The organism is Streptomyces sp. A1277 (genome assembly GCF_004795015.1).
Lineage (GTDB): Bacteria > Actinomycetota > Actinomycetes > Streptomycetales > Streptomycetaceae > Streptomyces.
Genome location: NZ_SSBI01000060.1, coordinates 1 through 46507 on the forward strand (window position 1 = coordinate 1; position 46507 = coordinate 46507).

The 46507-nt window shown below is 70.5% G+C and carries 46 protein-coding genes and 2 pseudogenes; 15 read left to right on the top strand and 33 right to left on the bottom strand.

The genetic code is table 11. The features are described from left to right. Positions 1 to 122: 122 nt before the first annotated feature. The 5 genes from hydA to E6R18_RS30205 all read right to left on the bottom strand — a co-directional run bounded on the left by hydA (position 123) and on the right by E6R18_RS30205 (position 4576). The gene (gene hydA, locus E6R18_RS30185) at positions 123 to 1523 is read right to left on the bottom strand and encodes a dihydropyrimidinase (RefSeq protein ID WP_136320059.1); all 1401 of its coding nucleotides are present in this window, start codon (positions 1521 to 1523) and stop codon (positions 123 to 125) included. A gap of 80 nt (positions 1524 to 1603) precedes the next feature. Next, positions 1604 to 2887: an aspartate aminotransferase family protein gene (locus E6R18_RS30190; RefSeq protein WP_136320060.1), complete on the bottom strand. Its 1284-nt coding sequence runs from the start codon at positions 2885 to 2887 to the stop codon at positions 1604 to 1606. Beyond that, positions 2884 to 3726 (bottom strand): nitrilase-related carbon-nitrogen hydrolase, encoded by an 843-nt coding sequence (locus tag E6R18_RS30195; RefSeq protein WP_136320061.1) that lies wholly within the window; start codon positions 3724 to 3726, stop codon positions 2884 to 2886. Before E6R18_RS30195 ends, E6R18_RS30190 begins: the two co-directional genes overlap by 4 nt. Positions 3727 to 3899: 173 nt before the next feature. Continuing rightward, positions 3900 to 4280, bottom strand: a complete 381-nt coding sequence (locus E6R18_RS30200; protein WP_136320062.1) for a PPOX class F420-dependent oxidoreductase — start codon at positions 4278 to 4280, stop codon at positions 3900 to 3902. Positions 4281 to 4306: 26 nt separating this feature from the next. Then, on the bottom strand, positions 4307 to 4576 hold the full coding sequence (locus tag E6R18_RS30205; protein WP_136320063.1) for a helix-turn-helix transcriptional regulator: 270 nt from the start codon (positions 4574 to 4576) through the stop codon (positions 4307 to 4309). A gap of 41 nt (positions 4577 to 4617) precedes the next feature. Between E6R18_RS30205 and map the strand changes: the two genes are divergently transcribed. Continuing rightward, positions 4618 to 5385 carry a type I methionyl aminopeptidase gene (gene map, locus E6R18_RS30210; protein WP_136320064.1) on the top strand — a complete coding sequence of 256 codons (768 nt, stop codon included), beginning with the start codon at positions 4618 to 4620 and terminating at the stop codon, positions 5383 to 5385. A gap of 51 nt (positions 5386 to 5436) precedes the next feature. Here the strand turns inward: map and E6R18_RS30215 are convergent, their stop codons facing one another. From E6R18_RS30215 to E6R18_RS30225, 3 genes are read right to left on the bottom strand one after another with little or no spacing between them, the layout of a single operon-like run. Beyond that, positions 5437 to 6711 (bottom strand): acyltransferase, encoded by a 1275-nt coding sequence (locus E6R18_RS30215; protein WP_136320065.1) that lies wholly within the window; start codon positions 6709 to 6711, stop codon positions 5437 to 5439. After that, positions 6708 to 8882 carry a bifunctional polysaccharide deacetylase/glycosyltransferase family 2 protein gene (locus tag E6R18_RS30220; RefSeq protein ID WP_136320066.1) on the bottom strand — a complete coding sequence of 725 codons (2175 nt, stop codon included), beginning with the start codon at positions 8880 to 8882 and terminating at the stop codon, positions 6708 to 6710. Before E6R18_RS30220 ends, E6R18_RS30215 begins: the two co-directional genes overlap by 4 nt. Positions 8883 to 8907: 25 nt before the next feature. Continuing rightward, positions 8908 to 9387, bottom strand: a complete 480-nt coding sequence (locus E6R18_RS30225) for a hypothetical protein (RefSeq protein ID WP_136320067.1) — start codon at positions 9385 to 9387, stop codon at positions 8908 to 8910. Between the two features lie 219 nt (positions 9388 to 9606). Between E6R18_RS30225 and E6R18_RS30230 the strand changes: the two genes are divergently transcribed. Further along, positions 9607 to 10629 (top strand): glycosyl hydrolase, encoded by a 1023-nt coding sequence (locus E6R18_RS30230; RefSeq protein WP_136320068.1) that lies wholly within the window; start codon positions 9607 to 9609, stop codon positions 10627 to 10629. 112 nt (positions 10630 to 10741) lie between these two features. Next, the gene (locus tag E6R18_RS30235) at positions 10742 to 12706 is read left to right on the top strand and encodes a PQQ-binding-like beta-propeller repeat protein (protein ID WP_136320069.1); all 1965 of its coding nucleotides are present in this window, start codon (positions 10742 to 10744) and stop codon (positions 12704 to 12706) included. Positions 12707 to 12726: 20 nt separating this feature from the next. Here the strand turns inward: E6R18_RS30235 and E6R18_RS30240 are convergent, their stop codons facing one another. The 7 genes from E6R18_RS30240 to E6R18_RS30270 all read right to left on the bottom strand — a co-directional run bounded on the left by E6R18_RS30240 (position 12727) and on the right by E6R18_RS30270 (position 21275). Continuing rightward, positions 12727 to 13530: a glycoside hydrolase family 75 protein gene (locus E6R18_RS30240; protein WP_136320070.1), complete on the bottom strand. Its 804-nt coding sequence runs from the start codon at positions 13528 to 13530 to the stop codon at positions 12727 to 12729. Positions 13531 to 13613: 83 nt separating this feature from the next. After that, positions 13614 to 15422 carry a gamma-glutamyltransferase gene (gene ggt, locus E6R18_RS30245; RefSeq protein WP_136320071.1) on the bottom strand — a complete coding sequence of 603 codons (1809 nt, stop codon included), beginning with the start codon at positions 15420 to 15422 and terminating at the stop codon, positions 13614 to 13616. A gap of 302 nt (positions 15423 to 15724) precedes the next feature. Beyond that, entirely contained in the window at positions 15725 to 16258 is a 534-nt protein-coding gene (locus tag E6R18_RS30250) for a hypothetical protein (protein WP_136320072.1), read from the bottom strand. Continuing rightward, positions 16255 to 17691 (bottom strand): HAMP domain-containing sensor histidine kinase, encoded by a 1437-nt coding sequence (locus E6R18_RS30255; protein ID WP_136320073.1) that lies wholly within the window; start codon positions 17689 to 17691, stop codon positions 16255 to 16257. The genes E6R18_RS30250 and E6R18_RS30255 overlap by 4 nt, the downstream gene beginning before the upstream one ends. After that, a complete protein-coding gene (locus E6R18_RS30260; RefSeq protein WP_136320074.1) occupies positions 17688 to 18371 on the bottom strand; it encodes a response regulator transcription factor in 684 nt (227 codons plus the stop codon). Before E6R18_RS30260 ends, E6R18_RS30255 begins: the two co-directional genes overlap by 4 nt. Before the next feature lie 58 nt (positions 18372 to 18429). After that, positions 18430 to 20121, bottom strand: coding sequence for a murein biosynthesis integral membrane protein MurJ (murJ, locus tag E6R18_RS30265; protein ID WP_136320075.1), 1692 nt, complete (start codon positions 20119 to 20121; stop codon positions 18430 to 18432). After that, on the bottom strand, positions 20118 to 21275 hold the full coding sequence (locus E6R18_RS30270; RefSeq protein WP_136320076.1) for a peptidoglycan bridge formation glycyltransferase FemA/FemB family protein: 1158 nt from the start codon (positions 21273 to 21275) through the stop codon (positions 20118 to 20120). The genes murJ and E6R18_RS30270 overlap by 4 nt, the downstream gene beginning before the upstream one ends. 228 nt (positions 21276 to 21503) lie before the next feature. Here E6R18_RS30270 and E6R18_RS30275 point away from each other — a divergent pair, with 228 nt between their 5' ends. Further along, positions 21504 to 22739: an Ig-like domain-containing protein gene (locus tag E6R18_RS30275; protein WP_206308467.1), complete on the top strand. Its 1236-nt coding sequence runs from the start codon at positions 21504 to 21506 to the stop codon at positions 22737 to 22739. Positions 22740 to 22824: 85 nt separating this feature from the next. On the opposite strand, the gene E6R18_RS30280 is transcribed toward E6R18_RS30275, so the two are convergent. From E6R18_RS30280 to E6R18_RS30325, 10 genes are all read right to left on the bottom strand, one after another. Beyond that, on the bottom strand, positions 22825 to 23697 hold the full coding sequence (locus tag E6R18_RS30280; protein WP_136320077.1) for an amino acid ABC transporter permease: 873 nt from the start codon (positions 23695 to 23697) through the stop codon (positions 22825 to 22827). Further along, entirely contained in the window at positions 23694 to 24338 is a 645-nt protein-coding gene (locus E6R18_RS30285) for an amino acid ABC transporter permease (protein WP_136320078.1), read from the bottom strand. Before E6R18_RS30285 ends, E6R18_RS30280 begins: the two co-directional genes overlap by 4 nt. 16 nt (positions 24339 to 24354) lie before the next feature. Continuing rightward, positions 24355 to 25266: a glutamate ABC transporter substrate-binding protein gene (locus tag E6R18_RS30290; RefSeq protein WP_136320079.1), complete on the bottom strand. Its 912-nt coding sequence runs from the start codon at positions 25264 to 25266 to the stop codon at positions 24355 to 24357. Between the two features lie 14 nt (positions 25267 to 25280). Continuing rightward, positions 25281 to 26024, bottom strand: a complete 744-nt coding sequence (locus E6R18_RS30295) for an amino acid ABC transporter ATP-binding protein (protein ID WP_136320080.1) — start codon at positions 26022 to 26024, stop codon at positions 25281 to 25283. 135 nt (positions 26025 to 26159) lie between these two features. Beyond that, positions 26160 to 26600, bottom strand: a complete 441-nt coding sequence (locus tag E6R18_RS30300) for a DUF6278 family protein (protein WP_136320081.1) — start codon at positions 26598 to 26600, stop codon at positions 26160 to 26162. A 116-nt stretch (positions 26601 to 26716) separates the two neighbouring features. Continuing rightward, positions 26717 to 27496: an exodeoxyribonuclease III gene (locus E6R18_RS30305; protein WP_136320082.1), complete on the bottom strand. Its 780-nt coding sequence runs from the start codon at positions 27494 to 27496 to the stop codon at positions 26717 to 26719. 48 nt (positions 27497 to 27544) lie between these two features. Beyond that, the gene (locus E6R18_RS30310; protein ID WP_136320083.1) at positions 27545 to 28216 is read right to left on the bottom strand and encodes an MBL fold metallo-hydrolase; all 672 of its coding nucleotides are present in this window, start codon (positions 28214 to 28216) and stop codon (positions 27545 to 27547) included. A 12-nt stretch (positions 28217 to 28228) separates the two neighbouring features. Next, positions 28229 to 29506 carry an alpha/beta fold hydrolase gene (locus E6R18_RS30315; RefSeq protein ID WP_136320084.1) on the bottom strand — a complete coding sequence of 426 codons (1278 nt, stop codon included), beginning with the start codon at positions 29504 to 29506 and terminating at the stop codon, positions 28229 to 28231. A gap of 521 nt (positions 29507 to 30027) precedes the next feature. Further along, positions 30028 to 30273, bottom strand: a complete 246-nt coding sequence (locus E6R18_RS30320; protein WP_136320085.1) for a DUF5133 domain-containing protein — start codon at positions 30271 to 30273, stop codon at positions 30028 to 30030. 112 nt (positions 30274 to 30385) lie between these two features. Next, positions 30386 to 30802: a CBS domain-containing protein gene (locus tag E6R18_RS30325; protein WP_136320086.1), complete on the bottom strand. Its 417-nt coding sequence runs from the start codon at positions 30800 to 30802 to the stop codon at positions 30386 to 30388. Between the two features lie 590 nt (positions 30803 to 31392). Between E6R18_RS30325 and E6R18_RS30330 the strand changes: the two genes are divergently transcribed. Continuing rightward, entirely contained in the window at positions 31393 to 31701 is a 309-nt protein-coding gene (locus tag E6R18_RS30330; protein ID WP_136320087.1) for a hypothetical protein, read from the top strand. Between the two features lie 261 nt (positions 31702 to 31962). On the opposite strand, the gene E6R18_RS30335 is transcribed toward E6R18_RS30330, so the two are convergent. Next, on the bottom strand, positions 31963 to 32523 hold the full coding sequence (locus E6R18_RS30335) for a hemerythrin domain-containing protein (protein ID WP_136320088.1): 561 nt from the start codon (positions 32521 to 32523) through the stop codon (positions 31963 to 31965). Positions 32524 to 33052: 529 nt separating this feature from the next. Here E6R18_RS30335 and E6R18_RS30340 point away from each other — a divergent pair. Then, a pseudogene (locus E6R18_RS30340) lies at positions 33053 to 33301 on the top strand (metallophosphoesterase family protein); the annotation flags it as partial. Positions 33302 to 33335: 34 nt separating this feature from the next. Here the strand turns inward: E6R18_RS30340 and E6R18_RS30345 are convergent. Further along, complete coding sequence (locus E6R18_RS30345; protein WP_136320090.1) at positions 33336 to 34175, bottom strand: MBL fold metallo-hydrolase; 840 nt, start codon at positions 34173 to 34175, stop codon at positions 33336 to 33338. A 517-nt stretch (positions 34176 to 34692) separates the two neighbouring features. After that, positions 34693 to 35241, bottom strand: coding sequence for a phosphatase PAP2 family protein (locus tag E6R18_RS30350; RefSeq protein ID WP_168712479.1), 549 nt, complete (start codon positions 35239 to 35241; stop codon positions 34693 to 34695). A 172-nt stretch (positions 35242 to 35413) separates the two neighbouring features. On the opposite strand from E6R18_RS30350, the gene E6R18_RS30355 reads away from it, so the two are divergent. From E6R18_RS30355 to E6R18_RS30365, 3 genes and pseudogenes are all read left to right on the top strand, one after another. Next, the gene (locus E6R18_RS30355; protein WP_136320091.1) at positions 35414 to 35653 is read left to right on the top strand and encodes a hypothetical protein; all 240 of its coding nucleotides are present in this window, start codon (positions 35414 to 35416) and stop codon (positions 35651 to 35653) included. 505 nt (positions 35654 to 36158) lie between these two features. Then, positions 36159 to 36401 carry a DUF6098 family protein gene (locus E6R18_RS34495; RefSeq protein WP_346765015.1) on the top strand — a complete coding sequence of 81 codons (243 nt, stop codon included), beginning with the start codon at positions 36159 to 36161 and terminating at the stop codon, positions 36399 to 36401. 108 nt (positions 36402 to 36509) lie between these two features. Then, positions 36510 to 36686: pseudogene (locus tag E6R18_RS30365) on the top strand (catalase); the annotation flags it as partial. 439 nt (positions 36687 to 37125) lie between these two features. On the opposite strand, the gene E6R18_RS30370 reads toward E6R18_RS30365, so the two are convergent. After that, entirely contained in the window at positions 37126 to 37560 is a 435-nt protein-coding gene (locus E6R18_RS30370; protein WP_136320092.1) for a nuclear transport factor 2 family protein, read from the bottom strand. Between the two features lie 221 nt (positions 37561 to 37781). Between E6R18_RS30370 and E6R18_RS30375 the strand changes: the two genes are divergently transcribed. After that, entirely contained in the window at positions 37782 to 38681 is a 900-nt protein-coding gene (locus tag E6R18_RS30375) for a helix-turn-helix transcriptional regulator (RefSeq protein WP_136320093.1), read from the top strand. Positions 38682 to 38954: 273 nt separating this feature from the next. Here the strand turns inward: E6R18_RS30375 and E6R18_RS30380 are convergent, their stop codons facing one another. After that, complete coding sequence (locus E6R18_RS30380) at positions 38955 to 39515, bottom strand: TetR/AcrR family transcriptional regulator (protein ID WP_136320094.1); 561 nt, start codon at positions 39513 to 39515, stop codon at positions 38955 to 38957. 37 nt (positions 39516 to 39552) lie between these two features. On the opposite strand from E6R18_RS30380, the gene E6R18_RS30385 reads away from it, so the two are divergent. Next, positions 39553 to 40593, top strand: coding sequence for an epoxide hydrolase family protein (locus E6R18_RS30385; RefSeq protein ID WP_136320095.1), 1041 nt, complete (start codon positions 39553 to 39555; stop codon positions 40591 to 40593). A 132-nt stretch (positions 40594 to 40725) separates the two neighbouring features. Continuing rightward, on the top strand, positions 40726 to 40956 hold the full coding sequence (locus E6R18_RS30390) for a hypothetical protein (RefSeq protein WP_136320096.1): 231 nt from the start codon (positions 40726 to 40728) through the stop codon (positions 40954 to 40956). A 90-nt stretch (positions 40957 to 41046) separates the two neighbouring features. On the opposite strand, the gene E6R18_RS30395 is transcribed toward E6R18_RS30390, so the two are convergent. Then, the gene (locus E6R18_RS30395; protein ID WP_136320097.1) at positions 41047 to 42111 is read right to left on the bottom strand and encodes an aldo/keto reductase; all 1065 of its coding nucleotides are present in this window, start codon (positions 42109 to 42111) and stop codon (positions 41047 to 41049) included. A 117-nt stretch (positions 42112 to 42228) separates the two neighbouring features. Between E6R18_RS30395 and E6R18_RS30400 the strand changes: the two genes are divergently transcribed. After that, positions 42229 to 43062, top strand: a complete 834-nt coding sequence (locus E6R18_RS30400; RefSeq protein ID WP_136320098.1) for a helix-turn-helix transcriptional regulator — start codon at positions 42229 to 42231, stop codon at positions 43060 to 43062. Between the two features lie 219 nt (positions 43063 to 43281). On the opposite strand, the gene E6R18_RS30405 is transcribed toward E6R18_RS30400, so the two are convergent. Further along, the gene (locus tag E6R18_RS30405) at positions 43282 to 43860 is read right to left on the bottom strand and encodes a PadR family transcriptional regulator (protein ID WP_136320099.1); all 579 of its coding nucleotides are present in this window, start codon (positions 43858 to 43860) and stop codon (positions 43282 to 43284) included. 125 nt (positions 43861 to 43985) lie between these two features. On the opposite strand from E6R18_RS30405, the gene E6R18_RS30410 reads away from it, so the two are divergent. Then, on the top strand, positions 43986 to 45113 hold the full coding sequence (locus E6R18_RS30410) for an MATE family efflux transporter (protein WP_240799901.1): 1128 nt from the start codon (positions 43986 to 43988) through the stop codon (positions 45111 to 45113). A gap of 61 nt (positions 45114 to 45174) precedes the next feature. On the opposite strand, the gene E6R18_RS30415 is transcribed toward E6R18_RS30410, so the two are convergent. After that, complete coding sequence (locus tag E6R18_RS30415) at positions 45175 to 45594, bottom strand: nuclear transport factor 2 family protein (protein WP_136320100.1); 420 nt, start codon at positions 45592 to 45594, stop codon at positions 45175 to 45177. 243 nt (positions 45595 to 45837) lie between these two features. Here E6R18_RS30415 and E6R18_RS30420 point away from each other — a divergent pair. Then, a partial coding sequence (locus E6R18_RS30420) for an AfsR/SARP family transcriptional regulator (RefSeq protein ID WP_136320104.1) occupies positions 45838 to 46507 on the top strand: 670 nt, incomplete at its 3' end.

Sequence of the window (46507 nt, forward strand, 5' to 3'; positions counted from 1 at the left end):
CATCGCCACCCGCTACGACAAGTCCCCCGAGAGCTACGACGCCGGACTCCACCTCCGGGCCTCCCTGATCTGGATCAACGACCTCTTACCGACGACCGAATGATCACGACCTCACACAGGCCCTAGTCCAGGTACTGGCAGGTGGCGCGTGGGGTGTACATGCCGTGGCCGGCGCGGCCGGTGTACGTACGGCGGTCGATGACGACCTCGCCGCGCGAGAGCACGGTCTCCACCTGGCCGGTGAGCCGCTTGCCCTCGTACGCCGAGTAGTCGACGTTCATGTGGTGGGTGGCGGCGGACACGGTCTGTCCGGCGGCCGGGTCGTAGACGACGATGTCGGCGTCCGCGCCGGGCGCGATCGTGCCCTTCTTCGGGTAGAGGCCGAACATGCGGGCCGGGGACGCGCAGGCGATCTCGATCCAGCGGCGGCGCGAGATACGGCCCTCGACGACCGCCTGGTGCAGGAGGTCCATGCGGTTCTCGACGCCCGGCATGCCGTTGGGGATCTTCGAGAAGTCGCCGCGGCCCATCTCCTTCTGGCCGGAGAAGCAGAAGGGGCAGTGGTCGGTGGAGACGACCTGGAGTTCGTTGGTGCGCAGCCCGCGCCAGAGGATCTCCTGGTGCTCCTCGGGCCGCAGCGGGGTGGAGCAGACGTATTTGGCGCCCTCGAAGTCGGGCTCGGCGAGGTTGTCGGTGGACAGGAAGAGGTACTGCGGGCAGGTCTCGCCGAAGACGGGCAGCCCCTTGTGACGGGCGGCGGCGATCTCGGCGACGGCCTCGTCGGCGGAGACGTGCACCACGTACAGCGGCGAACCGGCCACGCGGGCGAGCTGGATCGCCCGGTGGGTGGCCTCCGCCTCCAGCGCCACCTTCCGTACGTCTCCGTGGTGGCGCGGGTCGGTGCGGCCGGCGGCGAGCGCCTGCTCGACCAGGACGTCGATGGCGATGCCGTTCTCCGCGTGCATCATGATCAGGCCGCCGTTGGAGGAGGCCCGCTGCATGGCGCGCAGGATCTGTCCGTCGTCGCTGTAGAAGACCCCCGGGTAGGCCATGAAGAGCTTGAAGGAAGTGATGCCCTCCGCCACCAGGAGGTCCATCTCCTTGAGCGAGGACTCGTTCACGTCGGCGAGGATCATGTGGAACGCGTAGTCGATGGCGCACTTGCCGTCCGCCTTGGCGTACCAGGCGTCCAGGCCCTCGCGCAGTGAGCGGCCCACCGACTGGATGGCGAAGTCCACGATGGTGGTGGTGCCGCCCCAGGCGGCGGCGCGGGTGCCGGTCTCGAAGGTGTCGGCCGCGTAGGTGCCGCCGAACGGCATCTCCATGTGGGTGTGCGCGTCGACTCCGCCCGGGATGACGTACTTGCCGGTGGCGTCGATGGTCCGGTCGGCGCTCCAGCCGGCCGCCTCGTCGGTGTCGTGGGCGGCGAGGGCTGCGACGCGGCCGCCGTCGACGAGGACGTCCGCGTGCATCTCGTCCGACGCGGTGACGACCAGGCCACCGCGGATGACGGTACGGCTCATGGGTACCCCTCCTCGTTGTGCTGAAGGTGGAGCGGGGTGCGGGGCCTGGCCGGCCGCCGCACCCACGCCGTTGTCAGCTGTCAGCCCACCGAGTGCAGCGCCTCGGCGAGGATCTCCGCGCCCTCCTCGGCCTCCGGGATGGCGAGCGAGAGGGGCGGTGCGATGCGCAGCACGCTGGTGTTGTGGCCGCCGCCCTTGCCGATGAGCAGGCCGCCTTCGCGGGCCGCCTCCAGGACGGCCGCGGCCGCCTCGGGGTCGGCCTCGTCGGTGCCGGGCTTCACCAGCTCGATGCCGATCATCAGCCCCCGTCCGCGCACCTCCCGTACCCGCTCCGACGCGGCACCGACCGCGCGCAGCCGCTCGATGAGCAGGCCGCCGACCCGGCGGGCGTTGCCCTGGAGGTCGTGTTCGAGGAGGTAGGAGAGGTTGGCGAGGCCGGCCGCCATGGTGACCGGGGAACCGCCGAACGTCGAGATGGAGTTGGCGTCCAGGCAGTTCATGACCTCGGCCCGGGCGACGACGCCGCCGATGGACATGCCGTTGCCGATGCCCTTGGCGAAGGTGAGGATGTCGGGCGGACCGTTCTCGCCGTGCGCCTGCCAGCCCCAGAAGTGTTCGCCGGAGCGCCCCCAGCCGGTCTGCACCTCGTCGGAGATCCACAGGATGCCGTGCCGGTCGAGGACTTCGCGGAACGCGGCGTACAGGCCGTCGGGCGGTGAGGTGAAGCCGCCGACGCCCTGGATGGGTTCGGCGATCAATGCGGCAGGGGTCCGGGTGTGGCCGAGCAGGTCCTCCAGGTCCGCGACGCAGGCGGCGGTGAACTCCGCGTCGCTCAGGTGCGCGTAGGGGCCGCGGGTGCGGACGCCGCCGTGCACGTAGAGCGTCTGGAGGGGCGAGAGGCTGGTGGGCGACCAGGCGTTGTTGCCGGTGATGGAGACCGCGGAGAAGGACCGGCCGTGGTAGCTGTTGCGCATCGCGAGGATCTGGTTCGACCTGCGGTACGTGGTGGCCAGGAGCAGGGCGGTGTCGTTGGCCTCGGTGCCGGAGGTGGTGAAGAAGACCCGGGCGTCGGGGATGCCGGAGAGCGAGGCGATGCGCTCGGCCAGCTCGATCATCGGGCGGTTCAGGTAGAGCGTGGAGGAGTGGATGATCCGCCCGGCCTGCTCGCTGACCGCCTTGGTGACCTCGGGCAGGGCGTGGGCGGTCATGGTGGTGAGGATGCCGCCGAAGAAGTCGAGGTAGCGGCTGCCGTCGGCGTCCCAGACGTGGCGCCCCTCGCCGTGGGTGATCTCCAGCGGGTTGCGGTAGTAGAGCGCCAGCCAGTCGGGGCTGACGGCGAGGTGGCGGTGGTGGAGGCTGCTCACGGCTCGACCAGCCCCTCGTACGCGTCGGGCCGGCGGTCCCGGTAGAACGCCCACTGCTGCCGTACCTCTTCGATGAGCCCGAAGTCCAGGTCGCGGACGAGGAGTTCCTCCTCCTTGTCGCCGGCGACGTCGCCGACGAACTGGCCGCGCGGGTCCACGAAGTAGCTGGTGCCGTAGAAGTCGTTGTCGCCGTACTCCTCCTGGCCGACGCGGTTGATCGCGGCGATGAAGTACTCGTTGGCGACGGCGGACGCGGGCTGTTCCAGCTGCCAGAGGTGGGCGGACAGGCCGCGTGAGGTGGCGGACGGGTTGTAGACCAACTGGGCGCCGTTCAGTCCGAGTTGACGCCAGCCCTCGGGGAAGTGCCGGTCGTAGCAGATGTAGACGCCGACCTTGCCGACCGCGGTGTCGAAGACGGGCCAGCCGACGTTTCCGGGTTTGAAGTAGTACTTCTCCCAGAAGCCCTTGACCTGCGGGATGTGGTGCTTGCGGTACTTGCCGAGGTACGAGCCGTCCGCGTCGATCACGGCGGCGGTGTTGTAGTAGAAGCCGGACTGCTCCAGCTCGAAGACCGGGACGACGATCACCATGCCGGTCTCGCGGGCCAGTTCCCGCATCCGGCTCACGGTCGGGCCGTCCGGCACCGCCTCGGCCCAACGGTAGTGCTCGGGCTCCTGCACCTGGCAGAAGTAGGGGGCGTTGAACACTTCCTGGAAGCCGATGATCTGCGCCCCTTGCCGGGCGGCCTCGCGGGCGTGCTCTTCATGCTTGGCGATCATGGATTCGGTGTCGCCGGTCCAGGTCGCCTGGACGAGGGCGGCGCGTACGACGTGGGACATGAGCTGCTCCTTCGACGCGGCGTCAGAGAGCCTCTTCGTGCTTCTACGCCCGTAGACACGTGCGTAGGGGAGAACGTAAGCCCCGTCACACGGCGGGGCAAGACCATCGCCGTGAACCAGCCGAGTCGATCATGTTTCACACCCGTGCGGGCCAGCGCGGGACGCCCGGGGTCTCAGAACCTGATGGCGATCCCGGTGTGCGGGCGCTTGCCGAGCCGGGCGATCATCGCCGGGTAGTCGAGCAGCCAGTACTTCCAGGTGTACTTGCGGCCGATGGCCCGGCGCACGGCGGCCGTCCCGCGCTCGTCGAGCAGCCTGCCGGTCCCCTCGGCGCTCACGGCACCCTCCTCGGTGCGGCCGCGCACATCGCAGACGGTGACCCGGACCCGGCTGTCGTTGCGCAGCCGCTTGACCTTCCAGGAGTCGGTCTTGGTCCAGACGACCAGCTCCTCGCCGTCGACCGCCGCCCAGACCGGGGTGGCGACGGGCGTGCCGTCCTTGCGGTACGTGGTGAGGCTGACGTACTCGCTGCGGGCGAAGTCCTGGAGGCTCATGGGCCCAGCGTAGGCGGGGCTCCGCGCTAACCGGCCAGGGGCACGGCATCCGGCGCCGGGGCGCAGCGCAGCAGCAGTTCGTCCATGGAGAGGCCGAGCGCGCCGGCCAGCGCGGCGACGGTGAAGAACGCGGGGGTGGGGGCGCGGCCGGTCTCGATCTTCCGCAGGGTCTCGGCGGAGATCCCGGCACGGGCGGCGATGTCGGTCATGCTGCGGCCGGCGCGTGCCTCGCGCAGCAGCAGGCCGAGCCGTTCGCCGCGCAGGCGCTCTTCGGGAGTCAGGGGGTTACGGACCATACCGTCATTCTAATACCGCTCGGACCGGTATAGTAATTGGCATGGTGCAACTCAAGACGGACACATCCATCGAAGCCATGCGCGCGGCCGGCCGGGTCGTGGCGCAGATGCTGACGGCCACCCGGGAGGCGGCCGGGGTCGGCGTATCCCTGCGCGAACTCGACGAGGTGGCGCGCGGGGTGCTGCGCGAGGCGGGCGCCGGCTCGCCGTTCCAGGGCTACCGGCCGCACTTCGCCCCGGTCCCCTTCCCGGCGGTCATCTGCGCGTCGGTCAACGACGCGATCGTGCACGGCATCCCCACGGACTACCGGCTGCGCGACGGCGACCTGCTGAGCATCGACGCCGGCGCGAAGCTGGACGGCTGGGCCGGTGACTCGGCGATCAGCTTCACCGTGGGCGGGGCCCGCCCGGCCGACACCCGGCTCATCGACACGGCGTACGCGGCCCTCGACGCGGGCATCGCCGCGGCCACCGTCGGCAACCGGATCGGTGACATTGCACATGCCATCGGTACGGTCTGCCGCACCGCCGGCTACGGCATCCCCGAGGGGTTCGGCGGGCACGGCGTGGGCCGCGAGATGCATGAGGACCCGGGCGTGCCGAACGAGGGCCGGCCGGGGCGCGGCATGCCGCTGCGGCACGGGATGGTGCTGGCCATCGAGCCGATGCTGATCGCCGGCGGGGTGGACACCTACCGGGCGGACCGGGACGGCTGGACCCTGCGGACGACCGACGGCAGCCGGGCCGCGCACGCCGAGCACACCGTGGCGATCACGGACGACGGCCCCCGCATCCTGACCGCCCTCTGAGCGCGCTGGTCGTACTGACCTGACCCGTGACGTTCCACGCCCCGGCGCTGGCTAGCGGACCCGGCGGCGGCCCCGGCCCTTGGAGCGGCGCGGGTAGGGGAAGAGCCGCGGGCTGCGCTTGGCGGCCACGTCCTCGATCCAGCCGAAGAGCAGGATCGCCAGGCAGATCAGCGGAACGGCGACCACCAGCGGCGTCCAGCGGCTTCCCAGCAGCCACTGCGCGTGCTGGTAGAGGAAGGTGTTGCTCCACAGCGGGTCGATCAGCGGCTCGGTCAGCACCAGTGCGACGGAGTGCCACAGGTAGACGGTCACCGCGCGGGAGTTGAGCAGGCTGATCACGCCGTTGAACCGCTCCAGCGGCTTGGGCCACTGCTCCCAGGAGGGGCTCAGGTGGAGCAGCAGCAGCACCGCGCCGAACGACCAGATCGCCTGGGCGACCGGTACCGCTTCCAGATCGTGCCCGAGCCGGGGGTTGTCCACCGGCGACCGCAGTAGCCACCAGTAGCCGAAGACGAGCACCAGCGGTGCGAGGGACGGCACGATGTACTGCGGGATCCTGCGGAGCAGCCCCTCCCCGTGGGCCATGCCGAGCAGCCAGCAGGAGCCGAAGGTGGTGAAGTCGGTGGCGGCTTCCATCAGCCGGCCGCCCTGGTCGACCAGGCCGGAGTTGAGGAGGAACGCGAGCGCCAGCGGCACCATCAGGGTGACCCAGGGCAGCTTCCGCAGCGCCTTGAGCATGAGCGGCGACAGCAGTACGTACCAGAGGTAGGCGCGCAGGTACCACAGCGGCACACAGATCTGTTCGGCCCAGGAACTCGGCAGGTGCCCGCCGAAGGTGTGCAGCGAGGCCCCGAACGGCGGCTCGCTGAACGGCAGGACCCAGTAGGCCAGATCACCCCACCACCAGTTGGGGTGGCTGGGATCAGGCCGCCAGCCCTCCAGGAGCATCAGCGGCACCACGACCGCGCCGAACAGCCACATCGGCGGCAGCAGGCGGCGCAACCGGCCCCGGACCACGCTCGGCGCCGGCCGCTTGAGGGACCGCACCATCAGCGACCCGGCCAGCGCGAACATGACGCCCATGGAGGGGAAGACGACCGGCAGCCAGGTCCAGCCGAAGTTGTGGTAGATCACCACGCGGACCAGGGCAAGCGCCCGCAGCAGGTCGAGGTAGCGGTCGCGGACGGGCTTCCGCGCGGGCGCCGGGGCGGCTTCTTCGGGCTGCGGGGCACGTTGCGCGGGGATCACGGCAGTGTCCGTCACGCGCAGGGCGACGGTGTCCGAGGAGTTCTGGATGCCGAAGGCACCTGGTTCCGCGATACTCATGAAGACGTCGCCCCTGTCGTGACATCGAGACCCACTTCACCGGTGCGCCGCAGCTTCTGCCAGCGCAACCGGCCCCCGGTCAGTGCGGTGATGGCGGACTGCAGCAGCACCATGTACATGAGCACCCGGTAGACCACCTGCTGGGCCGGCAGCGTGATCAGATGCCACGCCTTCTCCTTGTCCAGGTGGAAGGACCACCAGGCGCAGACGGCCTGCAGTGCCATCACCGCGAACCAGGCGGCCAGGGTCTTGTACGCGTCGACGAAGACCACGCCGTAGACCATGCCGATGTCGATGGCGGGCGCGAGCAGGGGGGTGACCACCATGAACAGGGCGACAAACGGCAGACCCACCCGGCCGAAGTGGCCGGCCGCGCCGCGCTCCAGCACCGCGTGCCGGTGCTTCCACATCGCCTGCATGGTGCCGTAGCTCCAGCGGTACCGCTGCGACCACAGCTGCTTCATGCTGTCGGGCGCCTCCGTCCAGGCACGCGCGTTCTCGGCGTAGACGACCTTCCAGCCGGCCCGGTGCAGGGCCATGGTCACGTCGGTGTCCTCGGCGAGCGTGTCGTCGCTCATCCCGCCCGCCTGCTCCAACGCCGTACGCCGGAAGGCGCCCACGGCACCCGGGATGGTCGGCATGCAGTTGAGGACGTCGTACATCCGGCGGTCGAGATTGAAGCCCATCACGTACTCGATGTGCTGCCAGGCGCCGATCAGCGTGTCGCGGTTGCCGACCTTGGCGTTGCCGGCCACCGCGCCGACGCGGGGGTTGCCGAAGGGCTGCACCAGCTCCCGGACGGTGGCGGGTTCGAAGACCGTGTCGCCGTCCATCATGACGATCAGGTCGTACGAGGCGGCGGCCACACCGGTGTTGAGGGCGGCCGGCTTGCCGCTGTTCGGCTGCCGGATCAGCCGGACCATCGGCAGGTCGAGCTCCTCGACGATGGCGGCCGTGTCGTCGGTGGACCCGTCATCGACCACGATCACTTCGATGGGATGCTCGCTTCTGGCCAGTGAGAGCAGGGTGTTGGTGATGCACTCCTGCTCGTTGTACGCGGGTACGACCACGGTGACCGGTTCGGTGACCGGGTCACCCCAGGAGAAGCCCCGCCTGCGGACGCGCCGCACGTGGACGGCCGAGAGCACCAGCATCAGCACGAACCGCGCCATGACCAGCACGCCGACGACCGCGAGCAGGCCGACCAGCCACGGCAGCAGCCCCACCGAGAACGTGGTGCACCACAGGAACGCCTTGCCGACCCACAGGTTGTAACTGGTGACCTTGGTGTTGGCGGAGCCGGTGCCGAGCGCCTCGCCGGTGGTCTTGAAGGTGTAACCCTGGGCCTTGAGCTTCTCGATGATGATCGGCAGCGCGGCCAGCGTCTGCGCCCGGTCGCCGCCCGCGTCGTGCAGCAGGATCATCTGGCCCTGGCCGGGGAGGTCGGGCATGGCGGCCTTGACGATGGAGTCCACGCCGGGGCGCTTCCAGTCGTCGGTGTCCTTGTCGATGAAGACGGTCAGGTACCCCTCGGACCCGGCCTGCTTGGTCACCGGCCACGACCAGTCGTCGAGCGCGTCCGCGGTGGAGGAGTAGGGCGGACGGAAAAGGCTGGAGTGGATGCCTGCGACACCGGCCAGGGCTAGCTGGGTCTCGCCCAGTTCCCAGGTGAGCCGGGTGCCGGAGTGCAGCGCGAGGTCAGGGTGGGTGAAGGTGTGCAGACCGATCTCGTGGCCGTCGGCCACGATCCGGCGGATCAGCGACGGGTTGCGCGTGACCATCGAGCCGGTGACGAAGAAGTCGGCGCGGACGTTCTCCTCCTTCAGCACCTTGAGGATCTTCGGCGTCCACTTTGCGGACGGCCCGTCGTCGAAGGAGAGGACGACGGTCTTGTCCGGGATCGTGTAGTTGACCGGTTTGCCGTTCTTGTCGCCGCGTGCGTCGACGACCGGGCCACCCTCCAGCACTCCGGTCGGGACGGTGCCCTTGTCCACCGAGACGGCTATGTGGTCGTCGTGGAATGCCTCGTTGTTCGCCATGCCCCGGAGCACCATCAGCGCGAGCAGGGTCGCCAGTACGGTCACCGGCAGGAAGAACCGCAGCGGAGGTGCGGCGAGCCGGCGCGGCCGTGCGATGGATTGCCGGGGGCGCTGATGGCGGGGACGGGACATGGACTTCCTGATCGGTCGCGTCTGGCTACTGCGCGGTGGCCGACGCGGTGGCGTCGGAAGTGGTCACCGGGGCGGTGGCGTCGGATGTGGCCGCCGGGGCGGTGGCGTCGGATGTGGCCGCCGGGGCGATGGCGTCGGATGTGACCGCCGGGGCGATGGCGTCGGATGTGACCGCCGGGGCGATGGCGTCGGATGTGACCGCCGGGGCGGTGGCGTCGGATGTGACCGCCGGGGCGGTGGCGTCCTTCCCGGGCTTGGCGATGCCGGGAGCCGCGGGCAGCGGCGCGTTCAGGTACTGGTTGGGCGGCTTGGTGTCCGCGGTGCCGGGGACGGTGAGCGCGGGCGCCTGCGACTGGGTTCCGACCAGGCCGGAGACCATCGCCACCACGCACCCGGCGCAGAGGATGCCCACCAGCCAGCCGAAACCACGCATCCGGCGGCCACGCTGACCGGTCTGGTCCACGAAGACGGGAGCCGGCTCGACCGCCGTGGAGGTTCTGGTCATCGACAGCCTCGAGCTTCTTTCATCGTGGTGCAACTGCCAGCTCGGCGGCGCCGAAAGTGTTGAGTAGTGCAGAAAATGATCAATATGCGAGTAAGGGGAAATTATCCGACCCGTTCCCGATCACGCACGAACATTAGTATGGAGATTCGGTGAATGTCACGCGGGTCTCGTACAGTTCCGGCTACGTCACTTGAATCCCGCGCGAACGGACCTTCACGCATGGCCCCTCCCCGCAGCCGCAGCCGCAGCCGCAGCCGCCTGATGGTCGCGGCGATCCTCATGGTCGCTGCCTCGCTCTTGGTGGATGCCTGCGGCGGCGCGGGAAGCGGGGGCGGCACCAAGGGGGGCACGCCCACGTCCCCGGCCGCGCACTACCAGGTATCGCCCCTGCTCAAGCCGTCCGGCCACGCGCTGGGCGTCGTCGATGCCAAGACGCCCTGGCAGTACGGCATCGTCGAGACCTTCACCGAAGAGGCCGGACGGGCCCCTGACATCCGCGAGTACTACAGCTCCTGGGGCGACGACTTCGACACGGAGGGCAACGCCTTCCTGTGGCAGCACGGCCAGCTGCCCATGATGGCGCTGGTGCCCACCGACGCCCCGCTCGCCGGCATCGCCAAGGGCGAGGACGACGCCTACATCCGCAAGCTGGCGGACCAGATCGCCGCCTACGACGGCCCGTTGGCCCTCTCCTTCGCCGGCGAGATGAACGGCCCGTGGAACTCCTGGGGGCCCGAGCACACCAAGCCCGCCGACTTCGTCGCGTCCTGGAAGCACGTGCACGACGTCTTCTCCGCGCGAGGCGTCACCAACGTGATCTGGGTGTGGACCCCGCATGTGGTCGACTCGGGCACGCCCGCCGAGCTGCGCCCCTACTACCCGGGCGACGACTACGTCGACTGGGTCGGTCTCATCGGCTACTACGGGCCGATCGACGGCGCCGCCTTCTCCAGTCTGTTCTCCCCCACCCTGCACCGCATCGCGGACTTCTCCAGCAAGCCGGTGCTGATCGCGGAGACCGGGGTGGCGGAGAGCGACCAGAAGGAGGCGCACATCCGTGACCTGTTCCAGGGCGCCGCGAAAGCCGGCGTCATCGGGCTCGTCTGGTACGACCAGCGCAAGGACTGGCCGGGCGGCAAGCAGCTGATGGACTGGCGTATCAGCACCTCGCGGGGCGCGCTGGCCGCGTTCCAGGTGGAGTCGGCCCGGAACAGCTTCGGTCATTCGTTCAAGAACGGCTGACCCAGGGCGTGCAGGGCAAGGGGCGCGACTCAGCCCGTACGTAACGGTACAGATCAGGGCGCATTCACTGCGGTTGGCGCACGCGGATGCCCGACCAGGGGAGATCACGGAGATGACGACGGAATCGTCGCCGGGCCAAGGGGCTCCGCAGGAGGAGGACGGCTGGGCCTTCCGGCCCCGCAGGACTCCTGCCGCCCCTCAGTCGTACGGAGACCAGCAGCCCTACGGAGACCAGCACCCCTACGGGGACCAGCACCCTTACAGGGACCAGCAGCCCTACGGAGACCAGCACCCTTACAGGGACCAGCAGCCCTACGGAGACCAGCACCCTTACAGGGACCAGCACCCTTACAGGGACCAGCAGCCCTACGGAGACCAGCACCCTTACAGGGACCAGCAGCCCTACGGAGACCAGCACCCTTACAGGGACCAGCAGCCGTATGGAGACCAGCACCCCTACGGGCAGCAGCAGCCGTACGGAGACCAGCAGCCGTACGGGCAGCAGCAGCGGCAGACGGAGCCGGCCGCGACGTGGGAGAGCCGGTCGCCGGCCCAGTCGTCCGACCAGCAGCCGGGCCAGTCGTACGGCGGGCCCTCCGGCACGCGGTGGGACACCACCGTCCCTCTGCGGTTCCCCAAGCCCTACGCCGGCGCCCACGAGTCCATCGACGAGCCGGGTCGCCGGACACCTCCGCACACCCGCCGCGGCGGCGAACCGGCGGATCAGGAGTCCGGATACCCGTCGGCGTCGACGAACCCGTCGGCTTCGGCCGCCGTCCGCGGCCGGGCGGCCCTCCGTTCCCCCGAGCCTGTCGCCGCGCAGCCGCAGTCCCCTGCGGGCGCGGGCGGCAAACGGGCCGGGAAGACCAGGTGGGTGGGAAGGGTGGTGCTCGCCCTCGCCGTTCTCGCCGCCGGAGGGACCGCCGCCGTCGTGCTCAAGCAGCAGGACGCCGCGGCCGTCGCCCCGGAGAAGCTGACGCAGGCGTGGCAGATACCGGCGCCCGCCGACGACGCACTGGTCGGCAGTTGGCTCACCGACAAGGTGCTCGTCCGGGCCAGCAGCCGAGGCGGCCTGCGGGCCTACGACCTCACCGACGGAAAGCAGGTGTGGAAAGCCGCGGGCGCCGGCACCGGCGCCAAGCGCGACACCGTCCCCTGCGCGATGTCGCCGACGCTCAGCGCCGAGGGCATCGGCACCGTCGCCTTCGGAGAGGACGCCAGTACCTGCACCCGGCTGGCCGGTCTCGATGCGTCCACCGGCAAGATCCTCTGGTCCATGCCGCTGACCAGCGGCAAACACCCCACGGCGGTGACCGCCTCGACGTACGTGCAGGGCAACGTCGCCACCATCGTCAGCGAGAGCTTCCTCGGCGGTGTCGACGTCCGCACCGGAAGCCGCGTATGGGGCTACAAGGCTCGCGGACACTACTGCAACGCCTACGACTGGGGCGCCGACGGCGTCGTGCTGGTGGACGACTACTGCCTCGACCGGAAGACCCGGTTCACCCTCACCGCGTACGACGGCAGGACCGGGAAGGTGATCTGGCGGAAGTCCGAGAGCGCCCACTCGGACGTGACGCACATCCTGTCCGGCAAACCACTGGTCGCCGCGGTCCACACGGCGCGCCAGGACGCCGTGCGGGTTCTCGGCACCACCGGGACCGGCCGCAAACTGGCCGTCGGTGACGACGAGCTCATGCCCGGCAACGACACCGGCGCCGACCACTCCGCACGGCTCCACGGCAACGTCCTGGTCACCCCTGCCTTGGCCTCCGGCAGCCCGGTGATCGACGGCTACGACACCACCACCGGCGCCAAACTCTGGACCCTCCGCTCCGCCGCGCTCGCCGTCGCCGCCTCCGGCGCGGACGACAAGGTGCACGCCGTCACCACGTCGGGCTCCCCGCGGCTCATCACTATCGACCCCCGCACCGGTCGCACCACCCCGGTCGCGGACCTGTCGGCGGGGACCGGCAAATGGAACTTCACCTCCGGCACGGCGTACGTCACCCCGGACGGCGGCGTACTGGAACTCAACGCCCTCGGCTCGAACGGCGGCGTACGGCTCTACCGGTAGGGTCCCGCTGATCCCCCTGGCTAGTGCACGAACTCCTCGGCGAGGGCCTGTCCCGCGGCCACGGCGGCGTCGTGGTCCTCGATCGGTGACACCCGGGAGTCCTTGAACAGGATGTACGTGACCCCGGAGCCGGTGCCGCCGCTCCTCGGGTCCGGGTCGATGCCGAGCGACTTCGCGGTGGCGTACGAGGCTTCACCGATGATCCGCTCCGGTCCCACGTCACCGACGACGGCGTACTCCACCTTGCCGCCGTGGATGACGGCGACGACCCCGCCGCCCTTGATCCCGGCCGCCTCGTAGTCCCAGACGCCGCTGCGGCCCGGCACGACGACGTACGGCAGTTTCGCCGCGTTCAGCGGCTTGTCGTCCGAGGTGTGGAACGCGGTGTCGCCGTGGAAGGACGGGTCGGTGCCCTTGTTGCAGGCGGCGGTCACCTGCCCGTCGCAGTCGATGTCCAGGTCCGCCTTCCAGAACACGGCACCGTGCACACCGCAGACCGGGACCGTCGCCGAAATCCCCTCGTCCATGCGGTACTTGCCGTGGGAGACCTGCGTACAGGCCGACACCTTGGCCAGCAGGTCGGCCGCGCCGACCGGGCCTCCCCGGCCGCGGGCCGGGGAGGGTGCGGAGCGGTGCGCCCTGGGAGGCGCCTGGTGGACCCGCGCGACCAGCGCGAGGCGTAGGGCCGACAGGGCGGGGCGCGGGGCGGGAGCGGCGAGGGCGGGGTCCGGGACCGCCCCCGCCACGGCAAAGGTGGCGGGGGCGGGTGTGCCGGCCGTGAGGAGGGCGGCACCGGAGGCCGTGACGAGGGCAAGCGTTCGCATACGCACTGTGGGGGCGCCCTTCTGGCGAGGAGATGTTCCTTGCGGCCTGAGCCGCCGTGCGCCCCCCTGTGAGGTTCGGGTGGTCAGGGCCGCCCGCTCGGCCTCACCACCATCGCCGAGCCGCCGCCGCGCCGCTCCTTCTCGGCGGCCGCGAGCCACCGCCCGTCGGGCAGCCGCTGCACACCGGTCGCCGCCCCGATCTCCGGGTTCAACTTGAAGACGTGGCCCAGCGACTCCAGCCGGCCCCGCAGCGGGCTGTTCCACAGCGCCGGTTCGAGCTCGGTGGCCGCCGCGTTGCGCTGGCTGGCCCGGGGCGCCGCGATGGCGTCGACCAGCGGGAGCCCCCGGTCGACCTTGCCGATCAGCGACTGGAGCACGGTGGTGATGATGGTGGCGCCGCCGGGTGAGCCGAGGGCCAGCACCGGCTGCCCGTGCTGGAGCACGATGGTCGGCGAGATGGACGAACGCGGACGCTTGCCCGGTCCGGGGAGGTTCGGGTCGTGGACGGCCGGGTCGGCCGGTGCGAAGGAGAAGTCGGTCAGCTCGTTGTTGAGCAGGTAGCCCCGCCCCGGGACCGTGATGCCGCTGCCGCCGGTCTGCTCGATGGTCAGGGTGTAGGCGACGACGTTGCCCCACTTGTCGGCGGTCGTCAGGTGGGTGGTGTTCTCCCCCTCGTACGTGGTCGGCGCGGCCTTGCCGGTGGACCGGCAGTCGCCCGGGTGGCGCGGGTCGCCCGGCGCGAGCGGACTGGCCAGCACCGCGTCGTCCTTGATCAGGCACTCCCGGGCGTCCGCGAACCGCTGGCTCAGCAGGCCCTTGGTCGGCACGTCCTCGAACGCCGGGTCGCCGACCCAGCGCCCCCGGTCGGCGAACGCGATGCGGCTCGCCTCGATGTAGCGGTGCAGGTACTTCTCCTCGCTCACCCGCGAGAGGTCCGTGGACTCCAGGATGTTGAGGGCCTCGCCCACCGTCGTCCCGCCGGAGGAGGACGGCGCCATGCCGTAGACGTCGAGCCCCCGGTAGTTCACCTTCGTGGGCGCCTGCCGCAGCGCGCGGTAGGAGCGCAGGTCCTTCGCGGTGAGGTCGCCGGGGCGCACCACCCGGTCGGACGCGGGATCGACGGGCGGATTGCGTACGGTCCTTACGACGTCGTCGGCGAGCTTGCCCCGGTAGAGCTCGTCGACGCCCTTGCGGCCGACCTCCTCGTACGTACGCGCGAGGTCGGGGTTCTTGAAGACCGAGCCGACCACCGGCAGCTTCCCGCCGGGCAGGAACAGTTTCCGGGTGGCCGGGAAGTCGCGGAACCTGTCCTCGTTGCCCGCCGTCTGCGAGCGGAACGTTTCGTCTACGACGAAGCCGTCCCGGGCCAGCCGCTCGGCGGGCTTGAGGACCTGGCGCAGCGAGGTGCTGCCCCAGGCGTCCAGGGCCGCGTCCCAGGTGGCGGGCGTGCCGGGGGTGCCGACGCCGAGCCCGCTGGTCACCGCGTCATCGAAGGCGAGCGGCTTGCCGTTCTCCAGGAAGAGGGAGGAGTCCGCGGTGCGCGGGGCGGTCTCGCGGCCGTCGATGGTCCGCACGGTCCGGGTGCGGGCGTCGTAGTAGACGAAGTAGCCACCGCCTCCGAGTCCCGACGAGTACGGCTCGGTCACCCCGAGCGCGGCGGCGGTCGCCACCGCGGCGTCCACCGCGTTGCCGCCCTTGCGCAGCACCTCGATGCCGGCGGCCGTGGCGTCCGCGTCGACGCTGGAGACCGCGCCCCCGTATCCCACCGCGACGGGTGACTTGGGCGGTGGCGCGGCCGGGTGGGCGGACGAGGACGGGGCGGCGGCCCCGACCGACACGACGGCGGCGAGAATCGCCGCCAACGACACATTCCGCCTGACGGAACGTCGCATGCGCACCTCCGGTGAAGGATCGTCCGCGCAGGGTAACGCCGCCCCGGCCGTCCCGTCAGGACCGCCTCGAACTTGAGGCCGAATGCCCGCCAACATGCCCGCGCATGACTGATGGCGTACGCGACATCGTGCTGGGCGTGATAGCCGCCGGTGCCGGCGCGGCCCTCGGCCGGCTCGCGCGCACCTGTCAGGGGACCGGCGGGCGGACCGAGTTCCGCGTGGGCGGACCGGTGTCGAACCGTCGCATGTCCGGGCACCTCCCGCCGGGCCGGCAGCTGAGCCGCATCCGCGACGCGGCGCGGTCAGACGGAGCAGTGGGCCGGGCCGATGACACCGTCGGTGCCGGTGACCGTGACCGCCTCGGTCCGGTCGGCGGTACGGGCCCGGGCAGCGGTGCAGATGAGCTGCTCGCGGGCCGCCTGGGAGAGCCGGGTGACCGGGAGGGTGAGGGTGACCTGTACGCCCTGCGCGCTCAGCTCGACCCCGATCTTCACCCGGTCCCCGGGCAGCTCCGTGCGCAGGCCCGCCGCCTTCTCCGCCGCGCTGGGCCCCTTGAAGAGCAGGGCGATGGCGGCCGACGCCCCGGCGGGCCGGTCGTTCTCCCATGCCTCTCCGTTGCCGTAGTCCTCCGGATCGGCCGTCCGGACGACCGGCAGCAGCCGGGACGCCGAGGACGAGGAGACGAAGTACAGCAGGGTGCCGAGCTGGCCGGCCGGGGCCACCTCCACCGTCGCCGGCTCCCCGGCCTCCACGACGTCCGTCGCGCGGATGCCGCAGCCGGTGGCGAGCAGCAGCAGTACGGGCAGCAGCGCGCCGAGTGCGCGCCCGCCCCTCACCGCTCCCCCATCGGCAGGTCCACGGTGAACACCGCACCGCCGCCGGGGGCGTTCGCCGCGCGGACCGTGCCGCCGTGCAGCCGGACGTTCTCCTGGGCGATGGCGAGGCCGAGGCCGCTGCCCGCCGACCGGGTGCGCGCCGCGTCGGCCTTGTAGAACCGGTCGAAGATGTGCGGGAGCACGGACTCGTCGATGCCGGGCCCGCTGTCCCCGACCTCCACGACGAGCCGGTCCCCGTCGCCCTGCCCCTCGGTGCGCACCCGCAGGGTGACCGGTTCGGCGCCGTGCCGCAGGGCGTTGCCGACGAGGTTGGCGACGACCACGTCGAAGCGGCGCGGATCGAGCACCGCCCGTACGCCGTCGGCGAGTTCGGTGGTGACCCGGTCCTCCCAGCGGCGGGCCTGGAGCGACTTGCGTACGGTCTCGGCGACGTCGACCTCATCCAGGTGCAGGTCCGCCGCCCGGGCGTCGAAGCGGGATATCTCCATCAGGTCCTCGACCAGGGTGGCGAGCTTGCCGGTCTCCGCGCTGATCAGCCGGACGGCGGCGGCGGTGTCGGGGCGCAGCTCGTCGGCGTCCTCGTCCAGGACCTCGGTGACGGCGAGCATTCCGGCGAGCGGGGTGCGCAGTTCGTGGGAGACGTCGGAGGCGAAGCGCCTGGCCCGTTCCTCGGCCCGGCGCAGCTCGTCGACGGACTCCTGGAGCTTGGTCGAGGACTCGTTGAACGTCCAGGCGAGGTCGGCGATTTCGTCGTTGCCGCGCACGGTGATGCGGGTGTGGAGCTCGCCCCGGCCGATGCCGGCGGCGGCCCGGCGCAGATCGCGTACCGGGCGCAGGACGCTGCGGGCGGCGAGCAGGGCGGGGACCAGGGCGATGAGCAGGGCGGGCAGGGCGCCGTCGCGGGCCGCGGTGACCATGGCGGCCACGTTGGCCTGCTCGGTGGACAGCGGCATCACGGCGTAGAGGACGAGGCCGGTGGGCTGGCTGCCGTCGCCCCGGTCGAAGAGGGTGGGCATGGCGACGGTCAGCCACGGCTTGCCGTCCTTGACGACGCGCTGGAAGGAGCCGTGGGCGTTGTCGCGGGCGGCCGTGCGCAGGTCCGCGGTGATCACCCCGGAGGAGGGCCGGTCCGACGAGGAGACCCGCAGGTTCCCGTACTCGGCGAAGACGGTCCAGGCGTGCGCCGTGCCCTGGCGGGCCAGCGTGAGGCAGATGTCCCGCAACCAGACCCGGTCCAGCGGAAGGGTGACGGCCTGGGCGCTGATCCGGTCCCGGAACTGGGCGACGGCGGTGTCCTGGGCCTGCTGGAGTATCGCCGAGCGGGCCTCGCGGTAGGTGAGGGCCGCGGTGGTGGCGGCGCTGACGGCGGCGACGAACAGGAACGCCGCGATCAGCCGGGTGCGCAGGCCGAAGCGGGCGGCGAACAGTTTCACGTGAGGGGTCCGAAGCGGTAGCCGAAGCCGCGGACGGTCTGGATGTAGCGGGGGCTGCCGGGCACGTCCTCGACCTTCTGGCGCAGCCTGCGCACGCAGGCGTCGACCAGCCGGGCATCCCCGTGGTAGCTGTGCTCCCACACGTATTCGAGGAGCTGCTGGCGGCTGAAGACCTGCTCGGGCGAGGCCGAGAGGTGGAGCAGGAGCTTCAGTTCGGAGGGGGCGAGCAGCAGCCGCTCGCCGGCCTTGGCGACGGCGAGGCCGGCGCGGTCGACGGTCAGCTCGCCGTGCGACTCGGTGCCACCGCGCCCGGCGGGTTCCGCGAGCCGCCTCAGTACCGCGCGGATGCGGGCCTCGATGACCTCGGTGCGGGCGGGTTTGACGATGTAGTCGTCGGCGCCCGCCTCCAGGCCCACCACGACGTCGAAGTCGTCGCCGCGCGCGGTGAGCATGATGACGGGCAGCTGGCTCGTCTCGCGTATCCGGCGGCAGACCTGCACGCCGTTCATGCCGGGCAGCATCAGGTCCAGGAGGACCAGTTCGGGGCGGAACTCGCCCAGCGCGGCGAGCCCCGCCTCGCCCGTACCCACGGCCCGCAGGTCGTGTCCGCGCCTGCGCAGCCCCAGTTCGACCCCTTCCCGCACGGAGGGGTCGTCTTCGATCAGGAGCACGCGAGCCATGGCGTCAGTATCCCAGCGATCAAGGAGTGGATTCGAACGGGTGGGCGGTCCGGGCGGCTCAGCCGCGCCGCAGCCCGCCCCGGACGGCGTTCAGTGCGGCGCTCACCTCGGTGAGCCGCAGGGGGCGGGCCAGCAGCGCCACGACCAGGACCAGAACGGCCGTCCCGGTGCTCAGCGCGGCGAGGTCGCCGAGCCCCGAGCCCTGCGTGTCGACGGCGCGGGCCGCCGCGTACGCCAGCAGCCCGGCGGGCACACACGCGGCCATCAGCCGTACGTGCGCCCCCACCCCGGGTGAGCGGGTGAGCGAGGAACGTGCCGCGCCGGGCGGGGAGACTCTGCGGTGCAGGACGTACGCGGTGACGGCGAAGCCGGTGAGCAGGGCCACCGAGTACGCGCCCGCCATGCCCGTCACCGCCCAGCGCGGGGGCAGCAGCAGGTAGGCGACGACGCAGAGGCCGGCGTTGAGGGCGGCGATGACCAGGTTCAGCAGGAAGGGGGTGCGGGTGTCGCTCATCGCGTAGAAGCCCCGGGAGAGCACGTACTGCCCGGAGAAGGCGATGAGCCCGGGGGCGAACGCGGCCATCATGCCCGCCATCACCGTGATGTCCGCGGGCCCGGTGCGTCCGTAGCCGAAGACCGAGCCCATCACCCAGGGCGCGAGCGCCAGCAGGAGGGCTGCGGCCGGGACGACCACGGCCGCGGAGGTGCGCAGCGCGTACGAGAGGTCCCGCCGCACCCCGGCCAGGTCGCCGCCGGCCGCCGCCCGGCTCATCCGGGGCATCAGCGCGGTGACGAGGCTGACGGTGACGATGCCCTGCGGCACGACCCACAGCTGGTAGGCGTAGCTGTACGCGGTGTACCCGGCGCCGCCCGCGACGTGCTGTTCCACGGCGTGCTGGCCGGTGGCGGTGGAGAGCCGGGTCACGACCCAGTAGGCGGCCTGGTTGGTCAGGACGAGCATGACCAGCCAGCCGGCGGCGCGCAGCGGCCGGGCGAGTCCGCTGCCGCGCCAGTCGAACCGCGGCCGCCAGCGGAACTTCGCGGCCCGCAGCGAGGGCACCAGCGCGAGGCTCTGCACGGCGATGCCCGCCGTGGTGCCCCAGCCCAGCCACTGGGCCTGCGCGGAGGTGAGGGTGCCCTCGGAGCTCGCCGCCGTCCAGAGGTAGAGCCCGAACACGGCGATGATCACGAGGTTGTTGAGGACGGGCGTCCACATCATCGCGCCGAACCGGCCACGGGCGTTGAGCACCTGGCCCAGCAGCGTGAACAGGCCGTAGAAGAGGATCTGGGGCAGGCAGTAGCGGGCCAGGGCGACGGTGAGTTCGGCCTGGTCGCCGTCGTAGGTGGGGGCGTACACCGAGATGATCAGCGGGGCGCCCATGACGGCGAGCGCGGTCAGCGCGAGCAGACCGGCCGTGCACAGGGTCAGCAGGCGGTCGGTGTAGGCGGCGCCGCCGTCGCTGTGCTCCTTGGCCGCCCGGACGAGTTCGGGGACGAAGACCGCGTTGAGGGCGCCACCGATCAGCAGTATGTAGAGGATGTTGGGCACGGTGTTGGCGACCGTGTAGCCGTCGGCCCGCAGTCCGGTGCCGAGCGCGGCGACGACGACCGCCGAGCGTATGAATCCCGTCGCCCGCGAGACGACCGAGCCGGCGGCCATGACGGCGCCGCTGCGCAGCACCGAGCCGGAGCCGCGGGGTCCGGCCTGTTCGGGGGCGGGCGCCGCGGGGGCGGCGTCGGCGGCCGTCACCGGCGTGCCAGGTATGCCTGGAACGCCCGGTACAGCGTGTTGTTGGCGGCTCCGCCCACCGATGTCTCCCACTCTCCGAGGGTCTCCACGACCTGCCCGCCGGTGCCGAACTTCCAGCGCAGCAGCCCGAAGGGCCGGTCGTCGGGATCGAGGGTGGAGGATACCCCGCGCATGTCGTACACCCCCGCGCCCCGGTCCCGGGCGTCGCACATCATCCGCCACTGCAAGGCGTTGCTGGGGCGGACCTCGCGGCGGTGGTCGGCGGAGGCGCCGGTCTGGTACCAGACCCGCCGGCCGGTGCTGATGAGGGTGTGCGCGGCCAGGATCTCGCCCTCGTGCACGGCGAGGCAGAGCCTCATCCGGCCCGGCTCTTCGGCGTTGAGCACGGCGTACTGGCGCTGGTAGTAGGCGAGGGAGCGGCCGAGCCGGAAGCCGTCGCGCTCCTCGGTGATCCGCAGCAGCCGGTGGAATTCGGGCAGCTCGGCGGCGCTCCCGGTCACGATGCGCACCCCCGCCTTCTGCGCGCGGCGCACATTGCGGCGCCACTCCTGATTGAGCCCGGCCCACAGGTCCTCGGTGCTGCGTCCGGCGAGCGGCACCCGGAAGACGTACCGGGGCTGGGCGTCGGCGTCGTCGCCGTCCCCGCCGCAGCGCCGCCAGCCGCGCGCCCGCAGCCGGTCCGCGACGGCCGCGCCCAGCGGATCGACCTGGCTGGCCAGCACGTCCCCGACGGTGCGGCCGGGTCCGGTGGCGGCCTTCAGCCGGGGGGTGTCCCAGCGGCGGTAGGCGGGCGAGGGCCCGATGCGTACGGCGAACGCCCCGGCCGCGCGCAGGTGGACGAGCAGCGGCCGCAGCCACCGGTCCATGCCGGGGTCGGCCCAGTCGGCGACCGGCCCTTCCGGAAGATAGGCGAAGTATTTGCGGGTGCCCGGGAATTGCCGGTAGAGGACGAGTGCGCTGCCGCTCAGTACGCCGTCGTCGTCGTGCCAGCCGAGCCTTTCCGACGACCATCCCTCTTTCACGCCCGCCCACGACGGGTACTGCAGGAAACTGGCGTCCGCGTGGGTGGCCAGGTGCGCGCGGTGCTCGTCCGCCGTGAGGCCGTGTATGCGTAGTTCACGGCTGCGGTCTCCGGTCGCGAGCAGCGCTGACATCTCCGTGGCCCTCCCTCGTGGGCCCCGCGGTCGGCTCTGCGGGGCTGCACAGGATGCTCACAGCGGTCCGTGACCGGTCCGCGCGCCGCATGTGACCGGACGATGACCGTTGCGCTGCGCTTCTCGTCACAGAGGGAATTCCTGCTTTTCCACGGATTTACGGAACTTAGGCTCCGGTGCATGCCTCTCCACCGACGACCGAGCAAGGCCCTGGAGGTTTTTCCGTTGATGCCCGAGCTTCCCGTGATCCCCGCCTTTCCGACACCGGCACGCCCCCCGCGCCCCGCCCGGCTCGCGCTGATCGCCGGCACCGCGGTGCTCGGCGTCACCCTCACGGCCTGCTCGGGCGGCGCGGCCGCTTCGGACCGCGACGGCACCGGCAAGGCGGGGGAGGCCGGTCCGTCGAAGGCGGCGCGGACCAGCATCTCGGTCAACCTGCACGGCACCGCGGCCGCCGCGGGCAAGCCGGTGACCGTCACCCTGGCGGCCGGGAAGCTGCGCGAGGTCACCGTCTCGGCCGCCAAGGGCGACGCGCTCACCGGCCGGATATCCGGCGACGGCCGGACCTGGACGTCCGACCGGGTGGCGGCGCCCGGCACGGCGTACCGCGTCGAGGCGCGGGACACCGCGGGCGGCAGCGACACGGCCGCGTTCACGACCGGGGCGGCGGACAAGGTGAACAAGCTGACGCTGGCGCCCGGCAAGAACACCACGGTCGGCATCGCCCAGCCGCTGTCGATCGTGTTCGACAACCCGGTGAAGGACAAGGCGGCCGTCGAGAAGGTACTCAAGGTGTCCACCTCGAACAACACCGAGGGCTCCTGGGGCTGGCTGCGCGACTACTCGGGCCGCGACCGCGTGGACTGGCGCCCCAAGGAGTACTGGAAGTCCGGGACGCGCATCACGCTCGACGCCCAGCTGAACGGCGTGGACTCGGGCCCGTCCGGCGGCTTCTTCGTACGGGACTACGCGACGACGTTCACGGTGGGCGCGAGCCAGGTGGTGAAGGTGGACCTCGACCGGCACCGGCTGGCGCTGCGGCGGGACGGCCGGACGGTCATGGACGTGCCGATGTCGGCGGGCACCCCGGGCGGCGACAAGGCGTCGTGGCGGGGCACGGCCGTGCTGATGGCGAAGGAGGGCACGATCAACATGCGCTCCGAGACGGTGGGCCTGGGCCACACCTACGACAAGATGGTCGACTACTCGATGCGGCTGACCTGGTCGGGCATGTACGCCCATGCCGCCCCCTGGAACGCCGCGTACTTCGGGCGGGCCAACCACAGTTCGGGGTGTGTCGGCATGAGCGACGCCGACGCCGCGTCCCTCTACCGGCAGGCCCACGTCGGTGACCCGTTCGAGATCACCGGCGCGGACGCCAAGGGCACGGTCGCGGAGGGCAACGGCTACGGGGCATGGAACGTCTCCTGGGCCGACTGGCAGGCCAAGAGCGCGCTCGCCTGACGGCCCGGCCGGCTCGCAGCTGACCTTCTTCTCGCAGGGCGAGAAGTGATCACCGGCTGCTGCCGGTCGGACACCGCTCCCGTGGCTACCGCGCTCCCGGCATCAGCGTTCCCGGCTGGGCCGGGCCGACGTCCACCGCCTCCGTCTTCGGATTGCGCCGTTGCCGCCTCGCCACCCAGGTGGCGAACCAGGAGAGCAGCATGCACATCCCGATGTAGATCGGCGAGATCACCATCACCACCGGGATGAAAGGCAGATCGTAGTCCAGGTTGGAGGCGATGAGCTTGCCCGCGTGGAGGAACTCCTCGTAGGTGATCAGGTAGCCGAGCGAGGTGTCCTTCAGGGCCACCACCAGCTGGCTGATGATGGTGGGCAGCATCGCTCGCACCGCCTGCGGCGCCAGTACGTAGGTGGTGACGTGCGTCTTGCGCATGCCGAGCGCGTACGCGGCCTCGCGCTGGCCGCGTTCCACCGAGTTGATGCCGGTGCGGAACACCTCGGCGAGCACCGAGCCGTTGTACAGCGTGAGCCCGGTGACCAGGGCCGGCAGCGGCTGCACCTTCAGCGCCACGAAGACGAAGAAGATCATCACCAGGACGGGCATGGCGCGGAAGAACTCGACGAGGACCGTCGCGACCCAGCGCACCGAACGGTGTTCGGACAGCCGCCCCACCGCGAGGACGGCCCCGAGGGCCAGCGAGAGGACCGCGGCGTACGCGAACGCCTTGAGGGTGTTGCCGAGTCCGCGCAGCAGGAGTTCCTGGATGCCCTTGTACTCGAAGGGGGCCCATTTGGCTCCGGTGAACTGGTCGGTGTCGAACAGCAGATGGATGACCCAGCCGATCAGGGCGAGGATCACGACAGTCGACACGATCCCGTAGAGCCGGTGCCGTTTGCGGGTGAGCGGCCCCGGGATGTCGTAGAGGACGGACGCGGAGGGGGTGGAGTGGGCGGTCATCGGGCGACTCCCCAGCGCTTCTCCAGCACGTGGAAGAGCGCGCTGATGGTCAGGGTGATGATCAGGTAGCCCACCGCGATCCAGACGAAGGTCCAGATGATGCTGTAGCCCAGCTCGTTGAGGGTCTTGTAGGTGCCGAGCAGTTCGGTGACGCTGAACGCCCCGGCGATCGCCGAGTTCTTGGCGAGCGCGATGAGCGTCGAGCCGACCGGCGGGATGACCGAGCGGAATGCCTGCGGCAGGACGATGTCGCCGAGCGTCTGGCCGAAGGTCATCCCGAGACTGCGGGACGCCTCTCCCTGCCCGGTGGGCACGGTGTTGATGCCGGAGCGCAGCACCTCGCAGATGAACGCCGAGGTGTAGCAGCCGAGCGCCAGGACCGCGAACACGTTGAACGGCAGCACAAGACCGAAGCGCGGCAGGCCCAGGAGCACGGCGAAGAAGAGCAGGGTGAGCGGGGTGTTGCGCAGGACCGTCACCCAGACCGTGCCGATCACCCGCAGCGAGCCGACGGGCGCCACCCGGAAGGAGGCCATGACGAAGCCGAGGACCATCGCCAGGATCGAGGCGTAGACGGTGAGTTCGACGGTTCCGAGGAAGCCCTTGCCGTAGAGCGAGAAGTTGTCGGTGAGTACGTCCATGGAATCGGCCGTCCTCTCAGTTCGCCGGGTAGCGGTCGATCGGCGGCGGCTTGGGCGCGGGTGCGCCGGACAGGCCGAGGGTCGCCTCGAACGCCTTCTTCCAGTTGCCGTTCTTCTCGTTGGCCTCCAGCGCGTCGTCGAGCGCGAGGCGCAGCGCGTTGTCGCTGCGCGGCACCCCGATGCCGTACGGCTCCTCGGAGAACGGCTTGCCGACGACCTTCATCTCGTCGGGCGCCTTGGCGGCGAAGCCCAGCAGGATCGCGTCGTCGGTGGTGACGGCGTCGACCTGGAACGTCAGCAGGTTGTCGACGCAGATCGAGTACGTGTCGTAGGCGACCAGCTTCGCCTTCGGGTAGTCGGCGGCGATCCGCTGGTACGGGGTCGAGCCGGCCGCCGAGCAGACCGTCTTGCCGGCCAGGTCCTGCGGGCCGTGGATGTCGTCCTCGTCGGTGCGCACCAGCAGCCCCTGGCCCGCCATGTAGTAGGGGCCCGCGAAGCCGACGAGCTTCTTGCGCATGTCGTTGACGGTGTAGGTGCCGACGTAGTAGTCGATCTGCCCGTTCTGCAGGGCCGTCTCGCGGTTGGCGGAGGCGATCGTCTTGAACCGGACGGTCTTCGGGTCGAAGCCGAGGGACGCCGCCATCATCCGGGCGATCTCGATGTCGAAGCCGGAGTAGACGCCGGTCGCGGGGTCCTTCTCGCCCAGGTAGGGCTGGTCCTCCTTGGCCCCCACCCGCAGGTATCCGCGCTTCTTCGCCTGCGTCCAGGTCCTGGAGTCCGGAAGCCGGAAGCCGGTGTCGACCTTGTAGACGGGCAGCTCCCCGGCCTTCGGCCCCTTGACCGGCGGGCTGCCGTCCTTGCCGCAGCCGGCGGCGAGGACGGCGAGCAGCAGGCCGGCGCAGGCGGCCAGCAGTTTCCTCGTACGCAACTCAGGGCCTCCCGTCAGTGCTTGAGGATCTTGGACAGGAAGTCCTTGGCCCGGTCGCTCTCCGGGGCGGTGAAGAAGTCCTCCGGGGTGCGGTCCTCGACGATGCAGCCGTCTGCCATGAAGACGACGCGGTTGGCCGCGGAGCGGGCGAATCCCATTTCGTGGGTGACGACGACCATGGTCATGCCCTCGCGGGCGAGTTGCCGCATCACTTCCAGGACCTCGTTGATCATCTCCGGGTCGAGGGCCGAGGTCGGCTCGTCGAACAGGAGGGCCTTCGGGTCCATGGCGAGGGCACGGGCGATGGCCACGCGCTGCTGCTGTCCGCCGGAGAGCTGGGCGGGGAACTTGTCGGCGTGCTCGGCGAGTCCCACACGCTCCAGCAGTTCCCGGGAGCGCTTGTCGGCCTCGTCCTTCTTCCGCTTGCGGACCTTGACCTGGGCCAGGGAGACGTTGGCGAGCACGGTCTTGTGCGCGAAGAGGTTGAACGACTGGAAGACCATGCCGACTTCGGCCCTCAGCCGGGCCAGTCCCCGGCCCTCTTCGGGGAGGGGTTCGCCGTCGATGGTGATGCGGCCCGACTCGATCGTCTCCAGCCGGTTGATCGTCCGGCAGAGCGTCGACTTCCCGGAGCCGGACGGGCCGATGACCACCACCACCTCCCCGCGGCCGACGGTGAGATTGATGTCCTGCAGTACGTGCAACTTTCCGTAGAACTTATTGACGTCTCGCAGCTCGATCAACGGATCGACGGCCATACGCTGCCCTATCCCCTTGTCGCTCGGTCGAGGTCAGCGCAAACTAACCAGCCCGGCAAGGGACTTCCCGCCCGACACGCACCAATGGGGCATAAGGCTTTTTATCTCTTCGCGAGGCCCGCCGGGGCGGGCGGTTCAGCCCTCGGCGGACTCCGCGTACACCTGGGACAGCTCGGGGCTGCCGGACATCGCCCAGTCCAGACCGGCCTCGACCACGTCGATCTCGCGGCCCGACGCCAGCCGCACGACGGGCTGGCCGCTCGGCCAGATGTGCCAGAGCGCCCCGGGGACATTGCGCACCAGGACCGTACCGAGGTAGAGACCCGCGTCGTTGCCCAGCCAGGGCAGCTCCTCCGGGTCTTCGCGCCAGCGCGGCGGCAGCTGGTCCAGCGCCTCCAACGAGGCCGGGCTGTCGTCCAGTTCGATACCGCGCTCCCCCACCCGGACCCGGAGCAGCTCGCACTCGGCGAGCAGCGCGGTCACCCCTTCCGGATCGACGTCTACGGCCGCCGCGAGCCCCGCCTCCCGCGCCCCCTCGTGACGCTTACGCCAGTTGTCCAAGAAAGGGATGTTCATACCGCTCAGGGTCGCATCCCGGTCGGCTTCGGCACCACAGGGCGCGCGGCCTGTCGTTCGAGTGCCGAACACCACACGGTCACCGAGCGTTCACCCGCGCGGGCGGGGCGGCGGGCTCAGAGGTCGAGGTCCACGACCACCGGGGCGTGGTCGGAGGCGCCCTTGCCCTTGCGCTCCTCGCGGTCCACGTAGCTGTCCCGCACGGCGGCGGTGAAGGGGGCGTTTCCGTAGACGAGGTCGATCCGCATGCCCTTGTTCTTCGGGAAGCGCAGCTCGCGGTAGTCCCAGAAGGTGTAGGGGCGGTCGTACTTCAGGGGGCGGGGCATCACGTCGGACAGCCCCTCCTCACGCAGCGCGGCCAGGGCCTCCCGCTCGGCGGGGGTGACATGTGTGGCCCCCTCGAACAGGGCCGGGTCCCAGACGTCCTCGTCGGTCGGGGCCACGTTGAAGTCACCGAGCACGGCGAAGGGGTTCGGCCCCGCGGCGTCGGCGGCGACCGCCTTTCGCAGCGCTTCCAGCCAGCGCAGCTTGTACGCGTAGTGCTCGTGGGCGACCTCGCGGCCGTTGGGCACGTACACCGACCAGAGCCGCACCGGGCCGCAGGTCGCGCTGATCGCGCGGGGCTCCTGCGCGGTCTCGTAGACGGGCCCGTCGGGCAGGCCCATGACGACGTCGGACAGGCCGGCGCGGGAGATCAGCGCGACCCCGTTCCACCGCCCCGTCGCGTTGACCGCGGACTCGTAGCCGGCCTCGCGCAGGGCGTCCGCGGGGAACTGCTCGGCCGTGCACTTGGTCTCCTGGAGGCACAGCACGTCCGTGCCGCTGCTCTCCAGCCAGGCCAGCAGCCTCGGCAGACGGGCGGTGATCGAGTTGACGTTCCAGGTGGCGATGCGCATGTACGTAAACCTAGCGCCTGCCACTGACAGCCGCCGGGGCGGCGGCGGTCACAGGTCGGTGGAGTCGCCCGGTGTCATCCGGCCGTGGTCGGCGCCGCCGAGCTCGCCGATCTGCCGGTCGTAGATCGGGCGGGCGAGATCGGTGAGCAGCGCGTCGTGGATGTCGATGGCCCGGCGGGGCTTGACCTCGCGGACGTAGTCGATGACCTCGGAGATCTTGTTCCAGGGGGCCATCACCGGGAGCATCAGGGTGTCGACCGGCCGGCCGGGCAGCGTCAGGGCGTCGCCGGGGTGGAAGACCGAGCCGTCGACCAGGAAGCCGATGTTGGTGACGCGCGGGATGTCCGGGTGGATCACCGCGTGGAGTTCGCCGTGCACCTGGATGTCGAACCCGGCGGCCGAGAAGGCGTCCCCGTCGCCGACGGTGTGCACCCGCCCCGGGAACGCCGCGCTCAGCCGTTCGGCGACGCTGCGCAGGGTCCAGATCTCGGCGGCCGGGTCGGCCTCCAGACCGGCCCGCAGCCGCTCCTCGTCGAAGTGGTCGGGGTGCTCGTGCGTCACCAGGATCGCCTCGGCTCCGATCGCCGCGTCCCGCTCCGAGAACCCGCCCGGGTCGATGACGAGCGTACGCCCGTCCTTCTCCAGTCGGATGCAGGAGTGCGACTTCTTGGTCAGCGTGAGCGCGATCGGCTCGGGGGTCTCGGCGTTCTGGATGCTCATACGTCCATCCTGCTACGCCGGGGGCGTCGTTTCCGCCTGAATCACCGACTGCGCGATGGTGAACGCGGCGCTCGCGGCCGGTATCCCGCAGTACACGGCCGTCTGCATCAGCACTTCCCTGATCTCGGTGGGTGTGAGCCCGTTGCGCAGGGCGGCCCTGGTGTGCGCGGCCAGGCTCTCCAGCCGCCCGGAGGCGACCAGCGCGGTGAGCGTGACGGTGCTGCGGGTGCGCCGGTCCAGCCCCTCGCGGCTCCACACCTCGCCCCAGGCGTACCGGGTGACCAGCTCCTGGAACTCCCCGGTGAAGTCGTCGGCGGCCGCCATCACCCCGTCCACCTGCGCGTCGCCCAGCACCTCGCGGCGGATCCGCATGCCCGGCGCGTACGGATCGGCCCGCCCGCCGGCCACGGCCTCCGGTTCCTTCACGGCCGCCCCGATCTCCGCGACGGGCAGCACGGGGGCGGAGAGCCGGGGCACGGACTGCGGCATGGGGATCGCCGCCTGGGTGTCCTGCCAGGCGGCCGAGAAGTGGGTGAGCAGCAGATCGGTGACGGCCCCGGGCTGCTCGACGGGCGCCAGGTGGGAGGCGCCGGGCACGAGGGCGAGGCGGGCGTCCGGTATGCCCGCGACCAGGGTGCGCGCGTCGCCGGGCCCGGTCACCCGGTCCTCCGCGCCGACGAGGACGAGGGTGGGGACCGGGATGCGGCCCAGTTCCGTACGGATGTCGAACGCGGCCAGCGCCTCGCAGGCGGCGATGTAGCACCCGGGGTCGGTGGTCCGCACCATCTGGACGGCCCACTCGACGATGGCGGGCTGCGCGGCGGCGAAGGCGGGCGTGAACCAGTGCTCCGGCGCGGTGCGCGCCATGGGCTCCAGGCCGTTGGTGCGGACGATGACCCCGCGCCGGCGCAACTCGTCCGCGCTGCCGAACCGGGGCGAGGACGCCACCAGCGCGAGCGCGGCGACCCGGTGCGGGTGCCGCAGCGCGAGGTCGGCCCCGATCGCCCCGCCGATCGAGCACCCCACGTACCCGAAGCGCCGCACCCCGACCCCGTCGAGCGTGGCCAGCAACCGGTCACCGAGCTCCGCCACGGAGTCGGCGGCGCGGGCGGGCGCTCCGCCGTGTCCGGGGAGGTCGTAGCGGAGGACCCTCCAGTGCTGGGTGAGCTCGGGTATCTGTCTGTCCCACATGTGCCAGGTCGTACCCAGGGAGGGCCCGATCACCAGCACCGGAGCGTCGTCCGGCCCGTCAAAGCGGTGTTGCAGGGTGTTCGGTGGTGTCTCGGTCACCCGGAAAACCCTCTCACCTGTCACGAGATCTCACATCGCCGGGGTGGACCCTGCCGGTTTCGGCTCTGTCACGATGCCAGCTTCGACGCCGGGCCCTCAGACCCAGGTACAGCTCACCGGCATGTACTCGTGTCCGGGGTCGTCCTGGCGTGGGGCCTTGATCCAAGGCCAGACCACACTTCGCCCCGCGCATAGGGAGTACGACTCCCCCACGGCTGCGCGATCCGGTCAACCGGAGTCTCCACGCTTGCCTCCCGATCAGCGCCTATGACGCACCGCGCCGACCGGCCGTGAGTACCCGTAACGGCCTTCTCCCAACGTTTCCCGTGATGACCGACACGGCCCGGTGGATGGCCGGCCGGCAGCGGGCCGGCAACAACTCGTCCTCACCGCGGTCGCGGGCATTGACGGCGGACGAGCCGGCGGCATGAACTCGCCGATGCCGTCCCGCGCATGGGGGAGCTTTCCGGTCGGGCCGCCGGAGCCGAACTGCTGCCCCGGCTCTGCGCCGGCGCCGATGGTTACTGTGCCAAGGCGCGCGAGGCGGTGAGGAGCGAGTCGTCCTGTGGGCGTGCTCCGGGCAGTTGGTGGCGTGCGGCGACCAGAGCGGCGTCGACGTCGCGGGTTCCGGTGGACACGCAGAGCGTGTAAGCGATGTCGTCCATCCGCTGCCGCACTTCCGCACTGCCGTCTTCCGCGTGCAGGATGCGCAGGGTGTCGTACTGCTCGACGAGGTTGCTCAGCACCGCTGGGTGGGCCATCAGCACCGGAGGTCTCCCTTCTCACCACGATTCACGTTCGCCGCTCGCCTACCCCGGGCCTCAACCGGCACGCCGCTAGTCGGCGGGGGCGGGCCCGGGGCGCGGTCGAAACGGCGGCTCAGTCAGTGGACAGGGCCTGGAGGAGGTCTCCGACCTTCGGGTCGGGCAGCGCGCGTGCCACATCGGCCTGGGCGACCATGCCGACCAGGTCATGGCCGTCGATCACCGGCAGACGACGCACCTTGTGCTCGGTCATGGTCCGCAGGATCTCCTGGGCGTCGTCGTCGGCGCCGATGGTGACCGCCTCTCCCTGGGCGAGGTCGCCGGCCGGACAGGTGGCGGGGTCCTTGCCCGCGCCGAGGACCTTCACGACGATGTCGCGGTCGGTGAGCATGCCTTTGAGCTTGTTGTCCGTCCCGCAGATCGGCAGCGCTCCCACGCCGAGGTCCTTCATCTTGCGGGCGGCGTCCAGCACCGTCTCCTCGGCGCCAACGCACTCGGTTCCGGCTGTCATGATCTCTCGCGCCTTCGCCATGGAGCTACTCCTTCGCTCTGTGTACGGATATGCCGCCGTGTCCCGCGTGAGTCCACGACGGTTCTGTCGACGTGGCTCATGTTCCCGATTGCGGCGGACCATAACGAGAAATTTCCTCTCGAATCGGTAGGCATGCGAAATGGGGCCTTTTTCGGTTCCGGGGCAAAACCTTCTTGTCCGGGGTGGGCGGGCCCGTCGGCGGGGCGGAGCTGTGCCGTGCGGACGTGGGGGCATGATCGCCGATGAGGCGCGCACCCCGGCGAGCTCGCGTGTCAAGGTCGATGAGCGCGTGCTCGGGCTGATCGCCGAGCCGGGTCCGGCGAGCGGGGACACCGCCCATCCTGGCCGACTGCGTTCCCGAGCACGGCGCGGGGCTGGTTTCGCTGACCGCGCTGAGTGCCTTCGGTATCCGGCGTAAGACCCGGACGCTCCTGGCCCATCCGGTCACCGCCTACTTCACTCCCGAGACACGCCTGGGCACCGGTGGCGTCCCGCAGGGGGCTTGGCGGCAAGCGGCTCTTCCCCGCGGTTACCGCACGGTCGACGAGCGTGAGTCGCGAGGCGACGGTGATCAGGACGCCGAGCGTGTCGTGGAGACGAACGTCGAGCTCGGAGGTGACGGCCTGCACTACGCGCTGCCGGACAAGCGCGGACGGGTCCGGGTCCGGCTCCTCGCGGGGATGATCCGTGCGAGCCGCCCGTGGGGTCTGGTGCCGTCCCTGTCGCCCGCGCTGGCCAGTGCCCTGGCCGGGGCCGCCTTCGGTGCGTTCTACTCCAGCATCCGGCAGCTGTCCGACGCTTCCAGCATCGTCCGCCTGGTACTCGTCACCGGGCCCTCGACCACCGCCGTGATCGCCTGGCTGGCGGGCTGCCTACAGCCGCCGCGAACGCGAACGTGAGAACCGACGCGCGGCCGCCGAAGCCCGGGCCGAACAGCAGGCCACGGACCGGAGCGCACCGTCCTGAGCGCAATGACTGCGTATCGACCCGCAGCACGACAGACGCGGACGAGCATCGCCCGGAAGCGGGCGGCCGCCGGCATGGAAGATCCGGCCCGGCTGCCATAAGCGATGGCTGCAACTGCCAGCCATCGCTCGTCTGTCGCACGGTCCGGGCGCGTCAGCGAACCAAGGGGCGGTCCGTTCCGGCCATGGCATCCCTCAACTCTTGCCGCGGCCGGTCAGCAGGTCGCGGGCCCGGTCCACGAGACCGGTGCCAGGGCCCAGCAGCTTGTTGCCGGGCGGGGTGTCCGGCGCGGAAGGGTGCGGCCGGGTGGGGGCCGTCTTCTTGGCTGTACGGACCTTGTCACCCAACTCGTCCAGTGCCTCGGGAGTGCAGGCCGCAGCGAGCAGGGGGAACAGCCGCCCCTCCTCGTCGCGTACGTGCTCGGTGACCTCGAGCTTCAGCTTTGCCACGAGGTGGTCGAACTGCGGGTCGTCCGCAGACAGGCCCTCCAGGTCCTTGAGGTGCTGCTCCACCTCTGCGTGGTCGGAGAGCTCCTTGTCCGCGATCTCGTTTCCGCCTTCGACGTGTTCGCGCACGGCCGGGTACAGATGCATCTCCTCGGCCACGGAGTGGCGCACCAGCTCGATGGTCAGTTCGTCGGCCAGTTTCCGGCGCTGCTTGTCGCCGACCGGTTGGGTCTCGATTTTCTCGAACAGTCCATCGACCTCGCGGTGGTCGGTGGTGAGTTCTGCGATCACATTGCCGCCGTGTCCCATAAGAGGTACCTCCGCTTGTATAGCGTGAGCCGAAGACAGCTCACCGCTCCACAGCGGTTACCCCGATGGTCCACTGCAACACGCGCAGCGGCTCAAGTCTGTGACCGGGCGCCATGAGCGGGCGAGCTCGGCGTGCGACAGGTAGAGGGCAATCAGTCGCCCGCGGGGGTGGGCCGCGCCCATCACGCGGCCCGGGTGCCGTGCCGGGTGGTTTCTTGCTCGCCGCTCGGCACGGCTTCTCCTCCACCCCGCATATTTGCGCGAGGTGGCGAGGCGTTGCGCTTGCCCCAGCAGGAATCTCGTCATCGACACCGTCCAGAGGGCCGTGTACGCGTTCGCCACCGGCGTCGTGGCCGACGCGCTCGCGGCCCCTTTCCGGCCCTGGTTCCGGGCAGCGCCATGCCGCTGTCCGCCACGCGGGGCGGGACCCCTCTCCGGTGGCGGACGCCTACGGTCGGTAGACCGGGTATCCCAAGGAGAAGGCAGGCGGAGGGACCACGAAACGACCAGGGCAACGACAAGCTCCCCTGTGCGGCTGCTGCTTGTTTCGGACACCCATGTGCCTCAGCGCACCAGGCGGCTCCCCGACGAACTGCTGCGCGAGATGGAGCGGGCGGACGTTGTCGTCCATGCCGGGGACTGGGTCGATGTGGCCACTTTGGATCTGTTGGAGGGATGCGCGCGACATCTGGTCGGGGTGTACGGCAACAAAGACGGTCCAGAACTGCGGGCGAAGTTGCCGAAGGTGGCCCGCGTCCATTGGGGTGGCCTGCGCTTCCGTTCCCTGCCCCTCCCTGCCGGGGCCGGGCGGGTCAGGCGACGTGGACCTCCGCGCCGTTCGGCGTGAGCGTCGCGACCTGACCGCGGCCGCAGTGCACGACCCGCCCTGCGAGGCCGCGCCGGTCCATCTCGTCCAAGAACGCACTCAGCGGCGACTTCATCACGCTGTAGTCGTCGTAGTGCACGGGCAGCGCGAACCGCGGGCCCAGTCGCCGAGCGAGTTCTGCACCCTGGCGTCCGTCCATGGTGACCACCAGGCCGCCCGGCAGCCGTGTGCCGCCCAGATGCAGGACCGCCACGTCCGTGTCCGGGTAGCGGCGGGCGATCTCGTCGACTCCGTCGAAGAGGAGCGTGTCACCGGAGACGTAGACGCGCAGCCGCACCGGCCCGCCCGTGGGGCCGAACTCGAGCATGCTTCCCATGACGCGCGGCAGCAGGCCGCGCAGGGGGCCGAGGGCGTGACGGCCGGGCATCGCCGTCAAGCGCACCTGGTGGCCGTCCTTGACGAGGGTGCGGTGCTCCCAGTCCCGCAGCCCCGTGGCGCGACGGAAACCTTGGAGGGTCCGCAGGACCCGCGCCGCCTGCGGGGTGGTGAGGACGGGCAAGGCGCGGTCGAGGTTCCGACGCGCCACCCTGTCCCAGTGGTCACCATGCAGGTGGGACAGAACGACGGCGTCGAGGTCGGGGAGCTCGTCGACCGCGAGAGCCGGTTCCTTGAGCCGTTTCGTCAGCAGTCCGTATCCGAGGTGGGCGTGCTGCCCACGGTGGAGGAAATTCGGGTCGGTGAGCAGGGTCAGCGGCCCGTACTGAAGCAGCAGGGTCGCGTTGCCGACGAACTTGACCTCTACCGGCGTATCCAATGACGACGTCATGGTGTCCCTCTCGAGCGACGCCCGGCTGCACCATCCCGGATGTTCCACTATCGGCACTCCATGCCCTGGATGCACGCCGGGTCGTCAGGAAGGGCCGGGAGCGGGCACCCGCTGCGGTGGGACGGCCACGCACCGCCACCGACACCGGGTAACGGGCAATGGGATGAACGGTCTCGCTTTCGCACGGCCCACGCCGCATCCCGCCGATGCGGCAGTCGGCCGGCCCTGCACCCCCACGGGGTGATCGTGACGGGCCGCATCGAGGTACCCGCGCGAGCGACCCGCTGGGACGTTCCGTGGCTGGCACCCCGGCTCGCATGGGGTGACGGCGGGCTGGTCGCACGCCGCCGGGCTTCCCCGGCCCCTGCCGGACGGGGTGGGGCCGGCTGCTGTGGGTGGCCACGCAGCCCCGGTTGCCCCTGCGCCGAGAGGGGCGTCCGACCGTGAGGGTGGGGATGGCCACGGAGCACAGGTGTGCATGCCGTTGTACGGCGCGCTTATCCCCGCAAGGAACCAGTCACCCGCAATGGCGGATCAGGAGGCGGGGCGTCGCCCGTACGAGGGCGGCCGTGGCCAGCCCGATGGCGGCGCCGGCGGCGACATCTGAGGGGTAGTGCGCGCCGCTGTGAACCCGCTCGATCGCCACCAGCACCGCAGGTACGGCGCAGGCGGCACCGGCCCAGGGCCAGGAGGGCGCGACGGCGGCGGTGAAGGCGACGGCGGCGGCGGTGTGGCCGGAGGGGAAGGAGGAGCTGTCGGGCCGATCCTCGACGTCGTCGTGCGGGATCCACTCCTTCGGCGGCCGGCGCCGCTCCACGAGCTGTTTCGCGGCCCCGTTGGAGAGCAGTTCTGCCGCTGCCATGCTCACGATTCCGGCGGCTGCGGCCTTGCGGCCACGCCATCCGCCCCCGGCCGCCATGGCCACGGCGGCGGCCCACCACAGTTTGGTGTGCTCGGCTGCTTCCTCGACCGGCGGCAGGAGCCGGCGGGCCCAGTCGGAGTCCCAGCCAGCCATCCGCCGGGTAAGTCGGTGATCGCCGTCGTGCAGCGCCGTCAGGATTCCCATGCCGCGTCCCTTACCCGCCCGCGGCGCTTCGACACAGTGATCATTCCAGGCGGCCGTCTTCGTCGCTGCCGGGCTGGTGCGGACCAGTCGTGTTCCATCCCAGGACGCCCGGTTACGCCAAGTTCCGGTAAACGGATGGTGACCGATGAGGGCTCAAGCGCGTTCACCCTTCATGAACAACACCAAGCACGTACTTGCCGTCTTCGCTCTCGCCGGGACCGCACTGACCATGGTGGGGGCTGCCCACGCCGAGACAGCCGCCGAGACGGCGAACACCCGCATCATGACCGCTCCCGATGACGGCGGCGGCCTCCTCGGCGGCAGCGGCGTGGGCGGGGCCGGTGGCGGCGGCCTCCTTGGCGGTGGGGCCGGCGGCGGAGGTCTGCTCGGTGGCGGCATCCTCGGCGGCTGACCGGGGGGCCTCCCTGTCTCCGGAGGCCCAGGACGCGCGTGTACTCAATGCGCGCCCTGGGCCTCCGGCCCTGATACAGGAGGGCATTCCCGTACGGCAACGTGTCGCCGGGCTGCGGCGTCCAGGGCGTCCGGCAGGCAACCGATGGGACCCCGGGTAGCCGTAGCGGGGAGAGCTTCCACATGTCCGCATCACCATCACCACTGCTTCCGAAGGTCAGCGCGACAGACAAGCGGCCAGGCGGATCCGCGGGTGTCACTCGGCTTGCCGTGGGCTCCCCCGCGCCAGAAAGGTGCGCCTGTTCGGGTTCCTGCTGACGTCGCGAGTTGCCGGAGGCGCTTACAGGGAAGACGTGCCACGTCATCTGTGAACAGACCGGCCGTCTCACCTTCGGCGGCACACGGCGGCGAGTGGAAGGGAACGCTCACGATGACGAAGGCCAGGTCTCCTGCTCGGGCTTTCCGCGAACGCGCTGGATGTCGAGGACTGGTGAGGCGATCGTTCGGTGCGCACCTGGGTCGCGCGGCGACTGTACGACTACTCCCATCTGCCTCACGTGAAAGACGCCCACACCCGGCCATGGGTCCTGCAGGGCACTGAGGTCGGACGGGGCCCGGACAACGAGCCTCTCGTACGCCAGGTCGAACCCCTGGGCTGGATCGACCGCCCGGTCATCGACCAGGCCAACGACGTCATCAATCACCAGCCCGGAACGTGGGGCCCGATGCGGCGGCACGACTCCACCTGAAGGACGCCCACGGTCACGCACCAAGCCCCTCTTCTCACGAGGAGCATTGCATGAGCGACAGCAAGAGCCCCCTGAAAGCTGCGATCGAGAAGGCGGCCGGCGCCGTCCTCGGGCCCCCGCAGACCGGTCCCGCTCCAGTACCACCATCTCCGCGAGAAGATCACCCACTTCGACCACGAGCGCATCCCGGAGCGCGTGGTGCACGCCCGCGGGGCCGCCGCCCACGGTGTCTTCCGGGGATACGGGTCCGCGGCGAAGATCTCCGAGGCGGCCTTCCCGGCCAAGGACGTGGAGATCCCCCGACATGTCGCAGACGGTGGATCCGGCGGGTTCGATCCGCGTTGAGATCAGAACGGCGGTCGGTGAGGATCCGGAGTTCGATATCAGCGGCTGAGTCGTTGTGAGATACCGGGCGGCCGGGCGAGGGGAACCATCGAGGGCAACCGTCTGGAAGCCATACCCGGTGTCTCTGGGCCTCTGGACCCTTCGACGGCCCGTCCAAAACCCACGAAGAACGTGGGACCATCTGACGAGCTTTGCGCTCGGTGATGGTGACCGCGGTGGAGACGATGCCCAGCTTCGATCCCGGCCGTCCCAAGCACCGTATGCGGTTGCTGCAACAGGCCGCGCACCCGCGGCATCGCACAGCACCGGGCCTGGGCATCAGGCGGCCGAGTCGCTCAGGCTGCGGTGCCGCAACTCGGCCTGACTCCGTTGCGCGTCCTCAGCGGGTGCCCGCCTCCGCGCGCGCGTAAAAGGCGGCGAGCTCGTGGGGGTTCTTGGTGTAGACGTCGATCTTGCGCACCGTGCCGTCCTCCACCTGGTGAATCTCCACCATGGTCAGCGGGAACTCCTCGCCGGTGGTGTGGGCCGTAAGGGTTCCGGTGAGCGTTCCGATGACACCGGCAGGGCCCTCGAACACCTCGGCACCGGTGATGGCGACGTTGGCGTAGCCCATCATCGCGCCCAGGATGGCCTGCACGAACACCTCGCGGCCCTGGTGGACGCCGCCGTAGGGGAGTTGCCTCGGCTCGTCGACGATCACATCGGGGGCGAGCTTGGCCAGCACACCCGGCACATCGCCCTTGCCCAGCGCGTCGTACAGCCCTCGCACGACATCCGCGGGAGTCTCCGTCACCGTCTTCATCTGGTGGCTCATCTTGGGTGCCCTTTCAGTCTTGTCCGTACTCAAGCCCTCATCCGGAACTCGGTACTGGATAAGTCGGCCGGCCGGGGCGTGTACGTCCTCGCACCGATCGGGCCCCGGAGGAATCGGGGCACGCACCATGCAACGGGAGACAGCCGTGACGGGGGAGTCTCTGCCATGAGGGGTGCCAGCAGGGACCCCCACCCGTCGCGCGGCCTGCCTACCCTGTCCTCATGGACAACCGGGACGCTGTCAGCGCTTTCCTCCGCTCCCGACGCGAGAGGATCACCCCCGAGCAGGCGGGTCTGCCGGCGTACGGTCAGCGGCGGGTGCCGGGACTGCGCAGGGGGGAGGTCGCCGCGCTCGCCGGAGTGAGCGTCGAGTACTACACACGTCTGGAGCGCGGCAGCCTCCGGGGTGTCTCCGACAGCGTGCTGGACGCCCTCGCCCAGGCCCTGCGGCTCGACGACACCGAGCGCATGTACCTGTACGACCTCGCCCGCGCTGCTGGACCCGCGCCCGCGGTGAGGGCGAGGCAGCGGGAGGCCCGGCCCACGGTGCGGCCGAGCGTGGTGCGGATCGTCGAGGGGATGCCGCAGCTACCGGCATACGTGATGAACAACCGCCTCGACGCACTGGCCGCCAACCAGCTGGGCCGGGCCCTGTACTCGGAGATGTACACCGACCCGGCCTGCGGGGCCAACGTCGCCCGGTTCGCGTTCTTCAACCCCGCGGCCAAGCGGTTCTACGCCGACTGGGAGCGCATGGCCCGCTTCGCGGTGGGGGCGCTGCGCATCGAGGCCGGGAAGAACCCCTACGACCGGCAGTTGTCGAACCTGATCGGTGAACTGTCCACCCGCAGCGACGTCTTCCGCGTGATGTGGGGATCCCACGACGTGCACGTCTTCCGGCAGAGCACCAAACGCCTCAACCATCCGCTCGTCGGCGCCCTGGAACTCGATCAGGAGACCATGAGCCTGCCGGGCGAAGGCGGCCTGAGCGTGGTCGTCTACAGCGCGCCCCCCGAAACCGCCGCCGAGGACGGTCTGAGGCTGCTCGCCAGCTGGTCCGCCACTACCGGACATGAGCAGGACGCGCGTTCCACGAACAGGCCGTCGACCGGGCGGCCCTGACGGTGCCACAGGCCCACCGGGCACCCATCCGAACCGCGACGACGACCGGGCCGCGGTGGCACGCTCAGGTTCTGGGGGCGCGCGGTTGGTGGAGGCCGCCGTCGGATCTGTGCGGGCGGTGAGCTCCGCGCGAAGGGCCTCGGGGCCTCGTTCTCGACGCCGATCTCGCTGGTCAACGGGCCGTAGGCAGCGACGCTCGTGTTCGGCGGCGGCCTTCCGCCCTGCGCCACGGGCCTTCCCGGGGCAGGGCGGCTACCGCACGATTGCAGCCCCTCACCTGTCGGCGAGCTGTTGGATGGTGGTGCTCAGCCAGGACTGGAGAGCTGCGGGGTCACCGAGTTCGGAACGCAGGACCCGGCGGCGGGTCGAGACGCCGAGCACGAAGGCGTCGATCGCCGCGGCTCGGCTGCGGGCGTCCGCGTCTTCCAGGCCGCTGTCGCGCAGGTAGCGGTGCAGTGGCTCCAGCGAGTTCGTGTCGAGGAACGCGGCCAGCGCCTCCGCCGCCTCCGGGCGCTCACCGGACGCGCGTTGCAGCACAAGCAGCGGGTCCTCCCCGGGTTCACCGAACCAGCGCTGGACGATGCTCGCCGCGAGGCGTGAACCCAGCGTGGAAAGGTCGCCGTCGAAGGAGTCCGAGACCGGGATCTCCACCCGGGTCGCCGCCAGGAAGAGGCCCTCCTTGCCACCGAAATAGCGCGTGATGAGGTTGGGAGACACGCCGGCGGCGTCGGCCACGCCTTTGACCGTGATCGCCGCGTACCCGTGCCGGGCGAACTGGCGTTGAGCGTGCTCCAGGATCCGCTGCCTGGTGGCGGCTGCATTGCGAGAGGCCATGTGTACGAGCATACACATCATGTGTACGCTGATACACATGAACGATGAGATGCGGGAACGACTCCGGCGGACGCGGCGTGTCACGACCCCGTGGAGTGACGACGGGCAGCGCGGCATCAGCGGTACCCGCCTCGATGAACTGCTCGAACGCTGGGCGGACGGGTACGACTGGGCCGTTCACGAGCGCCGCATCGGCGAGCTCCCCTGGGTGTCGGTGCCGGCAGGCGACACCGATCTGCGGGTGATCCACCAGCGGTCCGCGGATCCCTGCGCCCCGGTTGTCGTGCTGCTGCACGGCTGGCCGGACTCGGTGTTGCGGTTCGAGCGCGTCCTGCCCCTGCTCGCGGACACGCACGTGGTGGTTCCCGCGTTGCCCGGCTTCCCGTTCGCGGCCCCGCTCACCGCGCCGGGCATGTCGGTCAACAGGATCGCCGGTATCGTCGCGCATGCCCTGGATAACCTCGGTTACTCGCGGTACACGGTGTCCGGCGGCGACGTGGGCGGCACCGTCGCGGAAATCCTCGCGGCCGAACACCCGGACCGGGTGGCTTCCCTGCACCTCACGAACATCGCCCCGCTGCGCGCGCTCACGGCGGACCCGGCGAAGCTCGCACCCGATGCGGCGGCCTACCTCCACCGGTCGGCGCAGTGGTTCCGCACCGAAGGCGGCTACATCGCAGAGCAGTCGACGCGGCCGAACACGCTCGCCGTCGCCCTCGGCGACTCACCCGCCGGCCTCGCGGCGTGGATCGTCGAGAAACTGGAGTCCTGGTCCGACGGGTCGGCCTTCACTCCGGACGAGCTTCTCACCTGGGTCACCGCCTACTGGGTCACCGGCACGATCGGCACCTCTTTCGCCACCTATGCCGAACCGGTCACCCTTCCCGACCGGATCGACACGCCGACCTTGCTCTCCGTGTTCCCGCGCGACATCAAACCGGAACCGCGAAGCTACGCCGAGGCGTTCCTGAACGTTTGTGATTACGTGGAACACCCTGCCGGCGGCCACTTCGCAGCCTGGGAACAGCCCGTGGCTTACGCCGACGACGTACACCGTGCGGTCGAGCTGGGCGGCTGAACCAGAGCTTGCGGATGGATGCTCCGCCGCTGGAACGCCATGCGCCCGGTACGGCCGTAGCGTGGTGACCGACACCGTGAACACTCGCTCCTCCGGGGCATGGCCCCGGGCAAGCCGCTCTGGACGCACGGCATGACCCAGAAGCTGGGCCGTAACGGCATCCCGGTTCGCACCAGCCGCGACGCGGCGCCGGCGGCCCTCGCCGCTGATCGCCCCAGCCCGGTCCTCGCCGACGTGACCGGGATGCACCCTCACACCGCGCTCCGCTGGGTCGCCTACGCCCGACGTGACTCGGCCGCGTACCTCGCCGCACGCGCCGAAGACGACGCAGAGGAGCGGAAAGAAGCGAATTGCAGGACGTGACGGGGTGTCGCGGGCCAGAGGGCAGGCGCCGAAGGCGCCGATGACCACCCCAAGGGCAGCGGTAGCGCTGCCCCGGGGCTTGATCGAGTATCAGCGGCGGGTTTCGACCTTCAGGTCGCCGTGGGTCACCGCGCGCATCCTGTCACTGGCGAGCATGTCGTGCGGGAAGCCCAGTCCGATCGCGCCGGCCTCATGGAGGCGTGCCAGTTGGGAGGCCGTGAAGTCGACCTCCAGGCCGCCCAGATTGTCTTCGAGCTGCGCGAGAGTGCGGGCGCCGATGAGCGATGCCGTCACATCCGGGTTCTGCAGGGTCCAGGCCAGCCCGACCTGGGCGGTTGTGTGGCCCGACTCGGTGGCGACCTCCTTCACGACATCAGCGATGTCCAAGTTGCGTTCGGTGAGCCCCCCGTTGGTGATGTTGAAATTCTTACGGGTGCCGTCGTCGACCGCGGCGTTCGTCGCGGTCAGGTCGTCGCGGCTGTACTTACCCGTGAGCACCCCGCCGGCCAGTGGCGAGTACGGCACTACGCCCAACCCCATCTCGCGTGCCATGGGGATCAGGTCGCGTTCCCCGGTACGCTCGACCAGGCTGTATTCGATCTGCAGGGCGACCAGTGGCGACCAGCCGCGCAGGTCGGCGATCGCCTGCATGCGCGACACCTGCCAGGCCGGGGCGTTGGAGATCGCCACGTACAGGACCTTGCCCTGCCGGACCAGGTCGTCCAGGCCGCGAAGGATCTCCTCGACCGGTGTCGTGAAATCCCACACGTGCAGGTAGAGAAGATCGATGTAGTCCGTATTCAGCTGTCGCAGACTGGCTTCCACCGAAGCGAACAGGCTCTTGCGGTGAGGGCCCCCGGAATTCGGATCGCCGGGCCGGCGCAGCGTGGTGTATTTCGTTGCCAGTACCAGGCTTTCGCGGTTGCCGCGGGTGAATTCGCCCAGCAGGCGCTCGGAGCTGCCATTGGTGTAGGTGTTGGCGGTGTCGATGAAGTTGCCGCCGCGCTCGACGTAAAGGTCGAACAGCTTACGCGCCTCGTCCTGCTCGGCGCCCCAGCCCCACTCGGTGCCGAAGGTCGCCGCGCCCAGCGCCAGCGGTGAGACCCGCAGCCCGGAGCGGCCCAGCAGCCGGTAGGTGTCGAGGGTGAGCGACATCGTGTCCTCCTGTGCTTGTGATCCGTTGTCGGGAATGAGTCTGTGACCGCCGCGAGCCGGGGATAAGGGAAGGAAGTTCCTGGGAACACCAGTCCTACCCTGGCTGTTGGATCGGACATGACGACCCGCACCGTGGACACGACACAGGAGCTGGCCGCGTTTTTGCGGTCCCGGCGCGAACGCCTGGACCCACGCGATTTCAACCTGCCGCCGCGTCAGCGGGCCCGGCGGACCCCGGGACTACGCCGCGAAGAGGTCGCCGAACTGGCCGGGGTCAGCATCGACTACATCGTGCGGCTGGAACAGGCCCGCGGGCTGCGGCCCTCCGCGAACGTGGTGGAGGCGCTGTCCCGGGCGCTGCGCCTGGCCCCCGACGAACGCGCCTACCTCTTCAACCTGACCCAGCAGCGCCCCCGCAACGCCGACAAGCCCGCCACCACTGCGGCACCGCCGCTGGCCCGGCTGGTCGCCGACCTGTCGCCGCTGCCGGCCATGCTGATGAACCACCGCTACGACATCCTGGCCTGGAACAGCGAAATGACGAGGCTGCTGCTGGATTTCGACAGCCTGCCGCCTTCGCAGCGCAATGCGATGTGGCTGTGCCTGGTACACCCGGAAATACGCGAGTTCTATGTCGACCGCGAACGCGTCGTGCGGGAAGGAATCGCCCACCTGCGCGCAGCGTGGGCCACGCACCCGGAGGACCGGGCGTTGACCGAACTCATCACCGAATGCGCCACCCATAGCGAGGAATTCGCGCGATTGTGGACCGCCCAAGACATCGAGGTCAACGGCCGCGGACACAAGGTGATGCGGCATCCGGGCGCCGGTGTGATCGCCGTGCACTTCGAAGTGCTTATGCCACTCCAAGATCCGGACCAAAGGTTGATGATCTGCCGTGCCGCGGACGATGAGAGCCAGTCGGCATTGGACCGGTTGTGCGCACGGTGATGTCGAACCGTCCATTCGTGCACTGAGTCCAACCGCCGTTCCGGCAAGGTCGAACTGCCTTTCCAACGCCGCCGGGTGAGCCGGTGAGCATGCGGTTGCCGTTGCTGCCCTGGCTGACCACACAGGCCGCCACCCGTGTCGCGGCCCCGCCCCAACGACCTTGAGACCTGCCTCGGCGCATACGAGCAGGCCATGTTCACGTCACGGGCGGGGGCAGGATCAGCCGCTGCCGCCCGGGCGGTCGGCCCCCTGCGGGGTCTCGCCTGCGCCCTCCTCGTCGGTCAGCTCCCGCAAGGTTTCCTCCAGCCAGGTGCGCTCCGCCTGCCGTGTGGCCCTGGCCATGATCAGCATGCCCTTGCGGAAGGGGTCGTCCACGTCCTTGATCCGCAGGGGGGACCCCGAGCGGCTGAAGAAGCCGGCCGGCTGGGAGAGGAAGTCCAGCCGGCGGCGGAGCACGGCCCGCTGCTGCTCCCGGTCGGGGAGCCGGCTGAGGAACGCCAGCAGGGTGAAGAACGAGCCGCCGTCGGTGATCTCGGTGGTCCGGGGATCGGCGAGCCTGCGCAGAAGCTCCGCCCTGCCGCTTTCGGTGATGTGGAGGACTTGGCGCACCGGCGCACCGCTGCCCGGTTCGGCCTGCCGCTCCAGGTGTCCGGCCTGCCTGAGCCGGTTGAGCGCGGGGTAGAGGGCGCCGTCGCTCACCGGCCGGTTGTGCCCGATCAGGTCGGTCAGGTGTTGCCTGAGTTCGTAGGCGTGCATGGGCCGTTCGGCCAGGAACCCGAGGATGGAAAGTGTCAGCACGGCCCTCCTGTCAGCGTCTGTTTCCAGACTATCTCCACTACCTCTTCTCGACACACTCGATTAGAGGTAGCCTCGCCGCGCAGAGCGATGACCGGCTCCCTCGACTCCGGGAAGGGTGGTGTCCGTTGTCCACCGCACCCGACGTCCGGGCCGCCTCGGCGCAGGCCGCCCCCCTCTCCCCCGCCGCGACCCGCTGGTCGCTGCTGGGCCTCGGCATGCCGGTCTACCTCGAACTGCTCTCCGGCGTGGTGGCCGGAGTCATCGACACGGTCTGGGTGTCCCGGCTCGGCGAGGCCGCCGCGGGCGCGGTGGCCGTCGCCACGACCCTGGAGAACGTGCTCCTCGGCGTCATCCTCATGGCCGGCGTCTTCAAGGGCACCGGCGACACCGGAACGCCCATGCGCACGGCGATCCTGGCGAACGCCCTCATCCTCGTCCTCGATCCCCTGCTGATCCACGGCGTGGGGCCGCTGCCGCACCTGGGCGTGCGGGGCGCCGCGCTCGGGATGCTCGTCGGCCGTGCCATCGCCCTGTGCGTCAGCCTGACGATTCTGCGGCGCAAGCGGCTCACGGACGCCGGCGATGCGGAGCCCACCGACCTCCGGCTGTGGAACGCCCTGAGGCGGCTACTGGACGTCGGCCTGCCGGCCTCAGGGGACTTCGTCCTGCGCATGGGGATCGGCATGACCCTGGTCGGCATCGTGGCCCGGTTCGGCGAGGACCCGCCGGCGGCCTACGGCATCGGCTTCAAAGTGCTGTTCTTCGTCACCATGGCCTTCTACGCCGGGCGTCAGGCGGCCAGTATCCTCACCGCCCGCACCCGCGGTGCGGGCGCGCCCGCCGAATCCATGATCGGGCGTCAGAGCGTCGTGCTCGCCACCCTCGTCGGTGCGGGAGCAGGCTTCCCGCTCGCTCTCGGTGGACGCTTCCTCATGGGGCTCTTCAGCGACGCGCCAGGAGTCGTGGACTCGGGCGGAGTGCTCTTCCGGTACCTGTTCCCCTATCTGCCGCTCCTGGCCGGAGTGGTGGGCCTCGGCGGAGTCTTCACGGGTGGCGGACGCTCCCGCGCACTGTTCTGGGTCACTCTCCTGGGAGCGGTGGTGCAGATCCCGCTGGCCCTCGCCCTGAGCTCGTGGTCCGTGCTCGGGCTGGAGGGTTTCTGGCTGTCGATGATCTTCGGCACGGGGGCGCAGTACGCCATGTCCTACGCTCTCTTCCGGCGGCATTTCGCCAGAACTGAACGCCGGAACTGAACGCCGGAACTGTTCGCCAGAGCTGTTAGCCAGAGCTGATCGATCCCCGGCCCGGCCGTGCTCACGGTCTCGCCCCGGGGCCTCCCGGCTCCGTGTGGTAGTAGCGCGTACAGGACTCCACCATGCCGTCGTCGGCGATGCGGAAGAGGTCCACGAAGCGCAGGCAGGTGTCCTCGGGGCCCGGGGTGATGCGGCGGCCCGCCGCGACGATGCTCCGGTCGTGGGCGACGACGCGGTCGATCTCGTGGCGGGTGCGGGGCCCGGTGTGGTCGCGGTGGGCGCGCAGGACCGCGGCGCGGCCGCGGGCGGTGGGGACGCCGGGCAGTTCCAGTTCGACGCGGTCGTGCAGCAGCGATGCGCACGCGTCGAGGTCGCCGGCGTCGAGGTAGTCGTAGACGAGGCGGACGTGGTCGGTGCCGGCGGCGGTGACCAGGTCGCCCACCGCGTTCGGGCCTGTGCTCGCCCAGGCGTCGGTGTGCATGGGACGCCTCCTTTCTCCTTCGCGACGCACTCTTCCGGAACCCGCCAACCCCCGCTTATCCCGCCGCTATCCGCCGGCCGGTCACGCTGGGCATGCAGGATGGACAGATCCGTGAGGTTTGTGAAAACTTTGGGGCAGTTGATCCCGGAGTATCAACGCGCTTACGAGCTGGGGGTCTCGGTGGCCGAGGGTACGACGCACACGGTCCAGGATGCCCCCGGCGCTTCACGGCCTCCCTTCCAGCTGCTGGGACCGCTCCAGGTACGGGGCAAGGACGGGCCGTTGCGGGTGCCTCCCGGGCGGCAGGAGGTGATCCTGGCCGCCCTGCTGCTGGAGGCGAACCGGGTGGTCGGCACGAACTACCTGGTGGACCTCATCTGGGAGGACAACCCCCCGGAGACCGCGCGCACCCAGGTGCAGATATGTGTCTCCCGGCTGCGCAAGCTGCTGGCCGGTGCGGACAGCACGGTCTCGATCTCGACCCGGCCGCCGGGTTACGTGCTCCACGTCGACACCGGGGACGTCGACTCGCTGCTGTTCACCGGTCTGGTCGCGATGGCGCGGCGCCAGCGCGACGAGGGCGAGACGGAGAAGGCGGTGGCGCTGCTGAAGTCGGCGGTGGCCCTGTGGCAGGGCGACTCGCTGACCGGTCTGGTGAGCGGCCCTCTCGCCAACAAGGCCCACCAGCTGGACGAGGAGCGGCTGAGCGCCGTCGAGCTGCGCATGCAGCTGGAGTTGGAGCTGGGACGGCACGACCGGCTGGTGGGTGAGCTCCAACTGCTCACCCATGAGAACCCGTTGCGTGAGCGGTTGCGCGGGCAGCTGATGTGCGCCCTGTACTGGTCGGGGCGGCAGGCGGAGGCACTGGAGGCGTTCCGCACCGGACGCAGGATTCTCGACCAGGAACTGGGGC

Excerpts from the sequence above, each read along its gene's own strand:
- hydA (WP_136320059.1), bottom strand. The coding sequence starts at position 1,523 with ATGAGCCGTACCGTCATCCGCGGTGGCCTGGTCGTCACCGCGTCGGAC.
- E6R18_RS30195 (WP_136320061.1), bottom strand. The coding sequence starts at position 3,726 with ATGTCCCACGTCGTACGCGCCGCCCTCGTCCAGGCGACCTGGACCGGC.
- E6R18_RS30200 (WP_136320062.1), bottom strand. The coding sequence starts at position 4,280 with ATGAGCCTCCAGGACTTCGCCCGCAGCGAGTACGTCAGCCTCACCACG.
- E6R18_RS30205 (WP_136320063.1), bottom strand. The coding sequence starts at position 4,576 with ATGGTCCGTAACCCCCTGACTCCCGAAGAGCGCCTGCGCGGCGAACGG.
- map (WP_136320064.1), top strand. The coding sequence starts at position 4,618 with ATGGTGCAACTCAAGACGGACACATCCATCGAAGCCATGCGCGCGGCC.
- E6R18_RS30215 (WP_136320065.1), bottom strand. The coding sequence starts at position 6,711 with ATGAGTATCGCGGAACCAGGTGCCTTCGGCATCCAGAACTCCTCGGAC.
- E6R18_RS30220 (WP_136320066.1), bottom strand. The coding sequence starts at position 8,882 with ATGTCCCGTCCCCGCCATCAGCGCCCCCGGCAATCCATCGCACGGCCG.
- E6R18_RS30225 (WP_136320067.1), bottom strand. The coding sequence starts at position 9,387 with ATGACCAGAACCTCCACGGCGGTCGAGCCGGCTCCCGTCTTCGTGGAC.
- E6R18_RS30230 (WP_136320068.1), top strand. The coding sequence starts at position 9,607 with ATGGCCCCTCCCCGCAGCCGCAGCCGCAGCCGCAGCCGCCTGATGGTC.
- E6R18_RS30235 (WP_136320069.1), top strand. The coding sequence starts at position 10,742 with ATGACGACGGAATCGTCGCCGGGCCAAGGGGCTCCGCAGGAGGAGGAC.
- E6R18_RS30240 (WP_136320070.1), bottom strand. The coding sequence starts at position 13,530 with ATGCGAACGCTTGCCCTCGTCACGGCCTCCGGTGCCGCCCTCCTCACG.
- ggt (WP_136320071.1), bottom strand. The coding sequence starts at position 15,422 with ATGCGACGTTCCGTCAGGCGGAATGTGTCGTTGGCGGCGATTCTCGCC.
- E6R18_RS30260 (WP_136320074.1), bottom strand. The coding sequence starts at position 18,371 with ATGGCTCGCGTGCTCCTGATCGAAGACGACCCCTCCGTGCGGGAAGGG.
- E6R18_RS30270 (WP_136320076.1), bottom strand. The coding sequence starts at position 21,275 with ATGTCAGCGCTGCTCGCGACCGGAGACCGCAGCCGTGAACTACGCATA.
- E6R18_RS30275 (WP_206308467.1), top strand. The coding sequence starts at position 21,504 with ATGCCCGAGCTTCCCGTGATCCCCGCCTTTCCGACACCGGCACGCCCC.
- E6R18_RS30280 (WP_136320077.1), bottom strand. The coding sequence starts at position 23,697 with ATGACCGCCCACTCCACCCCCTCCGCGTCCGTCCTCTACGACATCCCG.
- E6R18_RS30285 (WP_136320078.1), bottom strand. The coding sequence starts at position 24,338 with ATGGACGTACTCACCGACAACTTCTCGCTCTACGGCAAGGGCTTCCTC.
- E6R18_RS30295 (WP_136320080.1), bottom strand. The coding sequence starts at position 26,024 with ATGGCCGTCGATCCGTTGATCGAGCTGCGAGACGTCAATAAGTTCTAC.
- E6R18_RS30300 (WP_136320081.1), bottom strand. The coding sequence starts at position 26,600 with ATGAACATCCCTTTCTTGGACAACTGGCGTAAGCGTCACGAGGGGGCG.
- E6R18_RS30305 (WP_136320082.1), bottom strand. The coding sequence starts at position 27,496 with ATGCGCATCGCCACCTGGAACGTCAACTCGATCACCGCCCGTCTGCCG.
- E6R18_RS30310 (WP_136320083.1), bottom strand. The coding sequence starts at position 28,216 with ATGAGCATCCAGAACGCCGAGACCCCCGAGCCGATCGCGCTCACGCTG.
- E6R18_RS30325 (WP_136320086.1), bottom strand. The coding sequence starts at position 30,802 with ATGGCGAAGGCGCGAGAGATCATGACAGCCGGAACCGAGTGCGTTGGC.
- E6R18_RS30335 (WP_136320088.1), bottom strand. The coding sequence starts at position 32,523 with ATGGGACACGGCGGCAATGTGATCGCAGAACTCACCACCGACCACCGC.
- E6R18_RS30345 (WP_136320090.1), bottom strand. The coding sequence starts at position 34,175 with ATGACGTCGTCATTGGATACGCCGGTAGAGGTCAAGTTCGTCGGCAAC.
- E6R18_RS30350 (WP_168712479.1), bottom strand. The coding sequence starts at position 35,241 with ATGGGAATCCTGACGGCGCTGCACGACGGCGATCACCGACTTACCCGG.
- E6R18_RS30355 (WP_136320091.1), top strand. The coding sequence starts at position 35,414 with ATGAACAACACCAAGCACGTACTTGCCGTCTTCGCTCTCGCCGGGACC.
- E6R18_RS30370 (WP_136320092.1), bottom strand. The coding sequence starts at position 37,560 with ATGAGCCACCAGATGAAGACGGTGACGGAGACTCCCGCGGATGTCGTG.
- E6R18_RS30375 (WP_136320093.1), top strand. The coding sequence starts at position 37,782 with ATGGACAACCGGGACGCTGTCAGCGCTTTCCTCCGCTCCCGACGCGAG.
- E6R18_RS30380 (WP_136320094.1), bottom strand. The coding sequence starts at position 39,515 with ATGGCCTCTCGCAATGCAGCCGCCACCAGGCAGCGGATCCTGGAGCAC.
- E6R18_RS30385 (WP_136320095.1), top strand. The coding sequence starts at position 39,553 with ATGAACGATGAGATGCGGGAACGACTCCGGCGGACGCGGCGTGTCACG.
- E6R18_RS30390 (WP_136320096.1), top strand. The coding sequence starts at position 40,726 with ATGACCCAGAAGCTGGGCCGTAACGGCATCCCGGTTCGCACCAGCCGC.
- E6R18_RS30395 (WP_136320097.1), bottom strand. The coding sequence starts at position 42,111 with ATGTCGCTCACCCTCGACACCTACCGGCTGCTGGGCCGCTCCGGGCTG.
- E6R18_RS30400 (WP_136320098.1), top strand. The coding sequence starts at position 42,229 with ATGACGACCCGCACCGTGGACACGACACAGGAGCTGGCCGCGTTTTTG.
- E6R18_RS30415 (WP_136320100.1), bottom strand. The coding sequence starts at position 45,594 with ATGCACACCGACGCCTGGGCGAGCACAGGCCCGAACGCGGTGGGCGAC.